This is a genomic window from Actibacterium lipolyticum, from assembly GCF_900184935.1.
Lineage (GTDB): Bacteria > Pseudomonadota > Alphaproteobacteria > Rhodobacterales > Rhodobacteraceae > Actibacterium_A > Actibacterium_A lipolyticum.
Genome location: NZ_FXYE01000001.1, coordinates 1,697,591 through 1,745,820 on the forward strand (window position 1 = coordinate 1,697,591; position 48,230 = coordinate 1,745,820).

Annotated in this window: 46 protein-coding genes and 1 tRNA gene (1 of these 47 cut by a window edge); 22 read left to right on the forward strand and 25 right to left on the reverse strand. The window is 56.8% G+C overall.

The genetic code is table 11. The features are described from left to right. Together COL8621_RS08355 and rimO are read left to right on the forward strand one after the other, a co-directional pair. Positions 1–1,089 carry the 3' portion of an MFS transporter gene (locus tag COL8621_RS08355; protein ID WP_093966782.1) on the forward strand. Its footprint begins 249 nt before the window's first position, so only the last 1,089 of its 1,338 coding nucleotides appear in the window; its start codon lies off the left edge, out of view; it ends in the stop codon at positions 1,087–1,089. Between the two features lie 53 nt (positions 1,090–1,142). Next, entirely contained in the window at positions 1,143–2,513 is a 1,371-nt protein-coding gene (rimO, locus tag COL8621_RS08360) for a 30S ribosomal protein S12 methylthiotransferase RimO (RefSeq protein ID WP_093966783.1), read from the forward strand. 278 nt (positions 2,514–2,791) lie between these two features. On the opposite strand, the gene COL8621_RS08365 is transcribed toward rimO, so the two are convergent. Next, complete coding sequence (locus COL8621_RS08365) at positions 2,792–3,100, reverse strand: hypothetical protein (protein WP_093966784.1); 309 nt, start codon at positions 3,098–3,100, stop codon at positions 2,792–2,794. Between the two features lie 234 nt (positions 3,101–3,334). Between COL8621_RS08365 and speD the strand changes: the two genes are divergently transcribed. Both speD and speE read left to right on the forward strand, forming a co-directional pair. Continuing rightward, a complete protein-coding gene (gene speD, locus COL8621_RS08370; protein ID WP_093966785.1) occupies positions 3,335–3,841 on the forward strand; it encodes an adenosylmethionine decarboxylase in 507 nt (168 codons plus the stop codon). After that, complete coding sequence (speE, locus tag COL8621_RS08375) at positions 3,838–4,683, forward strand: polyamine aminopropyltransferase (protein WP_093966786.1); 846 nt, start codon at positions 3,838–3,840, stop codon at positions 4,681–4,683. The genes speD and speE overlap by 4 nt, the downstream gene beginning before the upstream one ends. Positions 4,684–4,751: 68 nt before the next feature. Here the strand turns inward: speE and COL8621_RS08380 are convergent, their stop codons facing one another. Then, a complete protein-coding gene (locus tag COL8621_RS08380; protein ID WP_093966787.1) occupies positions 4,752–5,171 on the reverse strand; it encodes a PaaI family thioesterase in 420 nt (139 codons plus the stop codon). Between the two features lie 59 nt (positions 5,172–5,230). Here COL8621_RS08380 and COL8621_RS08385 point away from each other — a divergent pair, with 59 nt between their 5' ends. Beyond that, positions 5,231–6,022 (forward strand): enoyl-CoA hydratase, encoded by a 792-nt coding sequence (locus COL8621_RS08385; RefSeq protein WP_093966788.1) that lies wholly within the window; start codon positions 5,231–5,233, stop codon positions 6,020–6,022. Positions 6,023–6,041: 19 nt separating this feature from the next. Here COL8621_RS08385 and COL8621_RS08390 read toward each other — a convergent pair whose 3' ends face one another. The 4 genes from COL8621_RS08390 to COL8621_RS08410 all read right to left on the reverse strand — a co-directional run bounded on the left by COL8621_RS08390 (position 6,042) and on the right by COL8621_RS08410 (position 10,174). Continuing rightward, a complete protein-coding gene (locus COL8621_RS08390; protein ID WP_141137860.1) occupies positions 6,042–6,542 on the reverse strand; it encodes a hypothetical protein in 501 nt (166 codons plus the stop codon). Between the two features lie 208 nt (positions 6,543–6,750). Further along, positions 6,751–8,229, reverse strand: coding sequence for a carboxypeptidase M32 (locus tag COL8621_RS08400; protein WP_093966791.1), 1,479 nt, complete (start codon positions 8,227–8,229; stop codon positions 6,751–6,753). Then, complete coding sequence (gene ctaA / locus COL8621_RS08405) at positions 8,226–9,371, reverse strand: heme A synthase (protein ID WP_093966792.1); 1,146 nt, start codon at positions 9,369–9,371, stop codon at positions 8,226–8,228. Before ctaA ends, COL8621_RS08400 begins: the two co-directional genes overlap by 4 nt. Before the next feature lie 56 nt (positions 9,372–9,427). Beyond that, positions 9,428–10,174 (reverse strand): RNA methyltransferase, encoded by a 747-nt coding sequence (locus tag COL8621_RS08410; protein WP_093966793.1) that lies wholly within the window; start codon positions 10,172–10,174, stop codon positions 9,428–9,430. Positions 10,175–10,361: 187 nt separating this feature from the next. Between COL8621_RS08410 and COL8621_RS08415 the strand changes: the two genes are divergently transcribed. Next, the gene (locus COL8621_RS08415) at positions 10,362–10,982 is read left to right on the forward strand and encodes a thiamine phosphate synthase (RefSeq protein WP_093966794.1); all 621 of its coding nucleotides are present in this window, start codon (positions 10,362–10,364) and stop codon (positions 10,980–10,982) included. A gap of 74 nt (positions 10,983–11,056) precedes the next feature. On the opposite strand, the gene olsA is transcribed toward COL8621_RS08415, so the two are convergent. The 3 genes from olsA to COL8621_RS08430 all read right to left on the reverse strand — a co-directional run bounded on the left by olsA (position 11,057) and on the right by COL8621_RS08430 (position 12,985). Next, positions 11,057–11,881, reverse strand: a complete 825-nt coding sequence (gene olsA, locus COL8621_RS08420; RefSeq protein ID WP_503092184.1) for a lyso-ornithine lipid O-acyltransferase — start codon at positions 11,879–11,881, stop codon at positions 11,057–11,059. After that, a complete protein-coding gene (olsB, locus tag COL8621_RS08425; RefSeq protein ID WP_093966796.1) occupies positions 11,878–12,657 on the reverse strand; it encodes an L-ornithine N(alpha)-acyltransferase in 780 nt (259 codons plus the stop codon). The genes olsA and olsB overlap by 4 nt, the downstream gene beginning before the upstream one ends. Positions 12,658–12,802: 145 nt before the next feature. After that, complete coding sequence (locus COL8621_RS08430; RefSeq protein WP_093966797.1) at positions 12,803–12,985, reverse strand: DUF3553 domain-containing protein; 183 nt, start codon at positions 12,983–12,985, stop codon at positions 12,803–12,805. Positions 12,986–13,015: 30 nt separating this feature from the next. Between COL8621_RS08430 and COL8621_RS08435 the strand changes: the two genes are divergently transcribed. Next, entirely contained in the window at positions 13,016–13,618 is a 603-nt protein-coding gene (locus COL8621_RS08435) for a histidine phosphotransferase family protein (RefSeq protein WP_093966798.1), read from the forward strand. Positions 13,619–13,634: 16 nt separating this feature from the next. On the opposite strand, the gene COL8621_RS08440 is transcribed toward COL8621_RS08435, so the two are convergent. From COL8621_RS08440 to COL8621_RS08480, 9 genes are all read right to left on the reverse strand, one after another. After that, a complete protein-coding gene (locus COL8621_RS08440) occupies positions 13,635–14,900 on the reverse strand; it encodes a glutamate-5-semialdehyde dehydrogenase (RefSeq protein WP_093966799.1) in 1,266 nt (421 codons plus the stop codon). Then, entirely contained in the window at positions 14,897–16,003 is a 1,107-nt protein-coding gene (gene proB / locus COL8621_RS08445; RefSeq protein ID WP_093966800.1) for a glutamate 5-kinase, read from the reverse strand. Before proB ends, COL8621_RS08440 begins: the two co-directional genes overlap by 4 nt. Continuing rightward, complete coding sequence (obgE, locus tag COL8621_RS08450) at positions 15,991–17,028, reverse strand: GTPase ObgE (protein WP_093966801.1); 1,038 nt, start codon at positions 17,026–17,028, stop codon at positions 15,991–15,993. The genes proB and obgE overlap by 13 nt, the downstream gene beginning before the upstream one ends. Further along, entirely contained in the window at positions 17,025–18,071 is a 1,047-nt protein-coding gene (locus tag COL8621_RS08455; RefSeq protein ID WP_093966802.1) for a GNAT family N-acetyltransferase, read from the reverse strand. The genes obgE and COL8621_RS08455 overlap by 4 nt, the downstream gene beginning before the upstream one ends. Before the next feature lie 5 nt (positions 18,072–18,076). Further along, positions 18,077–18,616: a GNAT family N-acetyltransferase gene (locus COL8621_RS08460; RefSeq protein WP_093966803.1), complete on the reverse strand. Its 540-nt coding sequence runs from the start codon at positions 18,614–18,616 to the stop codon at positions 18,077–18,079. Continuing rightward, entirely contained in the window at positions 18,613–19,218 is a 606-nt protein-coding gene (locus COL8621_RS08465; protein WP_093966804.1) for a LysE family translocator, read from the reverse strand. The genes COL8621_RS08460 and COL8621_RS08465 overlap by 4 nt, the downstream gene beginning before the upstream one ends. After that, positions 19,215–20,618, reverse strand: a complete 1,404-nt coding sequence (locus COL8621_RS08470; protein WP_093966805.1) for an RtcB family protein — start codon at positions 20,616–20,618, stop codon at positions 19,215–19,217. Before COL8621_RS08470 ends, COL8621_RS08465 begins: the two co-directional genes overlap by 4 nt. 134 nt (positions 20,619–20,752) lie before the next feature. Beyond that, positions 20,753–21,022 carry a 50S ribosomal protein L27 gene (rpmA, locus tag COL8621_RS08475; RefSeq protein ID WP_093966806.1) on the reverse strand — a complete coding sequence of 90 codons (270 nt, stop codon included), beginning with the start codon at positions 21,020–21,022 and terminating at the stop codon, positions 20,753–20,755. Between the two features lie 6 nt (positions 21,023–21,028). After that, positions 21,029–21,736: a 50S ribosomal protein L21 gene (locus tag COL8621_RS08480; protein WP_093966989.1), complete on the reverse strand. Its 708-nt coding sequence runs from the start codon at positions 21,734–21,736 to the stop codon at positions 21,029–21,031. 182 nt (positions 21,737–21,918) lie between these two features. On the opposite strand from COL8621_RS08480, the gene COL8621_RS08485 reads away from it, so the two are divergent. Continuing rightward, positions 21,919–22,275: a hypothetical protein gene (locus tag COL8621_RS08485; protein WP_093966807.1), complete on the forward strand. Its 357-nt coding sequence runs from the start codon at positions 21,919–21,921 to the stop codon at positions 22,273–22,275. Here the strand turns inward: COL8621_RS08485 and COL8621_RS08490 are convergent. Next, positions 22,272–23,096 carry a DUF2059 domain-containing protein gene (locus COL8621_RS08490; RefSeq protein ID WP_093966808.1) on the reverse strand — a complete coding sequence of 275 codons (825 nt, stop codon included), beginning with the start codon at positions 23,094–23,096 and terminating at the stop codon, positions 22,272–22,274. The genes COL8621_RS08485 and COL8621_RS08490 overlap by 4 nt on opposite strands. Before the next feature lie 139 nt (positions 23,097–23,235). Here COL8621_RS08490 and COL8621_RS08495 point away from each other — a divergent pair. Beyond that, positions 23,236–23,325 (forward strand) — tRNA-Ser (locus COL8621_RS08495). A 224-nt stretch (positions 23,326–23,549) separates the two neighbouring features. Here the strand turns inward: COL8621_RS08495 and COL8621_RS08500 are convergent. The 6 genes from COL8621_RS08500 to COL8621_RS08525 all read right to left on the reverse strand — a co-directional run bounded on the left by COL8621_RS08500 (position 23,550) and on the right by COL8621_RS08525 (position 30,566). Beyond that, the gene (locus COL8621_RS08500) at positions 23,550–24,632 is read right to left on the reverse strand and encodes a tyrosine-type recombinase/integrase (RefSeq protein WP_093966809.1); all 1,083 of its coding nucleotides are present in this window, start codon (positions 24,630–24,632) and stop codon (positions 23,550–23,552) included. A gap of 652 nt (positions 24,633–25,284) precedes the next feature. Then, positions 25,285–25,725, reverse strand: a complete 441-nt coding sequence (locus COL8621_RS08505) for a hypothetical protein (protein ID WP_093966810.1) — start codon at positions 25,723–25,725, stop codon at positions 25,285–25,287. A gap of 71 nt (positions 25,726–25,796) precedes the next feature. Further along, on the reverse strand, positions 25,797–26,213 hold the full coding sequence (locus COL8621_RS08510) for a hypothetical protein (RefSeq protein WP_141137861.1): 417 nt from the start codon (positions 26,211–26,213) through the stop codon (positions 25,797–25,799). A 441-nt stretch (positions 26,214–26,654) separates the two neighbouring features. Continuing rightward, the gene (locus tag COL8621_RS08515) at positions 26,655–27,992 is read right to left on the reverse strand and encodes a hypothetical protein (protein WP_093966812.1); all 1,338 of its coding nucleotides are present in this window, start codon (positions 27,990–27,992) and stop codon (positions 26,655–26,657) included. Beyond that, entirely contained in the window at positions 27,989–29,926 is a 1,938-nt protein-coding gene (locus COL8621_RS08520) for a site-specific integrase (RefSeq protein WP_141137862.1), read from the reverse strand. The genes COL8621_RS08515 and COL8621_RS08520 overlap by 4 nt, the downstream gene beginning before the upstream one ends. 268 nt (positions 29,927–30,194) lie before the next feature. Further along, complete coding sequence (locus tag COL8621_RS08525; RefSeq protein ID WP_093966814.1) at positions 30,195–30,566, reverse strand: helix-turn-helix domain-containing protein; 372 nt, start codon at positions 30,564–30,566, stop codon at positions 30,195–30,197. A 204-nt stretch (positions 30,567–30,770) separates the two neighbouring features. Here COL8621_RS08525 and COL8621_RS08530 point away from each other — a divergent pair, with 204 nt between their 5' ends. The 13 genes from COL8621_RS08530 to COL8621_RS08595 form a co-directional block, all read left to right on the forward strand. Then, the gene (locus tag COL8621_RS08530; protein WP_093966815.1) at positions 30,771–32,951 is read left to right on the forward strand and encodes a hypothetical protein; all 2,181 of its coding nucleotides are present in this window, start codon (positions 30,771–30,773) and stop codon (positions 32,949–32,951) included. 138 nt (positions 32,952–33,089) lie between these two features. Then, positions 33,090–33,722 carry a helix-turn-helix domain-containing protein gene (locus COL8621_RS08535; RefSeq protein ID WP_093966816.1) on the forward strand — a complete coding sequence of 211 codons (633 nt, stop codon included), beginning with the start codon at positions 33,090–33,092 and terminating at the stop codon, positions 33,720–33,722. Between the two features lie 148 nt (positions 33,723–33,870). Continuing rightward, complete coding sequence (locus COL8621_RS08540) at positions 33,871–35,376, forward strand: type I restriction-modification system subunit M (RefSeq protein WP_093966817.1); 1,506 nt, start codon at positions 33,871–33,873, stop codon at positions 35,374–35,376. Further along, positions 35,366–36,571, forward strand: a complete 1,206-nt coding sequence (locus tag COL8621_RS08545) for a restriction endonuclease subunit S (RefSeq protein ID WP_093966818.1) — start codon at positions 35,366–35,368, stop codon at positions 36,569–36,571. The genes COL8621_RS08540 and COL8621_RS08545 overlap by 11 nt, the downstream gene beginning before the upstream one ends. Further along, on the forward strand, positions 36,564–37,085 hold the full coding sequence (locus tag COL8621_RS08550) for a KwaA family protein (protein WP_207652074.1): 522 nt from the start codon (positions 36,564–36,566) through the stop codon (positions 37,083–37,085). The genes COL8621_RS08545 and COL8621_RS08550 overlap by 8 nt, the downstream gene beginning before the upstream one ends. A gap of 2 nt (positions 37,086–37,087) precedes the next feature. After that, a complete protein-coding gene (locus COL8621_RS08555; protein WP_093966819.1) occupies positions 37,088–37,957 on the forward strand; it encodes a Kiwa anti-phage protein KwaB-like domain-containing protein in 870 nt (289 codons plus the stop codon). Next, positions 37,957–41,226 carry a type I restriction endonuclease subunit R gene (locus COL8621_RS08560; RefSeq protein ID WP_093966820.1) on the forward strand — a complete coding sequence of 1,090 codons (3,270 nt, stop codon included), beginning with the start codon at positions 37,957–37,959 and terminating at the stop codon, positions 41,224–41,226. Before COL8621_RS08555 ends, COL8621_RS08560 begins: the two co-directional genes overlap by 1 nt. Then, on the forward strand, positions 41,223–41,948 hold the full coding sequence (locus COL8621_RS08565; RefSeq protein ID WP_093966821.1) for a M48 family metallopeptidase: 726 nt from the start codon (positions 41,223–41,225) through the stop codon (positions 41,946–41,948). Before COL8621_RS08560 ends, COL8621_RS08565 begins: the two co-directional genes overlap by 4 nt. Positions 41,949–42,347: 399 nt before the next feature. Continuing rightward, complete coding sequence (locus COL8621_RS08575; protein WP_235823778.1) at positions 42,348–43,526, forward strand: radical SAM protein; 1,179 nt, start codon at positions 42,348–42,350, stop codon at positions 43,524–43,526. A gap of 14 nt (positions 43,527–43,540) precedes the next feature. After that, positions 43,541–44,122, forward strand: coding sequence for a 3'-5' exonuclease (locus COL8621_RS08580; protein ID WP_093966991.1), 582 nt, complete (start codon positions 43,541–43,543; stop codon positions 44,120–44,122). Further along, a complete protein-coding gene (locus COL8621_RS08585) occupies positions 44,119–44,691 on the forward strand; it encodes an AAA family ATPase (RefSeq protein WP_235823779.1) in 573 nt (190 codons plus the stop codon). The genes COL8621_RS08580 and COL8621_RS08585 overlap by 4 nt, the downstream gene beginning before the upstream one ends. After that, positions 44,688–45,638, forward strand: a complete 951-nt coding sequence (locus tag COL8621_RS08590) for an aldo/keto reductase (protein WP_093966825.1) — start codon at positions 44,688–44,690, stop codon at positions 45,636–45,638. Before COL8621_RS08585 ends, COL8621_RS08590 begins: the two co-directional genes overlap by 4 nt. Positions 45,639–46,180: 542 nt before the next feature. Continuing rightward, on the forward strand, positions 46,181–48,230 hold a 2,050-nt coding region (locus COL8621_RS08595; protein ID WP_207652075.1), incomplete at its 3' end, for a hypothetical protein.

Below are 48,230 nucleotides of genomic sequence, written 5' to 3' on the forward strand. Positions count from 1 at the left end.
ATTCGGGCGGCGGTCGCCCTGTTGTTGCCCTTCATCGACGCCGTTTGGCAAATCTACGCGCTGATCTTCATCCTTCAGGCGGCCTCGGCCACGTTCACACCGGCGTTTCAGGCGACCATCCCAGACATTTTATCGGATGAGGCAGAATACACCAAGGCGCTGTCGCTCTCTCGGTTGGCCTATGACCTTGAAAACCTGCTTAGCCCGGCATTGGCGGGGATGTTGCTGGCCGTTGTCAGCTATCACTGGTTGTTCGCCGGAACCGTGTTTGGCTTCGTCGGTTCGGCCTTGTTGGTCGCGATTGCGGCCCTGCCCCGAAGATCGGCCAGCAAAACCACACGCCCCTTCCGCGAACGACTAACGCGAGGCACCCGCATTTACCTTGCCACCCCACGCTTGCGCGGCTTGTTGGCGCTGACGCTTACCGCAGCCTCCAGCAGCGCCTTTGTGTTGGTCAATACAGTCGTCGTGGTCCGCGCGGGGTACGGCTTGGACGATGCGCATCTGGCCTATGCACTTGCCGCTTTCGGTGCGGGTTCGATGATCTCAGCGCTGTCCCTACCCCGATTGCTGGAAAACCGCCGCGATCGGTCGGTGATGGTGCCCGCCGGGGCGGCACTGGCGCTGGGCACGTTGGCCCTGTCCGCCTATATGTTCACGGCTGGCTTACCCAGTTGGCCCGCGTTTCTGATAACCTGGGGCCTGTTCGGGTTACTATACGCCGCGATCATGACCCCCTCGGGCCGTCTGTTGCGCCGCTCTGCCCACCCGGCTGATCGTCAGGCGGTGTTCACGGCGCAATTTGCCCTATCCCATGCCTGTTGGCTGGTCGCTTACCCTGTGGCGGGTTGGGTTGGTCAGGGGCTGGGCCTGCCGTCCGCCTTGGCGGTTCTGGGCGTGATCGGCCTGATAGGCGCCATCGCCGCGCGCCGCCTATGGCCCGTTGATCAACCCGAAGACTTTGAACACAGCCACGCCGACCTGCCGCCCGATCATCCGCACCTGAAAGACCATCCAGCGCAGAACAAACGCCACACGCACGCGTTCGTCATTGATGATGAACACCGCGTTTGGCCCAGCCATGGCTAGAAGGCGTCATTCACAACTGGCATGATCCGCAGCAAGCCCTTATATGCGGGCGGATGAGCACGAACCCACCCAACCTCCGCCCCGACCTTGCCCCCGCTCCGAAATTCGACGGGGGTGCGCGTGATGGCCAGCCGACCATCGGCATGGTGTCCCTTGGCTGCCCAAAGGCCTTGGTGGATAGCGAACGCATCCTGACACGCCTGCGCGCCGAAGGTTACGCCATCAGCCCCGACTATGCCGGGGCAGACGCGGTGATCGTGAACACCTGCGGCTTCCTTGACAGCGCCAAGGCCGAAAGCCTTGAGGCGATTGGCGAAGCGCTGAATGAAAACGGCAAGGTCATCGTGACCGGCTGTTTGGGGGCCGAGCCTGAATACATCACCGGCGCGCATCCGGCCGTTCTGGCCGTGACCGGCCCGCATCAATACGAACAGGTGCTGGACGCAGTGCATGGGGCCGTACCGCCCAGCCCTGATCCGTTCATCGACCTGTTGCCCGCCAGCGGTGTCAGCCTGACCCCGCGCCACTTCAGCTATCTGAAAATCTCGGAAGGCTGTAACCACAAGTGCAAGTTCTGCATCATTCCCGATATGCGCGGCAAACTGGCCAGCCGCCCCGCCCATGCAGTCGTGCGCGAGGCTGAAAAGCTGGTCGATGCTGGGGTGAAGGAACTGCTGGTGATTTCGCAGGATACCTCGGCCTATGGGGTGGATACGAAACACGCCGAAACCGGCGGGCACCGCGCCCATATCACCGATCTGGCGCGCGATTTGGGCAGTTTGGGCGCATGGGTGCGCCTGCACTATGTCTATCCCTACCCGCATGTGCGCAACCTGATCCCGCTGATGGCCGAAGGGCTGATCCTGCCCTATCTGGATATCCCGTTCCAGCACGCCCACCCCGATGTTCTGCGCCGCATGGCCCGCCCCGCCGCTGCGGCCAAAACGCTGGACGAAATCGCCGCGTGGCGTGACACATGCCCCGATATCACCCTACGCTCGACCTTCATCGTCGGTTATCCCGGCGAGACAGAGGCAGAGTTCCAGACCCTGCTGGACTGGATGGACGAGGCGCAGCTGGATCGCGTCGGCTGCTTCCAATACGAAAACGTCGAAGGCGCGCGATCAAACGCCCTGCCCGACCATGTTCCCGCCGAGGTCAAACAAGACCGGTGGGAGCGGTTCATGGAAAAAGCCCAAGCCATCTCCGAGGCCAAGCTGGCCGCCAAGGTCGGCCAAACCATGGACGTGATCGTAGACGAGGTCGACGAAGACGCCGCCACCTGCCGCACCAAGGCCGACGCGCCGGAAATCGACGGCAACCTGTTCATCGACGAAGGCTTCGAAGGGCTGAAACCGGGCGACATCGTCACCGTCGAGGTGGACGAGGCCGGTGAATATGATTTGTGGGGGCGGTTAGTCTAACCGAAACTGAAGCCCGCCTCCAATGCCTATTTCTTTGATACTTTTGGCGGATCCGGCTCCGCTGTATCATCATGGCGCCACTGCTGGAGATCTAACTCTATCCAGTTTTGTATGGATTGTCGGCTGGCTCCAGACTTCATTGCAATGAGTGCCGCGTTTGCACCATGCTGGTAGCCAGATCTATACTGTTCTTCAGGATCATTTCGATCTACCATTTCTGGCGGTCGCTTAAATTTGCTGGTCATGGCTGCTTACAGCTCCCTTTTCTCTTTTGAAACCTACCGCCGCGCCACCACAAACAGGTCATACCCCTGATAGGTATCCACCTGCGCCGCTCCGGTTTCGGTGATGAAAACGCCTGTCCCCTCGTACCCGACGGGGCAGCCGACAAGGTCAGAGGCGTCGCCTAGGTATTGGTTGGTGTAATCGTCTTCCCCGACCAGCATGCATTGGTCCGCCGGGTCGCGGTAACCCCGCACAAGGGGCAGGTTGGATGTACCGGGCAGCGTTGCGATTGGGACGGTTGGCAATGCATCTGGCCCGCAGGCCGTAAGGGCCAAGATTGGCGCAATTAAAAGGCGTTTCATAATAAATCTCCGCTTTGAATTCGCAGATGATAGCACGAAACGCCGAAACCCTGAAAATCGTTGTGCCACAATAGGTTTGGGACTTTTTCGCCCCACCAGGTCAATTGGGGCTTGAACGAATCCCGCATGGGCCTTAGGCCGCGCACTCGTTAGGGACCGATCCCAACTTCGATCTTTCGGGGGGGCGCTAAGGGACCTACTGGATTCAATCTACTGGAACGAAGGGGATGCGCCATGGACCGCGCCGACCTCTTCCAACTGGGGATAGGTCTGGAGACAGGCGCCCATGCGGAAGACACCTGTAGCCTTAAGGCTGCAAACGATACTCGTGACATCTTCGACGAAGATCGCGAAGACCATTTCATCCGCAAGGATGGCAAGGTCTTTGCCGGCACGCATCTGATCATCGAGGTGGTCAATGGCCACGGCTTGGATGATGAAACACGCATTCAAAAAGCGTTCCGCGATTGCGTTGATGAATGCGGCGCGACGCTGCTGCATATTCATACGCATAAGTTCAGCCCTCAGGGCGTTTCGGGCGTTGCTGTGCTGGCCGAAAGCCACATCTCTGTCCACACGTGGCCGGAAATTGGCTATGGCGCGTTTGACGTGTTCATGTGCGGCGATGCCAACCCGTGGAATGCGGTGGGCGTTCTAAAGGCCGCCTTCGGCACCGACGACGTGCGCGTCAAGGAATTGCTGCGCGGCGACGGGCTGGTCACGGACGAGGCTGCGGCATGAGCGATTGGATCCGCGAACAGCTTCACCCACATTATGCCCAGTCGTTGAAGATTGACGAACTGTTGTATGACAGCGAAACCGATCATCAACGCCTGAAGGTGTTTCAAAACGGCACGTTCGGTCGAGTACTGACGCTGGACGATGTGGTGCAAACCACCGAGGGTGACAATTTCATCTATCACGAAATGCTGACCCATGTGCCGATCCTTGCCCATGGTGCGGCCAAGCGCGTGCTGATCATCGGCGGCGGCGACGGCGGCATGGCCCGCGAGGCGCTGCGCCACCAGTCGGTCGAACATGTCACTATGGTCGAGATCGACGCTGGGGTGGTGGATTTTTCCAAAGAATATCTGCCCATGCTCAGCGATGGCGCGTTTGACGACCCGCGACTGAACCTCGTTATCAACGATGGTGCCGCGTTCATGCGCGAAACGGATCAGAAGTTCGACGTGATCATCGTTGACTCGACCGATCCCATCGGCCCGGGCGAGGTGCTGTTTACCGACACGTTCTATGGCCATGCCAAACGTGCCCTGAACGAAGGCGGCATCCTGACCACGCAGAACGGTGTGCCCTTCATGCAGGGGGATGAACTGACCAACACCCTACGCGCGTTCAAAGCATTGTTCGCCGACTGGGGCTGTTACATGGCCACCATCCCAACCTATGCTGGCGGCCCGATGGCCTTTGGCTGGGGCACCGATGGGGCCGCGCGCTCTGTCACCTTGGAAGATCTGGAACTCCGTTTCGCCCAAGCCAACCTGACGACAGACTATTACACACCAGAGGTGCACAAGGCCGCGTTCGCCCTGCCCGCCTATGTGAAACGCCTGCTACCGTAACATTCCCATTCGCCAAATATCCCCGTCAGAGGCAGAGGTCAGATTGGACCTCACCCCTTTGGCCGGGGCTATTTCGGCGGGATCGAATAGGTCAGACTGGCGCGGGCCACCGGCTCTGCCTTGCCGTCAGAGAACATCATCGCGTCCCCAACCGCCAACACCCGGCCCAGCTTCAACAGCTTCGCCTCGCAGATCAGGTCTTTCCCGGCCTCAGGCTTGCGCATGAAGTCGATCGCGCAGTTCGTCGTCACGGCCAGCGCCTTTGGCCCAATCATCGCCAACACCGCCAGATAGATAGACACATCCGCAAGCGCAAACATCGATGGGCCGGAAACCGTGCCGCCGGGGCGTAAATGTTCTTCGCGCACGTTCAAACGAATCCGCGCGCGCATTGGGCCGACCTCTTCGACCGTGAAGTCGCCTTTCACTTGCGGAAACTCCGCGTCCAGAAACGCCTCAAGCGCCGGAACGTCCATCACTGGCTGCATATGTCTTTCCCCTCCGTCCTTTGCGGCCTAGAGTTTCTGCAAACGGGAGGAATGGCAAGATGACGGACGATATCCTTTTACGCACCGACAGTGATGGCGTGGCAGAGCTGACCTTGAACATGCCAAACCGCCTGAACGCCCTGTCAGATGCAATGCTGGCCGCGCTTCAGGCACAGATCGATCAACTGGCCACCGACCAGACCACACGCGCCGTCATCCTGCGCGGCACCGGCAAGGCATTCTGCGCAGGTCACGATTTGAAAGAGATGACAGCAGGCCGCCAAGCCGAAGATGGCGGAAAAGCCTATTTCGCCGATCTGTTCAACCGCTGCGCCAGCGTCATGACTGGCCTTCAACGCATCCCTCAACCCGTGATCGCCGAAGCGCACGGCATTGCCACCGCCGCCGGCTGCCAACTGGTCGCAAGCTGTGACATGGCGATTGCGGCCCATGGCACCAAGTTCGGCGTGAACGGGGTGAATATCGGGCTGTTCTGTTCCACGCCCATGGTCGCCCTGTCGCGCAACATCCCCCGCAAACACGCGTTCGAAATGCTGACGACGGGCAAGTTCATCGACACAGAAGCGGCCGAACGCCTTGGCCTAATCAACCGCGCCGTTCCCGCGGAAGACCTAAGCGCGGCGACCCGCGAACTGGCCCAAACGGTTGCCTCAAAGCTCGGCGCGGCGGTCAAGATCGGGAAAGAGGCGTTTTACGAGCAAATCCAGATGCCTGTCGATCAGGCCTATGCCTATGCGGGCGATGTGATGGTCCAAAACATGCTGTTCCGCGACACCGAAGAAGGCATCGCCGCCTTTCTAGAAAAACGCCCGCCGGAGTGGGAGCAATAGGCGCGCAGCAACCGATCCATTAGATCGTCCAGCCCTCCGGCAGCGTGGTCTTCATCCGCTGCATTGCCTCTTTGGCGTACTGCGATGTGTGGACAGAAATCGACCGCGCCATTTCAACGACGCGCACCCGGGCCTCGGGTGATGATCTTTCGAACTTGTCCGAGTTCATCGTCTCAAGACATTCATAGAGTTCTGAGACAGACCCAGAAAAGCGCATTATCGCTGCAACAAGCGAAGCAGGATAATCTAGATCTTCGATATTGATCCGCTGCAATACATTCGTGTCGCGCGACAGTACGAGCAAAGGGTGCCGCCCCGTTTGATTTGCGATGTCGATGAGTTCGTCCCAGGCAATGAACAAGTTCTCAATTGATTTGCTCGCCTCGGAAATCTCGACGTATATCGCAATCGACAGACTGCGGCGTTTCCGTCTGCGTTCCAGCCCGCTTTGAACCCGCGCATAAATGAATGCGATGGTTGCAGACAAAACAGCAAGAATTATGGACCACGCTGGGGGCAATCTTCGCTCCGCTTTTTGCTCAAGATACTGTTCTAATCGGCGTTGGGTAGAACAATCTTAAGCAGCGTGCCTTGCACAACACCCATAGGCTGCTGACAACCACCGAAAAGCGGCAGTTTGCGCAAGCGCAACAAGGGTTCATTTCTTTCCGCATCGAAGGTCGTCCGACCCGGAAAGAAATTCACCACAAAGGCTGCCCACGCCCGGTTCAAACCCCGTAAAGCGCACCGAACTTGGCATCGAGGTAATCCAACAGCGGCCCCTCGTTTGGTTCGAACCCACAGGCGCGTTCGATGACCTCTTTGGGTTCGTACAAGCCGCCATGGCGTTGCACGTGCTCTTGCAACCAGCCCGTCGCGGCTTCGGTGTGGCCGCGTGCCAGATCGTCGTCCAGCCCCGGTACAGCGCTGCGCATCGCAAGGTTTAGGCACCCGGCATAAACATTGCCCAGCGTATAGGTCGGGAAATAGCCGAACAGGCCGACGGACCAATGCACATCCTGCAACACGCCGTTCGAGGGTTTATCAACCGCCACGCCAAAGTCGTGTTCGAAACGGGTGTTCCAAGCGGCCTCTAGGTCATCAACCTCAAGCGAGCCGTCCATCAGTTTCCGCTCCAAATCAAAGCGCATCATGATGTGCAGGTTGTAATGCACCTCATCAGCCTCGGTCCTAATGTAACCGGAATGCACGCGGTTCACGGCGGCATAAAACGCATCCGCATCCGCAGCGCCGGCATCACCGAAAATCGTGGTCATCCGGCCATGCAGCCACCCGGTAAACGCGCGCGACCGGCCCAGCTGATTTTCATAGATACGGCTTTGGCTTTCATGCACACCCATCGACACGCCCGCGCCCAGCGGGGTCAGGCCGAATTCTGGCGCGATGTTTTGTTCGTAACAGCCGTGCCCAACCTCGTGGATTGTGGAATAGAGACAGTTGAACGGATCGCCTTCGTCCACACGGGTCGTGATGCGCACATCGGTGCCCGAGCCAGAACTGAACGGATGCACCGCTTTATCAATCCGCCCATGCTTGAAGTTATATCCGAAATGGCTGGCGACTTCCTGCGCCAGTTTCAACTGCCCCTCTTCGTCAAAGCGGCCGGTGATCCCGGCGGGGTTGCGGCCTGATGCCATGATCTTTTCGCGCAGCATCACCAGACGCGTGCGCATCCGGTCAAACATTGCGCCAATCTCAGCCGCCGTTGCGCCGGGTTCGTAATCATCCAGCAGCGCGTCATAAAGGTCACCGCCATCTGCCAGCGCCGCTGCCTCTTCGCGCTTTAGGCGCACGACCTCGGCAAGGGTTGGCAGAAAATGCGCGACGTCGTCTGCCGCGCGAGCCTCGGCCCAGATGCCTTGGGCTCGGCTTGTCACACGCGCGATTTCAGCGGCCAGCGTATCGGGCAGTTTGGTGGCGCGCGCGTAGGAGCGGCGGATATGGCGCATCTTGGCGGCCCCAACGGCGTCCAGCGCTGTATCGTCAATCGCCGCCAACCATTCGCCGATACGCGGATCGGTGCGCCGGGTGTGCAGAACGTTTTCCAACGCTCCCATCTCTTCGGCCCGTTGAGCGGCGGCACCGCGTGGCATCATGGTTTCCTGATCCCAGCCAAGGCGGCCCGCGACCTGCGCCAACGCCTCTGTCTCGTGCTGAAATGCCATCAGGTTTTCAAACGCGCTCATGCTGCACCTCTTACAGATTGCTCTGCGGGATAACCGGCCAGAAAACGGCCGCGAAGGATCAGTACCCACAGTATAATCGCGCCCAACTGGTGGAAGATCGCGATATGAAGCGGTGCCGAGTGCATGACCGTTACGATGCCAAGCACCATCTGGCCGAACATCATCACAGCCACCCAATCAAAGGCGCGGCGGGTTTTGAAGTTGCCGCTTTTGCGCGCGCGGTTCCAGACGACGATGCCAAAGATGAACAGCAGATAGCCCGCCATCCGGTGCATGAACTGCACCAGCCCGGCATCTTCAAAGAAGTTCCGCCACCAAGGGCTAAGCGCGAACATATCCGGCGGAAGGAACCCGCCCGCCATCAGCGGCCAGTCCACAAAGTTGCGCCCGGCGTCGATCCCGGCGACCAGCGCGCCCAGAAGGATTTGCAGAAACGCGAAATGCAGCAACCCGGTCGACATAGAGAACAGTTTAGCCTCCCGCCCACGGCGCGCTTGCAAAAGGTCCTTTTCTGACCGGCTAAGCTGCAGGATGAACCACCCGATGAAGCCAAGAATGACAAAGGCCAATCCAAGATGCGTCGCCAACCGGTACGAGGCCACATCCAGCCGTTCACCTGTCAGGCCAGATGACACCATCCACCAACCGATGGCCCCCTGAAGGCCGCCAAGCGCCCCAATGCCCAACAACCGAGGCGTCCAGCCTGTTGGAATCCGTTTGCTTAGCAGGAAGAACAGGAACCCAATCGCCCAGACCACGCCAACAAACCGGCCCAGCTGACGGTGGCCCCATTCCCACCAATAGATGAACTTGAATTCACTAAGGGTCATCCCAGCGTTCTGAAGCTGATATTCGGGGATCGTTTGGTATTTTTCGAACTCTGCGCCCCAGCTGTCGGCGCTCATCGGTGGCAACGCACCGGTCACAGGCTTCCATTCAGTGATGGACAACCCGCTATCCGTCAGCCGCGTCAGCCCGCCGACCAAAATCATGGCCGCAACCATGACGAACAAGACCATCAACCAAATGCGGATCGCGCCCCGCGCCCCGCGGTTCGCCCGATCAATAATACCGGCTTGCGCGACGGCAGGCTTGGCTTGGCCCGGCTCTACCTCTTCGAAGATACTGCGCTTGCTGCTCATGCGTTTCCCCTGTTCCTTCGTGGCGGACAGTAGGACGGCACTTACCGCCCATCAAGTCACTCGCCGCGTTCTTTCCAGCGCACCATTTGACGCAGTGCGCCGTGGAAGATTTGTACATCGGCGCGGGTCAGTGGCATCCGGCTCCACAGATTGCGCAGGTTTTGCTTCATCCCTTCGGCTTTTTGCTCGGGGAAAAAGAAACCAGCCTCGTCCAGCCGCTCTTCATAGTGATCGCCAAGTTTCTGAATTTCGATATGCGAGGCGAATTCGGTCTTCGCCATTTCGACCACCTCTGGCGCGACATCCACGTTTTGGCGGCGCCACTCATAGGCTGTCAGCAAAACGCACTGCGCAAGGTTCAGGGACGCAAAGTCCGGGTTCACCGGAACAGAGATGATCGCATTGGCCAGCGCCACATCGTCATTTTCCAAACCCGAACGTTCCGGCCCAAACAAAATCCCAACCTTTCGGCCTTCGCCAAGCAAGGCGCGCGTATGTTCCATCGCGCGTTCCGGCGTCATCACGGGTTTCGTCAGGCCGCGCGCACGTGCCGTCGTTGCGAACACATAATCGCAATCCGCGACCGCAGCGGCCGTATCGTCAAACAAGCCCGCCTCATCCAACAACCGCCCCGCCCCGCTTGCCATTGCGACGGCCTTTTGGTTGGGCCATCCGTCACGCGGATCGACAATGCGCATCCGGTCCAAACCGAAATTCCACATCGCGCGGGCGGCCCCGCCAATATTTTCGCCCATTTGCGGGCGGACAAGGATAACGGCGGGCTGAGGGGCTGAATTGGTCATGCATACACTTCAAGGATTGGTCCGGCGCGTGATACGCTGCACACACCCATGACGCAAGAGAGCGTGCCCAAGCATCTTTGCCCTTTGACAGAAACCGGCGGTGGAATTTGCCGCAACCATCCATGGAAAGTAGCCAAGGCGACAAATCCCCGGTATAGGGTCGCAAACCCCGCTAAGGAGCCCGCAAATGGCCGATATCGAGCGCCCGCAAATTTACCTGATCACCCCGCCGGAATTCGAACTGTCTGAATTCCCGGCCCGCCTTGCCAGCGTTCTTGACGCGCACGAGGTCGCCTGTGTGCGCCTTGCCCTTGCATCGCGTGACGAAGACCGTGTTGCACGCGCCGCAGATGCCCTGCGCGAAGTCACGCATGCCCGCGACATTGCACTGACAATCGAAGCCCACGTTCAACTTGTCGAACGCCTTGGCCTAGACGGCGTGCACCTGACCGATGGTTCACGCTCCGTCCGCAAGGTCCGGAAAGAGCTGGGCGCGGATGCGATCGTCGGTGCCTTTTGCGGTGCCTCGCGGCATGACGGCCTTATCGCTGGCGAAGCTGGTGCCGATTACGTCAGCTTTGGCCCTGTTGGCGACAGCACGCTTGGCGACGGCACCAAGGCCGAACCCGAACTCTTTGCATGGTGGTCCGAAGTTGTCGAAGTCCCAATCGTGGCCGAAGGCGCGCTTACGATTGAAACGATCCGCACCCTTGCACCTGTTTCCGACTTTTTTGGCATCGGCGAAGAAATCTGGAACACAGAAAACCCAAGCGAAACCTTGGGCGCAATGATCGCAGCGATGGAATAACGTTGATTGACGCCCCCGCCTGAGCGCCCACAAGGCGCGAGGCAAAAGGAATGGCCCGAATGGGCCTCAATTGACTAAGCCGAATACGGCAGCCCCGCCCGCACGGCGCTTTCACATGCCAGCGCCAATTCCTTGCGGTTTTCAAAGTCTGCCACCCTCAGCGCGGGGTGGTAGATCACTTCGACAGATCCCTGACGCCGTGCCGCCAGCGTTTTCAGAATATGCGGTCCGAATTCCATATCGCCCCACCAACCGTAATACCGCGCATCTTCGCCTTCAGGCGCGCGATAAACGACGGTCACCGGCTGAACATGTAGGAAATCCCGCAACTCGTCGCTGAAAAATGCCGCGAAAAGCGTTGATTTGAAGGGCAAGACCCGCATGCCATCCGTCGAGGTCCCCTCGGGAAAGAACAACAGCTTGTGCCCGGCCTTAAGACGCGCCTCAAACATTTCTTTTTGCTGTTTGGCTTCACGCGAATTGCGGTTGATAAACACCGTGCCCGTCGAACGCGCCAGCCAGCCAATCCCCGGCCATTTCGCAACTTCGGCCTTAGAGACAAAGTAAATCCGTTTGCGCGCATTAAGCGTAAAGATGTCCATCCAACTTGCGTGGTTGGCCACCACCGCACCGCGTTCGGCCATGATATGCCCGGTTACCTTGTAACGCATTCCCAGAATGACAAATGCCGCACGGCATACGAATTGGGTGATATGCGGCGTCACGGGGCGATGCAGGCCAAACAACGGGCGTTCGATAAGCCGGACAAGCAACAGAATCGCAAGACAGCCAAACGTCACCACGAACAGCGCCGTGCCGCGCAAGATTGCCCGCACCCAGCCCATCCACGAAATCTTTAGGTCCGCGGGCGGTGTGCCTTCCGTCCAAACCGGGCTCAACGTTTTGTACCTGCGGTGAACATCGCACGGCTTTTTGCATTCATACGCTCGGTGTCCATGATCAAGCACACATCGGTTGTGTTGAAGTCATGATCCACAAAGGCGCCCTCGCCTACGAAACCACCCAAGCGAAGATAGGCTTTGATCAAAGCCGGTGTCTGCAGCATCGCCTCTTTGCGATTGATCTGGTCGGGCGCGACGATGTTCATCGTTTGAAAATGTTCGGCCTGCGCACGAACCCTAAGCGCCTCTGGTGCCAAGTGGTGATGGTGCAAGTATGACAGCGGCAATTTCAGCGCGTCGATATCGGTGCCATGAAAGCTGGCAACGCCGAACAAGACCTCGATCCCGTGTTCAAAAACATAGGCCGCCAGACCGTTCCACAGATGATACATCGCCGTACCCCCGCGAAAATCGGGATGGACGCAGGACCGGCCCAGCTCCAACAGCTTGCGCCCGCTGGTTTTCAGCACCGTCAGGTCATATTCGGCCTCGGTGTAATAGGCACCGATCTGCACCACCTGATCAGAGCGCATCAACCGATAGACACCAACCACATGGTTGAACTGCTTTGGGTCACGGCGCGTGTCGATCAAGACCAGATGGTCATAGAACGGGTCGTATTCGTCACGCTCAAGCCGCGCGTCATGGTCGATCAGGTCGCCATCCCCGCCCAGCTCTTCAACGAAGACCTCATAGCGCAGCCGCTGTGCTGCCTTCAGATCATCGGGATCTGTGGCAAGCCGTATCTGAAAGTGTTCATCAAGGGGAAGCATGGGGGAAAGCGGCTGTCCGTTCCTGCCTTAGGGTGCGCGGGTTTTAGGCACAGCGGCGCGAATTTGCAACAGTGACAAATGACCCGCCATCGTTAACACATCATTAAGGTTGATATGAAATTAACAGATCATCCTTTAACGTGTTTCAGGAATCAAATACTGGTATGAGCTCGATCCTTGAACCGTCGATCACGACCTTGCCTTCGTGTTCAAAATTGACCGTTATTTTACCCCCAATATTTGACTGCACCTGTCCAAGCCCCCAATCGGGGCACGCTGGGTGGCGCACAAGTTGCCCCGGTTCCAACAGTGCATTCATCTCGCTCATCGCTTTTCCTTCGCTTTTAGGGGCCAATACGTGAAAGACGACGACCAACGCCCCGACCTTACAGCCTTGCTAGGCTCCCGTATTTGCCACGACCTTATCAGCCCTTTAGGCGCCATCGGCAATGGCTTGGAATTGCTTGGCATGTCCCAAAACAAGACCAGCCCCGAGATGGAGTTGATTTCGGAAAGCGTTCAAAGCGCCACGGCACGGATTCGTTTTTTCCGCATCGCCTTTGGGGCCAGCACAAAGGGACAGATCATCAACCGGGCAGAGATGGCAACGATTCTGGCCGACAGCTTTGATCCCCGGCGCATCACCCTTGCCCATGACCTGTGCAGCGCTATGCCCCGGCACGAGGTCAAACTTGCTGCCTTGCTATTGTTGTGCTTGGAAACGGCGCTTCCACGCGGCGGGCATATGACCGTTCAAAGCACTGCGAAAAGCTGGCACCTCACGGCAGGCGGCCCAAGGTTATCCGTCGACTCGCCGTTCTGGCGCGATCCCGCCGTGCCACTGATGACCGATGTTGCCGCGTCTGAAATTCACTTTGCGCTTGTAAGTGAGGCCGCCGAACGTGCTGAACGGCGGCCCCAAGTCTCTATCGAAGACAGCGGAATCGACATTCGATTCTAAGCCTGCCTGTGCGAGGTTAGCCCCGCACAGCACCATCGCCCAAAACGATGTATTTAAAGCTGGTCAGTTGCTCTGCGCCGACGGGCCCACGCGCGTGCATCTTGCCCGTCGCAATCCCGATTTCTGCACCCATCCCGAATTCGCCACCGTCCGCGAACTGGGTCGAGGCGTTGCGCATCAAAATTGCGCTGTCCAACCGGGTGAAGAACCGTTCGGCCACATCATCATCTTCGGTCATGATCGCGTCGGTGTGGTTAGACCCAAAGGTGCGAATGTGGCTGATCGCCTCGTCAACGTCGGCAACGACCTTTGCGGCGACATCCATGTCCAGATATTCGTGGCCCCAATCAGCCTCTGTAGCGGCCGTTGTTCCGGGAAGCTTTGCAAGCGTTTCATCTGCATGAACGGTTACACCAGCCTTAACCAATGCGGCGATCACTTCGCCGCCCCAAGTGTTTGCAACGTCTTTGTGCATCAAAAGGCATTCAACCGCGCCGCAAATCCCTGTTCGCCGGGTTTTGGCGTTCATGACGACGTTCAACGTCTTTTCACGGTCAGCTGCGGCATCGATATAGATGTGAACGATACCTTCAAGGTGGGCAAAAACCGGCACGCGCGCTTCGCGTTGTACAAGGCCAACCAACCCTTTGCCGCCACGCGGTACGATCACGTCGATATAATCGGTCATGCGCAACATCTCTGTCACGGCTTCCCGGTCGCGTGTCGGAACGCGCTGAATGGCATCTTCGGGCAACCCCGCCGCGCGCAAGCCATCCTGAAGGCAGGAATGGATGATGCCACTTGAATTGAAGCTTTCCGAACCGCCGCGCAGAATAACCGCGTTGCCAGCCTTAAGGCACAGCGCCCCAGCATCAGCCGTGACGTTCGGGCGGCTTTCATAAATCACGCCGATCACACCCAAAGGCGTGCGCACGCGTTTGATGTGGATGCCGCTGTCCATGTCCCATTCGGTCATGGTTTCGCCAACGGGGTCTTTTTGGTCCGCGACGGTCCGCAAGCCTTTGACCATCCCTTCGATCCGCGCTTCGTCCAGCATCAGCCGGTCAAGCATCGCGGGCGTAAGGCCCTTTTCGCGGGCCAATTCCATGTCTTTTGCGTTGGCGTCTACGATTTCAGCACGACGGGACCACACCGCATCCGCAGCCGCGTTCAAAGCAGCCACTTTCTTTTCGGACGGGGCAAAGCCCAACTCTGCGGCGGCAGCGCGTGCGCGTTTGCCGATGTCAGCCATCATCGAAGAGATGTTATCCATATCTTTCATAGTACCATATCGTCCCTGTGGATCAGCGCTGCACGTCCGGGATACCCCAGCAACGCTTCGATGTCACGGGACTGACAGCCCTTGATCGCCTGCGCCTCGGCGGCAGTGTATCGCGTCAATCCCTTACCCAGATTTGCCCCGTTCGGCCCCACGATGGAAACCGGCTCTCCGCGACCAAAGCTTCCAGTGACGCGCGTAACCCCTGCTGGCAAAAGAGAATTCCCTTTGTTCAACGCGCCAGCCGCCCCGGCATCAATTACGATTTCACCTTTGGGCTTCATCGCTGCGATCCAACGCTTGCGAGCCGCTTGCGGGTCTTCCATTGGCAAGAACCACGTGGCGTTTGCGCCGTCTTCAAGGGCTTTCAGCGGCCGCAGCACCGACCCTTCGGTGATCGCCATGGCACACCCTGCCCCTGTCGCGGTCTTGGCCGCCAACAGCTTGGTCTTCATCCCGCCTTTGGACAGGCCAGAACCGGCGTCGCCGGCCATCGCCTCAATCTCGGGCGTGATTTCTTCGATGACGTCAAAACGCGTGGCGTTCGGGTCAACGGCCGGGCTTGCAGTGTAGAACCCATCGACATCTGACAACAGCACCAACTGGTCAGCACCGACCGTCACGGCAACCTGCGCGGCCAGTCTATCATTGTCACCAAACCTAATTTCGTCCGTCGCGATCGTGTCGTTTTCATTCACAATCGGGACGACGCCAAGGCTGACCAATTGTTCCAACGTATTGCGCGAATTCAGATAACGACGGCGGTTTGCGCTGTCTTCCAGCGTTACCAACACCTGCGCGGTGGTGATGCCATGTGGGGCAAGCGCCTCTTCATAGGCGCGGGCAAGGCGGATCTGGCCAACCGCCGCGGCGGCCTGCGATTGTTCCAAGGCCAACGTCCCGGTGGGCAACCCAAGGGCGCTGCGCCCCAACGCGATGGAGCCTGAGGACACTAAGATCACATCGGTCCCCCGGCGCTTAGCCTCGGCTACATCTTCGGCCAGTGCGTGCAACCAATCAGCGCGCAAAGCGCCCGTTGAACGATCCACCAACAACGCCGAGCCGATCTTGATGACCAGCCGTTTTGCATCACTTAGGGTCGCCAAGGTTCGGGCTCCTCGCCAGCGGCTTTGATCCGCAGCTTATCTTCCTGAATTTCCGCCCGCACCGCGCGCAGGGTTTCGGTCAGGCCTTCGCCAGACACGCCCGACATCATCAATACCGAACCGCCAACGGCCGCTTCCAGCGCGGCCTTCTTTTCGGCCCGCTCTTCGTCATCCAGCGCATCGATCTTGTTCAGCGCGGTAACACGCGGCTTGTCGGCCAGATGACCGCCGTAGGCTTCCAATTCGTGGATGATCGTCTGGTAATCGTCCACAACATCTTCCGATGTGCCATCGATAAGGTGCAGCAATACCGAACAGCGTTCAACATGGCCCAAGAAACGGTCACCGATCCCGCGACCTTCGTGCGCACCGGCGATCAGGCCTGGGATGTCGGCCATAACGAATTCGGCATTATCAACGCCAACAACACCAAGGTTCGGGTGCAACGTCGTAAACGGATAATCCGCAATCTTTGGCCGCGCATTGGAAGAGGCCGCAAGAAAGGTCGATTTACCCGCGTTTGGCATACCCAAAAGCCCGGCATCCGCGATCAACTTCAGTCGCAGCCAAATTGTACGCTCGACACCCGGCTGGCCGGGGTTTGCACGTCGTGGGGCTTGGTTGGTCGACGATTTGAAGTGCAGGTTACCAAAGCCACCATTGCCGCCTTTGGCCAGCAACACGCGCTGTCCAACCTCGGTCATGTCGGCCAGAATGGTTTCCTCATCCTCGTCCAGAATTTCTGTTCCAACGGGCACGCGCAGCACAACATCGTCGCCGTCCTTACCGGTCCGCTGTTTGCCCATGCCGGGCTGCCCGGACTTGGCAAAGAAGTGCTGCTGATAACGGAAATCGATCAGCGTGTTCAGCCCATCAACCGCTTCGGCCCAAACGTCACCGCCGCCGCCGCCATCGCCGCCATCGGGACCCCCGTATTCAATATATTTCTCCCGCCGGAAGCTGATGCAACCGGAGCCACCGCCGCCAGAACGGATATATACCTTGGCGAGATCGAGAAATTTCATAACTGGGCCTCAAACTGGGATCGGTTCACGCGATAGAGGGAAACCGGCGCAGGCTCAAGCCTTGCCGCCGATCCGGCGACATCTTCGCCGGTTTTTTCAAAGCCAAGCTTGCGCAAAACACGGCCTGATGCGGGGTTATCATCAAAATGATCGGCAATCACGCATTCAGGCGCGAACCGCTTGAACACTGCACCCAGAAACGCCTGCATCGCCTCTGTTGCGTATCCCTGCCCCCAATGGGCGGTGCCAATGAAATACATCGTGCTGATCCCACGGGCAGCCGGCCCAATGCCGACAGTACCAATCACCGTGCCATCTTTCAGCGTAATTGCCAGCCGAAACCCCGGCCGCCCGCGCCAGCGCGACTGTTCAATCCAACGGCGGGCGTCTTCAATGGCCCACGGAGCGCGGATCGACATTAGCATTGGCGCAACCTCTTGGACGCCCGCGATGGCGCTCAGCACTTCTGCGTCGGCCTGAATGACCGGGCGAAGGGTCAGTCGCAGTGTTTCGATGATCAATGGGTTCAACGCGTGCCACTGCTCTGGCACAAGGGTCATCATGCGCCGCGTGTGGGCAACGCCCGTCGCACGGCAAGTCGTTTCGTCACTCTTGCCAGTATACCCGAATCCAAGCTTGTTCAGAACACGGGCAGACCGGCCATTTTCGGTGAAATGGTTAGACTGAAGCGGCACAGCCGACGGGTTGGCAAAATACGCGCCCAGCACGGCCTTGCCCGCCTCTGTCGCATAGCCCTTGCCCCAAGCGCGCCGCGCCAGCCAGTACCCGAACTCGTGTACGATACCCACAACACCCACGAAACCATCCGCATCGTGGATCCCCCAGACACGCCCGGCATTCCCTTCGTTCTTGGCAACAAAGACCTCTGCGTCATCGGCCGTATAAGGGTGTGGAAGGCGGGACATCCATCGCGCGACTTCCAGATCATTTGCCGCGCTGACAATCGCAGGAATGTCGGCGCGGCTGACAGGCTTAAGGGTCAGGCGCGGTGAAGTAATTGAAGAATTTTCCACCGCATACATAGGGGTTACACCTGTTTCTTAAGGTAGGTCCAAGTGGCCACCTTAGCGTTACGCGCGACAGAAAACGCCTCGGCGTCGCCAAGGTATTCGAAGCCTGCGTTGGTCAACACACGGGCAGAGCCTGCGTTATCCTGAAAGACTTCGGCAAAGACCGTCTTGCAGTTCAGCGGGTTCGCCTCAAGCAAGGCAGCGACGGCTTGCGACGCGATCCCGGTGTTCCAAAACGCGGGCGCGACCCAATAGCCGATTTCGCACTGCTCACGCTCCATCCGTTCTAACGAGATGACGCCAAGAACCTCAGAAAGGCCCTGTTCTGTGCCATCCATGACCCATACATCTTCTTTCCGGTCTTCGGCCAGCGACCGTGCGATGAACGCCTCCGTCGCGCCGGGTGGCAACGGGTGCGGAATAGACCGGGTAAACCGTGCAACACGTTCGTCCCCGGCATACATCTGCAAAAGGCCCGCGTCCGATTTGCGCACAGGGCGCAACCGAAACCGTTCTGTTTCTATTGTTTGTTGAGTCACTATTGAATCCATTTTCATGCCTTCCCTCCTCCGAAAAGCACATAACCAACGCTTGCAATTGTTAGGCCCGCAAGCACCCACATAAGTATTTGTTCCGATTTCCGCCCGGCAACAACACGGGCGATCCGTTCCCCTCCGAACGTCCAGATCGGGTGTAAAACGATCTGGCATAGCAAAAGACAGATGGCGATCGTCGCTGTGGCCTGCAAGGCAGAGGTGCCCGGCCCAACGAACTGCGTAAATCCGGCGGTGATCATCGCCCACGCCTTTGGGTTCAGCGGATGCACGATCAGACCGGCCGCAAAACCGGGTGGCGGACCAGCCGCGTCACCAACCGACAACCGCAGGTTCGCCACGCGCCACGCCAGCCAACAGATATAGGCCGCCGACACCCATTTCAGGGTTTCAAAAAGCCATGGCACCTGTTCAGACAACGCCAACAGGCCAAACCCCATCGGCCAAATGACCAACTGCTTGCCAAGCGCGACCCCAGCCACGAACGGCAGCGCGGGCTTTAACCCGTACCGCGCGCCCGTGGCCATCAGGGCAAGGTTCGCTGGCCCCGGCGTGCCGATCTGCGATGCGGCGAACACCATGAACGATCCGACTGCAACACTCATGCTGCGGCCTCTTGCGCCTTGGCCGCGTGCTTGGCGGCGGCTTTCAGACGCCATGGCGCGTCCCGCTCCCAGTCGCCAGCCATGATCGAACCGTATGGCAGGATCTCATCGACCAGTTCAGCCAGTTCGAACCGCTCCATCTGCTCGCGCACTTTCGCGGCGGGCTTATATGCCGACGGCAACTCAGAGATATCGACATTGCCAGAATAGAAACGAACATCCAGCCCCACGGTTTCGCGGGCAAAGATGTCGGCCTCGGCCTCATCGCCCATGGCACGTTTATGCGCCCCGCGCGACATGTTGCGCCCCGCCCCATGCGGAGCAAAACCCAAGTTGCGCGCGTTAGGCTCAGACCTAATCAACAACACCGGCTCGGCCATGTTAAGCGGCACAATCTGCACACCGTTGGTATCGGGAAGCATCTCGTCATCGATCGGCGTGGCGCCCTTGGCGTGATAGAACAGGTCACCTTTCCGGAACACGAAGTTATGTTCGTTCCAGAACCGTTCACGCACCTTGCCACCAGCAAAGATCGTTGCCGCCTGATGGATGCCGTTGTGGTTTGCCTTGGTCCATTTGCGGATCAACTGCAACGCAGCCCAATAGGCCTCTCCATCATTGGTATCGGCCGGGATCCAAGCGTTTTGTTTCAACACACCGTGCGCCAGCTTCTTGCGCCACGTTTCCGCACAGCGCATCCCAAGCTTGTACAGCCCCGCCCCCGGACCACGCGAACCGTGATGCGTGACCAGACATGTCGTGCCGTTGGCCTTGGACACACCGACATAGGCGAAGTGGTTTCCATCTCCCTGCGTTCCCAACTGTTCCTGGGCGGCTTGCAGGATCTTTTTGTCGTTCAGGAAAGGGTTTTCCCGAAACGCATCATAAAGATCCGGCGACATGGTATAGCGTTGGCCGTTCATCCGCCCGCCGGGGCCGAAATGCGTGGCCTTGTGCACCGCATCCAGAACCGTCTTGGGGTCGGAATCCTCAAACTCTGTCACCATGACCGAACAGCAGATGTCAGCCGAATGCATCCCCGGGTGGATCGCGTTTTCAGCAATCGCTACGCCGCCCACAGGGATCGTTCCTTTGGGCCCAGCCGGACACGCGTCAGGCATCACCGCACCACCGCGCAGCGTGGGCGTGCGCATTAGCACGTCCATCGTTTCGGTAACTTTGGCAAAGTTGTCTTCTTCGGCCTCTGTTTCGGCTTCCAGATTGATTTGATAGGCAGGCGCATCCTGAAGACGCAGCTTGGGCGCTGGTTTATTCTGCGCCACCCATTGTGCAAGCGCATCGCCGCTTAGATCAAGCGCGCGCACTTCTTCCAAAGCCTTGCCAAGGTCAGGGCCTTGCTCAAAACCAAAATCAATCAAATCCTTACCGGTAATCGTCATTGTACTAGTCCATTTTCCCTCGTTTCAAAAAAGACCGCAAAAATGCGGCTGAGATGAGACCGGACCCGAAAAAATAAATTGGGGGACCGGCCTGTGCCGATCCCCCTAATAACTTTAAACCTTGAGGTTTCGGCTTATTCAGCGGCCTCCGCCACCGGGAGAACCGAAATAAAGGTACGGCCCTTGAGGCCCTTGTGGAACTTCACGGCGCCTTCGTTGGTCGCAAAAATGGTGTGATCTTTGCCCATGCCAACGTTTTCACCCGGCCACCACTTGGTGCCGCGCTGACGCACGATGATGTTGCCAGGAATTACAGCTTCGCCGCCGTATTTCTTGACGCCAAGGCGACGACCGGCTGAGTCGCGGCCGTTACGGGATGAACCGCCTGCTTTCTTATGTGCCATCTGTCGTTACTCCTGTTCTGCTGCGAACTTGGCTGCTTGCTCCAGCCAGTTATCGCGTTCGATACGGCCTTTGAATGAAAGCTTGTCATCCATATAGGCGATCTCGTCTGCGGTCCAAGCGGCAACTTGGTCGAAGTGGAAAACGCCGTTTTCGTGCAACAGGCCTTCCAGTTTAGGACCAACACCCGAGATCTTTTTCAGATCGTCAGCTTTGCCACCACGTGCTTCAGTCAGCAGGTTGGCAGGCTTGGTGCCACCTTCGGATGCTGCAGCAGCAGGCGCTTCGGCCTTAGCAGCAGCTTTCTTTGGTGCGGCTTTCTTGGGGGCAGCTTTTGCAGCAGGCGCAGCAGCAGCGATCGCCGCAACAGAACCTGCACCAACAGCAGCTTTAACGCCGGACTTGTCGGCACCCTTTTCAAGAATGTCTGTCACGCGCAGAAGCGTCAGTTGCTGACGGTGACCCTTTGTGCGCTGCGAACCGTGCTTACGGCGGCGCTTAACGAAGTTAATCGTCTTGGGGCCTTTGATCTGTTCGATGACTTCAGCTTGAACGCCAGCACCATCAACGGTGGGCGTACCAACTTGGCCACCAACCATCAGAATTTCGTTGAACTGGATTGTTTCACCGGCTTCCGCCGCCAGTTTCTCGACACGCAGAACATCGCCCGACTGGACTTTGTACTGTTTGCCACCGGTCTTCAGGACCGCAAACATATGATCTTCCTTATTCACCCGCGTCATGTGGCCCCGCAATTAGCGGTGTTGGTGCCGAAGCGCCGTCTGACAGCGCGCCCCTTTGGGGACGATAGTTAACACATCCGCAAAGGCGGACCCCTTGCAGAGAAGGCGGCTTATCGTAGAAGATAGGTTTTAAGTCAACCCCGAAAGGCTGAACAATGTCCCTGCCCCGCTGGCTTTTGCCAACCTTGTTGTTGGCCGCATGCGCAGGCGGCGAAGCAAGTCATATTCCACATCCGCTTGCCCTGCCCGGCGCAGCAATCAGCACCGCGGTGGAGAACAGCGTTTATAACGCCAAACGAAGCAAAGTGAAGACGTTTGTAACCGCGCACTTGCCCCAGATTGAGGCCGAGATCATCCAAGGTGGCGGCCCCACTTTGACGCAGGCAATGGCGCTGGCCAAAGTGCCGGCGGATCGACAGCCCGAACTTGTTGCGCGCCTAGGCGAAGATATCGACCTTTATCGCGCAGACGCCGAAGCGCTTACCGTCGCGCTGATGGTGCATGGCAATTAGATATCTTGCCCCGCAATGAATTGCGCCGCGCCCAAGCCAAGCTCGCGAGAGATGGTACGAAACACAATGTCGAACCCTTCGAACATCGCGACATTCAACGCCCGCCCTTCTTTGGTTGCCGACGCATCAATATAGGCACGCAAATCCGCGTCATTCAGCGGCTGATATGCAAACGCCAGATACGAAAACAACCAGTCAGCTGTTTCGGCCCGCAGGTCTTCTTCTTGTGACCACACATCCGCAAGCATCTGCTCTTCGGTAACTTCGAACGGGAACGCCCCGCCATCGACAAGGCCTTGGAAAAAGGCAAAGTTCGCATTCAATCCACCGGCCACGTTCCACGAGATCAGCTCGTTCACCGCTTCGAACTCTTTCAGAACGTCCAGACGCGGATCCCCCTCAGAGCGCATTCTGGCCAGACGGTCCCGCCCAGCCTCATCCACGCCATCGTCAAGCATCGCCCGCCGAGCAGCGATTTCCAGCTCTACGATCTTCACGCCACGTTCGGACGAGAAAAATTCGATCAACGGGTCAAGGTCGGCGCTGTCCAGTTCGTCTTCCAGAACGCCAACCATCAAATCTTCCATCCGCTCTAGGTCATAGACGCTGGCGACCATCGCCTGCCAACGCGCGCCACCGCGCTCGGCAAACATCTCTGCCTCGATCTCGTCGCCATAGGCGGTGCCCTCTTGCACCATAATCTCAAGCGAATCTGAAAGACGCAGCGCATCCACCAATTCGACAAGTTTCGGCGATGGCTCCGCGCTCAGCGGTGACGCGAAAACCGCAGCGGCAAAGAAAAGAATGAAAGGTTTAAACATAGGATGCCCCAAAGACTTGTTGGCCTGAACGTAAGCTTCCGCCCCACCTTTTCCAAGGTAGAATGCCGTGTGAGCAAATAACGGCTTGCACCGCCCGCCGCTTGGCACTAAATCCCCCCCTCACAAGCCACTGGCCTGCGGAGAGGTGCCGGAGTGGTCGAACGGGGCGGTCTCGAAAACCGTTGTGGGTGCAAGCCCACCCAGGGTTCGAATCCCTGTCTCTCCGCCACAAGTCTTTGATTGCATTGCAATTATAAGATGGCATTACATACCACATTCCGAGCCAGTGCATGGTAGAGTCGGCATACTATGCCGTGTTTCCGCTCCACTGCATGCACCGACTATGCCGTTCCAGCACAGAATTATATCTCTTGGCCAAGCGATTTATCACTTCCAAAACGACGAAGCCCCGCCGTTTCCGGCGGGGCCTTCATCAGTCTGTTTCGGTTGGTATCAGAGGCCGACGTTGCCATCAGCTTCGGCAATCACCTGCTGCTCCTGTGACAGGTAGCGGAAGTAATAGCGCTCGGTTGTCTTCACGGATCCGTGCCCGATGTAGCGCTGCACGCGATAAACCGACCAACCTTCTTTAAGGCGCTCAATGGCAAACTTGTGGCGGATATCATGGAGGCGAGCGCCGAACTCGGTCTCTTGCGCATAATCCCAGAACATGTTGGCCGCGCTACGATAATAGCCATCCTCGGTCTTGTTCCAGAAGACATATGGCGACCGATTGGAGCGACGAATCTTCAACAGGATGTCGACCGCCTGCTGACGCAGAGTGATGGTCCGGATCTTGCGTCCCTTAGTGTGTCGCAATGTCAGTGTTACATGCCCCTCGACGGGTTTTTCTATGCCTTTCAGATCCGCCCATTTGATCATCGATATTTCTGTAACACGGCCCCCGGTTGCATCAAGGAATGCCGGGAAAACGGCGAGGGTTCCGGGTGCGCGCCGTCCGAGCTTTTGGATAGCCGCATCCGTGGGGAGCACGATGTCCGGCAGGCTTTCCTTCATTCCAGCCTTCTCGAATTGTAGAACTGGATTCATTTCGATCCAGCCCAGATTTTTGATATGACTCATGAGATGATTGAAAGCGGTGAGGTCGCGATTTATCGTCGCGACAGAAACTCCCGCATCCTTGCGCATAGCAACAAATTCCGAGATCGTTTTCAGGTCGATTTCCCATGCTCCGGCCGTCTCGATATCGTCGCCGCGCTCTTCGAAGACCTCTATTAAAGTCAGGCCAATCTGGCGCAGGCTTGTCTGATACCGTTTGCGGGTTTTTGCGGACCATCCATGGTCCGGGTCGAAATGCTTCAGGCTATCGTAGAAGCCTGTGAAGCCGGCATGAAAGAGCCAATCTGACTCGCCGCGCTCGGCCTTCCCTCTCAGTTCTTTGATCCGGTCTCGCGCTTTCTTTTCCGCGACCCGTTTAGAAGTTGTGCGAAGCGACTCTCTGTATTCTTTCCCGTCGATTGTGACGCGGAGGTAGTAATTTTTGCTGTTGCGGGGAGTGTAGATGTTGTTTGCCATTTGTTTCCTTTTGTGAGCCAAAGAGCGAGCAGATCCTGATCGAAGGTCCAAATCTCGCCGTGCTTAACTGCGCCGGGAATTTTTTGCTTCGACGCGAGCTCTGTGATTGTCCGACGCTTCAATCCCGAGAGTTCGACAACTACGTCGACCCGCACCCGCGGCTTCATGTCAGCCAAGACGGGTATTGCGTCTTGGAATGATCCCGTTGATGCTTTGGTCACGTGTCTGCCGCCTTCCTGTAGCCGCCAGCGATCCCGGCGGCAGGTCCTTCTCAGGACCTCATTGGTGTCGAAGATAAGATTGGGTTCATCTCTCTTCGACGAGTCGCAGAACGCGGCCAAATTCAGTCAATTTCTTCACTTGGCGAATGTAGTTAATTGATTCCGTTAGATTCTTTTTTGCGACACAAGACATGCTTTCTGATGATTGGCCTGCCTTTGGGCAGAAATAGGAGGAAGTCCGTTTCTGCTACCCGCAGCGAACCGGCCGAGTACAACATCCATAGCGATCCGGGCTAAGAAAGACTTGGCTCTCCGATAAAGATGAAAGAGCCCCGCATCCGGGCCTCGCGCGGCTCCCCTCCCCCCTGGCCGAGACGACCTCTGGCCAGGGAAGTAGACCTGATCGAAGTTCACCTAAGCAACTTTCGACGTCATCCACCGAATCGCCGATTTACGATGCGCTCAGCTGTAAGGCGATGCTCCAACACTAAAAGCATCTCGCGAAGAACGCGTAGATTGCCGAGACATCCTGAGATATGAGCGCCGCGCGGGGTCAGTATCCGCTCGTGTACGACAGTGCCGATCGCGCCCTCTTCCGGATCGTTGCGCCCATGAAAGACTGGCACGATGTCCTGGGTTTCCCGATCGAGCTCCTCGACGAGGATCGAGACTACGTGATCCAGCGCCTCACACCCATCGTGTCGAAGCAGTCTGTCCTCGGAAAGGCTGTCCATGGATCGTCGGATCGCGTGCTGGTTTTGGCTTGCCCCCGCTACCTCTGCCGACGTTGCCACGTCCGTGACATGTCTGATTTTTTCGAGGGATCGCGCGCAGAGCTCCTCAAGGGGCATCGTGTGGAAAAAGTTCTTCATGACCTACTCCCGGTCTCACCGTGGCGAAATGCCAAGGCTTCAAGACGCCGGCCGAAAGGCCGGCAGAACGGTCATGCCGCAGAGAGATCAAATGTCTCGCGTTGGACGACGTCGCAGGCCGGATGCTCTTCGGCAATTGCGACGAGTAGGTCGAAGAGCCGGTCGGCCACGAGACAGACCTCCTCAACACTTGGGTCCAGAAGATCAAGCGCCATGAAACGCGAGGTTTCCTCACGCTCTGGATCCCCGACAAAATCCAGCATGAGCAACCTGTGTAGCCAGACAAGTTCATGCTTGAGTGATTTAGAGAGGACTGCGCTTTCGGCGATATTCGAATACAGTCGCAAGCAGCGGCGATGCGCGGCCGGTCCGCCGAGAATTGTGACGGCGTTCAATATCGCCACACCACATTCATGGAAAAAATCTCTGGTTAGTTCGAGTGCGTGGTCGTTCCCCGCTGTCCGCAACAAAACTGATTGAATAGACATATGATACCTCCAATTTGTGCCGCCGATCATGGCGATCAAAACCCCGGGAGAGCCTCCTTTTGATTTCCAGGGTGGTTGCGCCGGTGTTCAGGTAGCAGCAGAGATTTTCACGGCCGGCGGGTTTCTTTATCTCTTCTGAGGCACTGCATTTTGTCTGCCGCGCTCTCGCGAGAAGGGGCGCGGCAGACAAAAATGCTGTCCGATCTAATTTTTCATGTTTATTCAAGATTTGCCGTAGGCCGTTCTCTACGGTCACTCACCAATTTGTGTCCTTTTAGACCCGCAGCGATAGCCAGGATGCAATGGAGCGGTGGTGGGGATGAACTGAAACTACAGCGGGGATTGCCAAGTGGGTGCCATTTCACCAAGAAATCATATCATGCTAAATTTTCTGCCCTCGCAGTCAGGCAGACCAAAGATCAAGGACGATCGTTCTTGTTGCTATACTGCCTGTGCGATCTTCTGCCGATCCTTTTGCCAGGCGCGGACTGCGGCCTCGCTTTCACACTCAGTTGAGTATTCATCGCCCGCCTCGAGTGTCCCGTGGCCGAGATGCGTCGAGATGACTCGTGCGGCATTCTCCGGATCGTGCCTGCGCATGTAGTCCGCCGCGAGGGTCCGCAGGTCATGTGAAGGCACCCCGAGGGCCGCCTTGATCCGTTCACTCGGCCAATTTGCAGGCCTGGCCACATCAGACAGTGTCAGCCAGTTTTTGCCGACAACCTCTCGATAGCGCATGTGGATAAATCTGTTTGGCCGACCGCACAGAATGAGCTCATCAAGGATTTCACCTATCTCCGGCCAGAGTTCGCCAGCTTCTGTTGTCCTGCCGGTCTTTCCCTGGTTCCACACGAGATGCCAAGTTCCATCCTTCTCGCGCCACAGATCGCTGCCAATGGACCAGCGTGACATGTCCCCGGTCCTTGCAGGCTTGTTCATATCAACAGCACAGCATGCCACAGTCTGTAGCAGCAGCTCCTTGCGCGCTGAATGATCCGGCAACAGATCGGCTTCTAAAAGCAGATCGCCGATGACTTCGGCGATGTATTCAAATCCGCCCTTCTTCATCAGATCGCTTATGCGGGCGACCTTCAGCTTATCGCCCGATTGTGCCTCATGTCGTAGAGCTTCGCGCATGTAACGCATGCCATCGAGAGACTCGGCATCGACACCGCCAAGTCTGCCAAGAGCAATGAGGCCCTCAAGGTAATTGGCGATCGTGACCGGCCTGACGTTCGACTCACCGGCTCTGAAGGCCTCCCCGAGACAATATGCGGTATAGAATGTCAGGCGTTCATCCGCGCCGCCCGAATTAACGATCTGGGCGCAGCGGGAGATGGAAGCGACATATCGTTCTCTGGAAGAGGCCTTGATCCGGGACCGGCGCAATGAAGGATACATGGCCTGCCAGGAAGTCGGCCATGATGCAATGAGAGATTCCTCGGAGGGCGTGTGTTGGGCGTGGGCGGGTGTCTTGCCCGGACGCCTTGCATACCATTCCGCCCGCACCTGGCGCGCCGCCGCAGTCGAAACATCGGGCGCATGACGATCGAGCGCCCGCAGCAGGGTCGCCAAGGTGCTCTCGGAGGCGGCAGCGGCCCGGAAACTTTCCTCTCCTGGGGCCTCGATCGGCTCATGGCGTTGCTTTACGATCGCAAAGAAGCGCCCGATCACGGCAGCCGCGCCGGGCGCGAGACTGTCACGGTTCTCGAGCATGTCACGCCGGATAGAGGCCGGAACCGGCGCAAGGTGTTCTTCGATGGTTTTCCTGCGTGTCATTTGGCGAGTTTCCTTTTCATTTTCTTGAATAAATCAGGGTGATGCGCGAGGAGCGCCTGACGCACCTCTGTTGCGGCAGCCTGGCCGCTGTCACACCCATAGTGCTTCCGGACGGTTTCTTCGGTATCACCAAGAATTGCCGCGGCTTTTGCGTAATTGCCCGGCTCCAGGGCGAGGACCAAGGTGGCGACGGCGTGGCGGCATTGATGTGGGGTCAGGCCAAGTCCAAGATTTGCGTCGCCAAGGGCCCACATCTCGGCCATCGTCGAAGGCGAAACGCAGCCCGCTGGAAGAGATACTTTGTCTTTCACAAGGCGGGGCGATGCCTTCCCTGGAAAAAGATACGGGCTGTCCGGAATTCTTCTTAACTCGACAAAGCGGGCACGCAGCTCATTTTGCCATTTCCAGAGGATCTCGGCATCGGCGTCCAAGACCGTTATGACTACCTTGATATCATTTTTGATTTCACCCGGTAAAAACGTGAGTTCAGCCTTCTTTTTGTCCCGGATCCAGACAATGTTGCCGGGGCTGCCGGGGGCGCCGCGATGGCGAACCCGGATAATGTTGGATGTTCGCAGTGGCCGGGACAGCTGAATCGCTTGCATTGCCGCCGCCGCGTATAGGCGCAATGCCCGGTCCTCGGCATCCTCATCAGAGTTGGCCTTGGCGTGTGCGATATCCGCCATCGCCTGGTCGGCGAGCGAATATGGCCCACGCACAAACTTCGCAGCGATTTGCGGATTGTCGCGCAAGACCTTGCAGGTATGTTCGGCTTCGTCCGTCATCTGCTTCGGCGTGACGATGTATTCCCAATAGCTGATCTTCATCAGGTCGATGAGTGCAACGATGTCCGGGCGGCACAGACCATGTCGTGCCACCGTTCGTAGGTTTGTAAGCCGCCCGTTGAGCGTCTGCGATAATTTCGGATCCTTCAGTGTCAGGGAGTTTGTCGACCGCTGAATCTGATCTTCGCATGCGCCTTCCAGGTTTTCGCGTGTGATCAGATCAGCCAAGGTAGTCAGGGTTTCAGGCCTTTCTCGATCATCGACCGCGCGCCAGAGCCATGTCACAGCATTCCGGTAACCTGATAAGGCTGCAGTAGGATTGTCGATTTTTCTGCGGCGAGTCTTCGCGTATGCATTGACCTCGGCGAGGACAGCCTCAGGATCTTCGCCCGCCTCGAGGCGTGCTTTGACCTGCGCTGCTCGGTCCTCTGGTTTTGCAAGTGTCTGCTGGAACACCGCCTCAATATCTGCACGCAGAGCTTCGGGAAGCCACGACCACAGAATGCGACGCGCACGATCCGGCGAGCCGGGAAGCTTGAAGCCGACCGACGGCAAGAGGCCCCGAACTTCAGGAAGAACATTCTGCAAGGTGATGAGCTGATTGATCAGCTTGATGCCCTTATTGATCGACTTCCTGACCTTTGGGGTTGCTTCTCCGGCCACGCGGTCAATCTCTTCCTGCGACAACCCCAGCGGACTGGTCCGACATCTCGCACGGAGCGAGAAAAGCGACTTGTGCTTGCCAGTCGGAAAGATCGCGCCGCGAGCCGTGAAGCCTTCATTTTCTTCGACCACCGCGATAACGCGATCCCATTGTTCACGCCCAATCTGCGGCACGACCATGGCATGGGCCTCGTGAAACCGAACCAGCAAGGCCCGAACGCGAGAGTTGCCGCGCCGGCGGGCTTTTTCAGGATCTTTCGACTTTGACACGACACCGTAGGATGTCGGCGCGATCACCTTGTCAAAGTGAACCAAGTCAGCCGGTATCAGACCGATATCATCGTCGATCATGTTCATCCGTGCCGGAATTTTGTTGAGTTCGCGGATTGCGTCGTAGGATTCATCGTTGGCTTCTGCCCAACTCAGGACCTCACCCAACCAATAGTCCTTTGCCTGGCAAATCGAGGCCGTTGTATGCATTGTCATTTTTGATCTCCTCATCGCAAGGCACCTACGCTGCGCCTTCACGAAGAAAGGCGCGGCGCAAGGGCCTCGTCATGTCACTGTGGCTTCAGGAATTTGGAGATCGTTCCGGAAGGAGCGTTTTGCACATGTTGTCGCAATTTTTTTGCTTTTTGCATTCACGCCCGCCAACATAACGCCAATTTATGTTTGGGGATGTATGTGCGGCTGACGTGGAAGTGTCGCTCGTGTCCGAAAAACCGATATGCTATCTGTGCGAATGATAGGGGCCTCAGACATACCAATCTTCGGCAAGATTGAATTCGAGATTTGCATTGATCCAATCGCGGGCGTCGTCGGGGTTGATGCGCACACTTCCGAATACATTTCGAGTGGGCAGGCCGTCCGCAATCATGCGTTCGATGCTCTTCACGCTATACCGCAGCTTCTTGGCGACACTCGATTTTCTCATCAAGGGCTTGCGGTATCGTTCGAGGCGTAGCCCTTTGGGCATTGGTCCCTTCTCGCACGCCCAGACATCTTCCCAGACAAGTCGGTACTGCCCTTTGATGCGCTGAGCGGGCAACACGCCGCGCTTGATCCAGGTTCGAATCGTCCCGGACGTGAGATCGAAATGTGTGGCGGTGTCTTCGACAGTCAGCATGGTGGTCTCCCTTGTTGCTATGACATGGAATTAGTCGCCGGGAATGCCCCTTCAAAATTCGAGCAATGGTGGGGGTGTCCAATTGAAAGAAACAATTGAGCGACCCCACCATAGCAGTTCCGACACCGCATCGGATGTCGAGACAGATTGCATTTTGGAATGACTGCACGGGGAACAATGTCCTTTCCAAGCAAAGGATACCCCATGGATCAGTTACATCATTTCCCTGCCGATCACGTCCGACCGGTTTGGCGAGAGCCGGAGGACGCAAGGCGCGAACTTTACGAGCGCTTGGAGGCTTTCATTCGGGCCGCAGCGGCGGGAGATATCAATGATGGTGAGGACTTTCCTGCACTGACGCTAAAAGTCAGCGCGGGTGTCGGCAAGACGAGTACGGCCCTGCGCTTGCTGGCAAGGCATGGCCGTGCTCTACTCGCCCGAGGCCACATAATGGTCTATGTGCCAACCTTGGAACTCGCTGAACGGGCCGCGGCAGATCTGCAAGAACTCGACAGTGACCTGCCGATTTCCATCATCCGCGGGCGTCTCGCTTCCAACCCGGACTCTGGCAAACAGATGTGTGAACGCCCCGATCTTGTCGAGGCCGTGACCAACCTCGTCCCATCGGTGACCCAGGCGCTTTGTCGCGTGGAACGCGGAGGCGAGTTAGTCGAGGCTCCCTGCGCATCTGAATGCCCGTATCTTTTGCAAAAGGACGCTGTCGGCGCGAAGATTCACTTTCTGTCGCACAGTTATCTTGAGGCCTACCCTCCTGTCGATCGGGATACACCTGTAGCTCTACGTATCATCGACGAAAAAGTATGGCCAAACTTCTGCTCGACCACAGATATCTTCGTCGAAGAATTCCTGAGGGCGCCGGAACCAGGTTTCCCGCGTGAACTTCGCTCTGATCTGCTCATCGCGAAAACTGGCATCGTCGCGGCGCTGCAAAATGGCGCAGATGTTCGTAACCATCTCATGTCGCATAAGGTGGACAAGGAAAAACTCAAAGCGCTCTCAAAAGGAGAAACAGCCTCCAGAGACAATCTCGACATCATGCCGAGTGACAGCGTCGCGCGGGTTGAGTTCATGCTCAAAAAACATGATCGATTTGCGCTCTTCGCGTCCCGAAAGCGACAGGCATTGTTCGACCTGCTTGCCTCGAAGGAGGCACTCGGACCGAACCGGCTGACGCTTGAAGAGCGACCATGCGGATCCGGGACGAGACAGGTCATTCGGCTATATAACGTTACAAAAATTGAGCGCGACGCACCGCTTCTGATGCTCGACGCTGACGCAGATGAGGCGATTGCCGAGAGGTTGGCGCCAGGAACCGGTTTCGCGAAAATTGAAACCAAGCCGCAAGCAGAGATTGTTCAGATCTCCGACCGAACAATGTCCGACACCTGGCTACTCGATCCGGAGGCTGGCACTGGTCGCAGAGCAAAGGTCCTCGCGATCATCGGCCGTGAAGTCACCCGAGCCGATGGCAGCGGCGTCCTTGTCGTGGCAACGAAATCAGTTCTTGAAAAGCTGCATGAGGATGCAGGGCAGCCTGTCGGCTACGAGAAAGACGAGGATATGCGCCGGTCTCTTCTGGGGGCAATGCCGCGCTGGTTCGGCCCTAAAATGCTCGGCGTCAACGACTACGAGCGCTATCGGACCATTGTCATCATCGGTCGCCTCCAACCGTGCATCCGCGATATCGAGAAGCAGGCCCGCAGCCTGTTCAATGATACCGAAGCTCCGCTTTCACAATTCACGGGCGGACCACTTCCGGAGCAAGAAACAGTCCGAATATTGCATGATGGTTCCTTGCATGCCGCAAAGGTTCGGTCGCATCCAGACCGACGGGTTGAGGCAGTCCTTCGACAGACTCGTGAGTGTGGGACCCTGCAAGCAATCGCACGGCTTCGCCTTGTATCGCCTGACCAGCCCAAGCGCGTTGTTGTTCTATCCAGCATGCCGTTGCTTGATCTGCCGATCTCGAAACTGACCACTCTGGACGCACTATTTCGCGACCTTGAGGATGAACCAGATCTTGCAGGGTATCTTCGTATGGAGCGCGCCCTGCGTGCAACCATGGGCCGTCCGGTCTGCGGGACCCGAGTTTCGGCCGCCGGCCTTGCAGCCGATTTATCAGAAGATTTCACCAGCGTGAACGCCGCCAAGGAATTTCGGCGGGGTCGCAACACGATCGCCATCCTGGATCTGATTGGGCGTATCGCCGCAAAAAATCAATGGCCGGTGACGCGCATCGATTTGACCCAGCAAGGTCGCGGTGGGTGCGCCACGCCCGCGGTTGTCTTTGCGCCAAGAAGCCAGGCCCTGTCGCAGGCTTCACGGCTGTGGGCGGATTTTACCGCCCGACTGGTCACTCCATAAAAAAATCGGATTGCCAGAGCGAAAAGAATTCCGCGCCGCCGTGAGCGAACCGATCTCTTGAGTATCGCCCGTCGGCGGTAGGTTTCCGAAAGCAAGTTTCCGAAACCTTTTCAGAAATCAAACAGGAAAGGAAATTCCATGTCAGCAAAAAACAAAGGCGGTCGCCCTCGGAAATATACTGCGGAACAGGTGGAGGACGCAATCGATTGGGTCGAAGCCCAAGGTGACGTCGCCGACGGCGCCTCTGTGAAAGAAGTCATGCACGAAGAGCTCGGCGTTTCGCCCGGCATTGACGTGACCATCCTTAATGCCGAGGTCCAACGCATTTGCCGCGTCAGAGCCGAAGAAAAGTCAAGGCTGCTGGTGGCTAAGCTCCCTGCCCCGGCGAAGGATGCGGCGGTCGGCGTAGGCAACGAGGTTGCGCGCGCCGTGACGACTGTGCTTGCCGAGCAATTCGATCAATTGAGCATGGAGAGCCGAAAACGAGAGGCAGAACTCGAAGCCGATCTGCGCGTATTCCGCCGCCGTATACAGGATCTCGAAGCACAGATCGCCGAGCATGAGGCATCACACGCTGCTCAGGAGGAAAAGAACCATGATCTTACAAAACAGTCTGCGGCCAAAGATGTGGTGATTGCTGACCTAAATGCACAAATCGCCCAGTTCGGAAATCACACTGACCTCGAGGGCCGCTTTGTTGAGATTGTCAGAGACTTTATCTCCGGCAACATTCAGGAGGCCCGTCACGATGAGCTGAAATCCGCGACATAGTCCTAAGACTGTCTGGCTCTCAAACCCGCTTTTGCGGCAAGAACCCTGCGGCGCGTACTTGCATCCAACTTCATATCGGCAGAAACTCATTACAAAACAAAAAGGCGCGCGGCATCCGGAAGCCTATCGTCGAGCAGGAAGCCAGAAAATGACCCCAGTTACCCAAGCCGAAATCAACAAAGCCGCATGGGGGGCATGTGACACCTTCAGGGGCGTCGTCGACCCCTCGGTCTACAAGGATTACGTGCTCACCCTGCTGTTCCTCAAATACGTCAGTGACGTGTGGAAGGATCACTACGCCCGCTATCAGGCCGAACACCCCGACAGCCCGGAATTGGTCGAGGCGATGATGCAGCAAGAGGCCTTCAAGCTACCCGAGGGGGCCAGCTTCGACGCGCTGCACAAGCGGCGGCACGAGGCGGGTAATGGCGAACGCATTGACAAGGCGCTCCATGCCATCGAAGAGGCCAATGGTGACAAGCTGCGGGACGTGTTCCAGGATATCAGCTTCAATTCCAACAAGCTCGGCGATGAGGAACAGAAAAACGACATCCTCCGCCACCTGCTGGAGGACTTCGCCAAAGATGCGCTCGACCTGCGCCCCTCCCGTGTCGGGCAACTGGACATCATCGGCGGGGCCTATGAATACCTGATCTCTCGCTTTGCCGCCACGGCAGGCAAGAAGGCGGGCGAGTTCTATACCCCCGCCGAGGTGTCCGATCTCATGGCGCGGCTGGCCGATCCGCAACCAGGGGATCACATCTGCGATCCAACCTGTGGGTCTGCCTCCCTCCTGATGAAATGCGGCAGACTGATCCGCAACAGCGGCGGCAAGGGCTATGCGCTCTATGGGCAAGAGGCGATCGGCTCCACCTGGGCGCTGGCCAAGATGAACCTGTTCCTGCATGGCGAGGAGAACCACCAGGTCGAATGGGGCGACACCATCCGCAATCCTAAGCTGCGCACCAAGGACGACGCACTGCGGCACTTTGATATCGTCGTGGCAAACCCGCCGTTCAGCTTGGACAAATGGGGCACGGAGGCCGCCGAGACCGACAAGTTCGGACGCTTCCGCCGAGGCACCCCGCCCAAGACCAAGGGCGATTATGCCTTTATCCTGCACATGATCGAAACGCTGAAACCCAAGTCCGGCCGCGCCGTGGTGGTCGTGCCCCATGGGGTGCTGTTTCGTGGATCGTCAGAGGGGAAAATCCGCCAAAAGCTGATCGAGGAAAACCTGCTGGATGCCGTCATAGGCCTGCCGGAAAAGCTGTTCTTCGGCACGGGCATCCCCGCCGCTCTTCTGGTGTTCCGCAAACACAAATCCGACGACAGCGTGATGTTCGTCGATGCGTCGCGAGAGTTCATCTCTGGCACCAACCAGAACGCCTTGAACCAGACCCACATCGACAAGATCGTCCAGACCTACGCTGTACGAGAGAGCGTGGACAAATACGCCTATCGCGCCACGCGGGCAGAGGTGGAAGAGAACGATTTCAACCTGAACATCCCCCGCTACGTGGACACATTCGAAGAGGAGGAAGAGATCGACTTGGTGGCCGTTCGGGCCGAGCGGCAGGCGCTGAAGGTCGAACTGGCCGAGTTGGAGGCCCGTATGGAGGGATATCTGCGGGAGCTTGGATATGGTTCCTGAGGGGTGGAGCATCACAAAGCTATCTGACCTCGCTGATGTTAAGCGGGGGGCGGGTTCACAATACCTGACCTACGTTGACGAGCCTGACGAAGGTATCCGGCTAATTCGAATTGGTGACTTCTTGGGGGATAATCCCAAATTCGTCAGTCACACATCGGACATGGATCGGTTCATACTAAAGAAGGACGATATCTTGATCGCAGGAACTGGTGCCACCGCAGGCATTACGTTTGAAGTTCCTGAGCATTTTGAGGGCTATGCATTTTCATATAACGCACCCCGCATTCGACCCAAGAAACATGTAGATAAGGTTTTTCTGGTCAATTTTTTGAAGTCGAATGAAATCACTAAGCAGCAACGCAGTCTGTTTACTGGCAACGCACAACCGTTTTTAGATACAAAAGCGATTGGCGGCTTCAAAATTTTGACGCCCCCGCTCCCCGAACAACAGAAGATCGCGGATATCCTCTCGACCTGGGATGCGGCGATTGAGAAGACAGAGGCCCTGCTGGCCACCGCCAAAGCCCAAAAACGCGCCCTCATGCAATCCCTCCTCACAGGCAAACGCCGCTTCCCCGAGTTCGAGGGGCAGCCGTGGAAAGAGGTCCGGTTGGGGGATGTATTTTCACGCGTCAGACGCAGGAACACCGTCGGAAATGACAACGTCCTGACAATTTCGGCTCAGCATGGATTGGTTTCGCAGGAGAAGTACTTCAACAAGCGCGTCGCGGCAAAGGACCTCAGCGGTTATACTCTGCTTCACCACGGGGATTTCGCCTACAACAAGAGCTATTCTCGGGGATACCCTTTGGGTGCGATCAAGATGCTGGAGATCGATGAACCTGGCGTTGTTTCCAGTCTTTACCTTTGCTTTGCATTGACGGACAAAAGTTCGAATTGCCGCGAGTATTTCCGCCACTTCTTTGAGGCGGGCCGCTTCAACCACGAAATTTACAAGATTGCCCAAGAAGGAGCCCGCAACCACGGATTGCTGAATGTGAGTTCAACGGACTTTTTCCGCGCTCAGGTCAGTGTTCCGCCGCTTGCTGAACAGCGAAAGATCGCAGCGGTTCTGAACTGTGCAGAGGACCAGATCGCCGAACATGCGCAATCGGTCGAAAAACTCCGCACCGAAAAGAAAGCCCTGATGCAGCAACTGCTCACAGGAAAACGGCGGGTGGTGGTCGATGCTTAGTGGGTTTGCACGGGTAGCTTTGACGGCTACGGCAATCGCCCCCGTAGGATTTACCTATGCGGCCGTTGCCGCATTGAACGAACGGTATGACATCATGCTACTGTTGATGTTCGGCTCCGCGATTCTGGTCCACATTTGTGTCTGGGTATTGAATGCAACCAAGGGAAAGAACGCTCCAGCCTCTGAAACCTACCCGATCACAACTGTGGAGCCCGCCGACCGCGAGAACACGGCAATCATCCTGCTCTATCTGATGCCCTTGTTCACCGCAGATTTCAACGACCTGAATTGGGCAATTTGGATACCCACTCTGCTGATCTTCGCTGTCATTGCATTTACCAGTCACAGCTATTTCTTTAACCCATTGCTGGGTCTCTACGGTTGGCACTTTTATAAAGTCGGAACTCCTGAGATGGTCACCAGAGTATTGATATCAAAGAAGACCATTCGCAAAGGCAACTGCAATATAGTGGGTGTCGATTTGGGTGATTATGTAATTTTAGATACGGAGTAATTATGCCAAGAAGCTTTTTCGCATTGTGCCGCATAAATGATCAGAATGTTGTTCGACGTATTCCCCTCCAAGCAGGAGTCCAAGCCGAGATTGAACAACTGTTCGATCATCAAGAAGCTGCGTTCTTGGATGGGAAGGACAATGACCAACCCTTCGATGGGAAATGGACCCCAGATGGAAATGACCTCTTGGTCATCGACGACCAGCCTCTGCTCCAACCCTTCAACGAAACGCTTCAGAACGGACCTGCTGCATATGATCGGCTGGATGTCACCAATTATGATCAAGCGGGCATCAAAGCTGTCTTTATGAGATCGAACGCGGATCAAAACCGCATACTCCTTCAACGGTTTCAGAGTTCACAGTATCTTGCAAAGGGCAGGTTCACGCTGCGATACGATAACAATCAGTTCGCCAAATTGACTGAGCACGGCTTTTCGCTTGATACTAAGCTTACGGCTGTCATCGAAGGTAGTGCTGTGAAATTTGTGAGTTTTGCGAACTTACGAAAGATCATGACAATCCAAGAGCACTTTGTTGCGGCAACGGAAGCGGAAGTGCAAACGTTCGCAGCCCACGGTCATTTTCATGTTGAGAATGCAGCGTTGTTTGACGCTGCAATGGATGAGAGGAGCCGCAAGTTGATCAAGGGTGTTTTGACCTCCGGGGTGTTGGAGCAAAATGACGTTGTTACAATTCGAACTCGTGCAGCCGATATCGGCTTGGATATTACCGAACAGAACGGACGCTTAATTCTTCCTGGCGATAAGAAACGACTGAAGGTGATCCTGAACTTCCTTGAGGAAGGCGTGTTCAAAGGTGTGTTCTCAAACGCACTGTTTGAAACCAACTCGAAACGAACGGTAGCGTAGTGACGTCCCGCACCCCCGACACCCGCGAAGAGGCGGCTTCTAAACTGCCGGCTCTGCATGTGCTGATGGCCATGGGGTGGGTTTACCTGCCTCCAGCCGAGGCGCTGGCCCTGCGTGGCTCGGAACGCGGTGTGTTGTTGGAGCCTGTCTTGCGGGAACGGCTAAAAGGGCATCGGTTCGATTTCAAGGGCCAGTCCTATCCTCTCTCTGCTGGTGGCATTGATCAGGTGGTGCGCGAGATCAGCGCCACGGGCCTGAACGAAGGGCTGATCCCTGCAAATGAGGCCATTTACAAGCATCTGACATTGGGGATCACGGTCACCGAATTCGTGGATGGTCAGCGCACATCCGTCACCGTGCCCTTGATCGACTGGACAGACCCCTCCGCCAGCACCTTTCAGGTCACCGAAGAACTCAGCGTTGAGCGGCCTGCTGGCATGGGGCGGTATCGGCCCGATGTGGTTTGTTATGTGAACGGCATCCCCCTGGTGGTGATCGAGGCCAAGCGACCGGTGTCATCAGGCAAGGACGCCGCAATGGTGGCCGAGGGGATCAGCCAGCACCTGCGCAACCAGAAGGTCGACGGCATTCAGGACCTCTACGCCTATTCGCAACTGCTACTATCGATCTCTGGCTCGGATGGGCGCTATGGCACCACGGGCACCCCCACAAAGTTCTGGGCGGCATGGACTGAGGAAGAGATTACCGAGGCCGAGATGCAGGCCGTGAAGTCCGCGCCCCTCTCAGAGGCTCAAAAAGCGGCGCTCTTTGCAGACAAGCCCAAGTGGATGCAGGACGACTTCGACAGGCTCCACAGTGGCCCTGTGTGGCCCACAGAGCAAGACAGGTTGATCATCAGCCTGCTGCGGCCTGATCGCTTGCTGGACTTCACCAGACGGTTCATTTTCTTTGACCGGAAGCTGGGCAAGATCGCGGCGCGGTATCAGCAGGTGCAGGGGGCCAAGGCCATCCTGACCCAGGTATCCCACCAGAAGCCCGATGGCAGTCGTGAGGGCGGCGTAATCTGGCACACCACAGGATCGGGCAAATCGAACCTGATGGTATTCCTGACAAAGGCGCTGCTACTGGACAAGGAGCTTGCCGGATGTCGCATCATCATTGTCACGGATCGTGTGGACCTTGAGAAACAGCTTGCGGCAACTTTCATGACGGGCGGGGCCTTCGGGTCTGCGGTGGCGACGAAGAAGGAGGGTGAGACCTCCAAAGTGCAGTCGGGTCGTGATCTGGCTAAGCGTATTGGTTCTGGGTCAGAACGGATCATCTTTACACTGCTTCAGAAGTTCAATTCAGCCACGAAACTTCCGGAGTGCAAGAACACCTCGGACAAAATCATTGTTCTGGTTGATGAGGGGCACCGCAGCCAAGGCGGTGAGAACCATGAGCGGATGCGGCTTGCACTGCCCAACGCAGCCTTCATCGCCTTCACGGGAACGCCGCTGCTGAAAGAAGATAAAACCCGCAACAAGTTCGGCCCGATCCTCCACGCCTATACGATGCAGGATGCTGTCGAGGACGGTGCGGTCACCCCATTGGTTTATGAGGAACGTCGGCCCGTTGTTGATATCAATGATGCTGCTATCGATGCCTGGTTCGACAAGATCACAACCGGCTTGTCGGACAGCCAGAAATCGGACCTGAAACAGAAGTATTCCAGCCGGGGTCAGATATACGGCGCGGCGCACCGTATCGACCTGATCGCCTACGACATCGCGATCCATTTCACCGAGAACTTTGCCAAGCTGAAGCTCGGCTTAAAGGCGCAACTGGCGACTGACAGTAAGCTGTCTGCGATCCGGTACAAGAAAGCACTCGATGAAACTGGCCTCGTCACCAGCGCGGTTGTGATCTCGGCCCCCGACACCCGTGAGGGTCATGATGATACAGATGATGCAAAGACACCTGAGGTGCAGACCTGGTGGAAAATGAATGTTTGCAATGATGCGGACGCCTATGAAACTGATGTCATCGAACGATTTGGCACCGATGGCGCACCGGATATCCTGATCGTCGTGGACAAGCTGCTGACGGGCTTTGACGAACCCCGCAACGCCGTCCTTTATATCGACAAACACCTCAAGGATCATAACCTGCTTCAGGCTATCGCGCGAGTGAACCGTCTGCATGAGGCCAAACAGTTCGGGTATCTGATCGACTATCGAGGGATTCTTGCTGAACTGGATACATCGATCCAGGACTATGCGGACCTCGCCTCACAAACCCAAGCCGGATACGAGATTGACGATCTTGCGGGCACGGTCACGAACGTTTCTGTCGAATATAAGCGCCTCCCTGGCCTGCATGATGCGGTATGGGCGATTTTCTCTGGCGTGCAGAACAAGCAAGATATCGAACAGTTCCGACGCGTCCTTGTCCCCAAGACTGCTGATGATGGAGCTGGTCACAGCATAGATGCCAACCAGAAAGTCCGAGAGGACTTCTATGATGCGCTGACCGAGTTCGGGATGTGCCTGAAACTGGCCTTGTCATCACGGACGTTCTTCGAGGATGGGGCATTTGATGAAAAGACCATCCAGGGTTACAAACGCGATCTCCGCTTCTTCACTGAACTGCGGGTGCAGGCGAAGCGGGATGCACAAGAAACTGTGGACTTCTCCGAGTACGAAGAGCAAATTCGGCGGATGGTCGATAAACAGGTGATCGGACAAGAGGTCGTGGATCCTGAAGGATTCATCCGTGTCGATACACTTGGGCAGGCCGATGACCCGGAAGACTGGTCTGACGAGAAGACACGCACCGAAGCGGATGTCATCAAGACACGTATTCGCAAAACCATAGAACAAGACCTGATCGATGACCCATATGCGCAGCGCGTGTTCTCCGAACTGCTCAAGGAAGCGATCCTGGCAGCGGAAGCGATGTTCGATCATCCAGGCAAGCAGTACGTCATGTTCAAGGACCTGGAAGAACAGGTCTCCGGAAGGAATACTCCTGGCGTGCCGGATCGGTTCGCGGACCATCCCCGCGCCCAGTCCTACTACGGAGCCTTGCTTGAGCAACTGAACGGCGTGGAACAGGATGAGGAGGTTCTGGTTGCCGAGGCTATGCACATCGACTCGACCGTGGACGATGCCGTGCAGACCCACTCCATCAATCCTGGAAGCATTGAAGCCGAGATACGCAAGGCTCTGCTACCTCGTTACTTCAAATTTCTCGGCGGTCTGGACGCCGCGAATACGTTAATCGACCAGATCGTTGGCATTGTCCGTGCTGGTGCGTCCAGATCATGACTGCCTTTGTGCTGGCATATGGCGATGACCGGATTCCCTATCAGGTCTCCTACGAAGATGCTCGAAAGTCCAGTGTGGCCATCCATGTCAATCCAGACGGATCGGTTGCTGTTGATGCGCCATTAGGGTTTTCCGATGAAAGCATCAAACAAGCCGTCCAGAAAAGAGCCCGCTGGGTCGTCGGGCATGTCAGCGAAGCAAGGCAACGCTATGCCCAAGTGCGTCCTCGTGAGTATGTCTCCGGGGAACAGGTACTTTATTTGGGCCGCCGTTATATGCTGAAGGTGATACCCGTTGATTGCAAACCGGCTCCTGCAAGGCTGCGTGGCAATCGGCTGGAAGTCGAGACCGCCAACGGTATGAAAGATGATATCAAAGGCCGTCTTCGTGCATGGTACCTCGTGAGAGGTCGCGATTACCTGGGGCGTCGTATTGATGCGTTGGCCAAGGCGCTACCTTGGGTAAAAGCACCACCACCCTTTCGACTGCTGGACATGTCACGCCAATGGGGAAGCTGCTCCCCGTCCGGCGAGATCATCATCAACCGCCACCTGGTAAAAGCGCCGCGGCAGTGTATCGACTATGTGCTGATTCATGAACTGGCGCACCTGAAGCACCACGATCACGGCCCTGCCTTCTGGAACCTGATCGACGCACACGCTGGGGATTGGCGGAAAGCCAAGCGTCATTTGGATGGGCTGGTAGAGGTTTTGTTGGATTGAGCTAATCCGATTACCCGCAACTGGGATAGATTTGGTAACGCCGCCCCGGATTGCGACTCAGCCAAACTGGGAGGAGCGCCGCCGTTCGCTGAAACCTGTACGAAGGTCGGCTATGCCCAAAACCTGGACTTTGCAAAGTCGCAGTTGCATACAAGGTCGAGGCGCGCGGTTGGCAGCTGGATTAAGCCTCACCAAGCCTTTGGGTTTTCAAGTTTTTTATGTAATTTTGACAGCCTACCAGGTGGGGCCGCCTTCCTTGACGTCCAGCCTTCAGCATCGACGGACTTATGCCCGGGAATTTCGACAAGTTGTGCTGATGCCACATAAAAAATATCGGGCTTTTGCCATTTTATTATCCGCGAGTACCTCGTAGGATCTCCACCTATGAGGGTGTCATCATTGGATCGTATCTCTCGTGACAACTGCTGCGAAAAGATTATTTGGGAAGCAAAAATGCCATTTGAACCAGATATTGGTTATGCAAAGGCCACCCTTCGATCCGCTCCAGAAAATCTGCCTCAAGATCTTGAAAATGTCATTGAGTACCGAAAATCGGGCCTCAGCCTCAATCATATCGTAGGCTGCCCGCTCGATTGCGCATATTGCGTGCGGCATCTTTTTAACAATTATGAAATGAAGCGACCTCATCTAATAATGTCAGATGAGCAGGCTGTCGACCAGCTTGTTCGCCATCCTGCTTTCCGTGCTCACAATACTCCGTTGCAAATTTTCAACAGAGCAACCGACCCCTTCCTTCCAAGAGTGAAGGACCATCTTCACCGGACCTTAGAATTGCTGGATGAACTTGGCTTGACGAACCACGTGCTTGTAATCACCAGATGGCATGTCTTGGAGGACGATGTGGCCCGTTTGGAGCGGCTACAGAACCTCAAGGTTACGATATTGGTCACCTGGTCTGGAATTTCTGACCCGCGCATCGAACCCATCGACAGTTCAATTGCAAAAAAATCTCTAAAGACCCTCGCAGATTTTGCTTCCCGCACGCGCCGAATTCTTTACTGGCGGCCAATTGTTTTAGGGCTGAATGACACCGACGAATTGATCGCAGAAGCCCGCTCCATGAGCCAGTTTGCAGATGCAACGGTTTTCACAGGCCTTTTCCATAGGGAGCAGATCAGAGATTATCTTCGTTCGGTAAATGTGCCTGATCTTTATGAGATGGTGCCTCGGCGAAAAATTTTTCCGCGAGAAGTCGAAGACCGCATTCTCAAGGCTTTCGGCAACACGCCATTATTTCGAAAAACATCTTGCGGGGTAGCGTATGCGCATGGGGTTCATGACTACAACGGTCACCTTGGGATCGAACGCATTTGTGATATTTGTCCGGCTGATCAGGTCAAAATCTGTACTGCAGCCCACAAGCCTCCAACCCAACTTCAGTTACTAAACTTTGCTGAGGAAGTGGGTCTTGAGGTAGATGGAATGGAGGTTTTTCCAGGCCACATCGTCGTTGAAAACAGCACGGAGCAACAGCGATACTTTGTTCAACATGCGACTGGCTTTCAAGTGCATGACCGCGCTCACCCGCACTTACCGGGTCGTCATGGACGCGCCTAAGAAGGATGGACTTGATGAAACGTATGTGGGCGGTGGATGTCGAGGGCAATGGCGCTACACCACCTGAAATTATCGAGCTGGGGATCGTTGAAATGGACGGACTGCGGCTGACAGGGAGAGTAAAGCATTGGCAGTTCCGGCCAGAGCTCGAGATTACTCCCATAGTTAGCAGGATACATGGAATTACGAATGAGGATGTCGCCGATGCGCCCCCATTTGATGACGTCGTGGACGACATCTTACTCTGGCTTGAAGAAGCCCCAATTGTTGGACACAACGTCCGGGTCGAATTAGAGTCTCTTTCCAAAGTATTGCCAGGCTGGAAGCCAGCAGCGGCCTACGATACTTTGAAAGTAGCGCGAAGGCTTCTGCCATACCAAGAAAAATTCGGCTTGGAGCCGCTCGGCGAGGCGCTTGGACTCAAAGATGCCGCGTCAAAAGCGGTCGGCGGAGGTGCGGCGCACTCAGCCCCGTACGATGCTGCTATGTCTGCAATCCTACTGGAACGCTTGCTGACACCTTTGTCGGTGACTGAGAGAGACAGCGTATTGATGGATGCTGACATAATAAATGTCAGACAAGGATCGCTTCTGTGACCCGTAAAGTAAAAATCGCTGTCGCTGGGACCCATTCCACGGGGAAAACAACCTTCATGGAGGATTTGGAGCGACGCATGATCGATGCAGGCCTTAATGTGGCCTATGTACACGATAGTGCAGCTGAGGCGCGCGCCGCAGGATTTCCAATCCTGAGAAACCACACGTTTGAAAGTACAGCTTGGTTAATCGCTCAAGCAATCCGTCTTGAAACTGTTGCTGCGCTTGAAGCTGACGTTATCCTCATTGACCGACCTGTTCCCGACGCCTTTGGGTATTTGATCGCGGCTCTGCGCACTACAGGCCGTTCAGTTGATCAAGATCGGTTGAGTCGCCTTGAAGCCATCTGCGAAGCCTGGGTGAAAGAGTATGATCTTATCTTTGTGACAAGACTTGACACAAACATACCAATTGGGCCGGGCCGGGACAACGATCATGTTTTCAGGGCTGCAGCCGACGAAGCGGTTGCAGAAGTGTTATTGAAGCTGGCTCCAGAGCATCGCGTTCTCGCGTCGGCGGACTCGGGGCACGCCATGGAGTTGGCTATGCGCGTCGCTTCTGGCAAATGATAGCAGCTCCACAAGATCTTGCCTGTGAGAAAGCAACTGTCGCCGGGCCTCTCCGCATTGGCATTGGTTGCATGGCACTTACTGGTCTGTATGGCAGCATATCTGCGTCTGATGCACGCAATGTGCTTGATGTTGCAGCAGACCTTGGTTTTCGACTTTTCGACACGGCGCCATTGTATGCTAACGGCAACAACGAAGAATTGATCGGTGAAGTGTTTGGCTCAAGGGCCAGCATATCCGTATCGACAAAGTTCGGCCTTTCGGAAAACAATGACAATAAACTTGTGCGGGATAGCCGACCCAGTTCAATTCGTGCATCAGTAGAAGCGTCGCTGGGCCGCCTGCGTCGTGAACGAATAGACCTTCTGATCCAACACCGTCCTGATCCAGGTGTGGATGATCAAGAGGTAGCGGGCGCTGTTCAAAATCTCATAGACGAAGGTAAAGTTGCCTCTTTCGGTCTTTCAGGCACTCTTATTAATCGCATCAAACCAATGGCAGCACAATGCACCATCGCGGCGGTTCAAAATGAACTATCTATTTTGAGTGATCCAGACTTCTGGTCCGCTCCTAACGAGGTCGGAGAAATGGGTTCTTTTTTCATGGCCTATGCACCGATCGCCCGTGGGCTACTTAGCTGGCCGACTGCTCGCGCTGCCCCAACTGCGGACGACTTCCGGGCGCAGATAAAAGCCTTCGAAAATCCCGAGCGGTCGGTACCTAAAAAGCTTCATGGGTGCATCCAAGAAATTGCATCAAGTTATGGCGTCTCAGCGACCGCTGTCACTCTGAGCTGGGTTCGATCTCGGGGATCGAACGTTGTGCCAATTCCTGGACCGCGCAATACGAACCACCTTGCCGATTTACTTGACGCCGCGAATCTTGAAATCCAAGCATCTGATATTTCGATGATTGATGAGATCGCGAAAAGTTGTTTTGTTCGTTAGGGCAATCGATACATTTTGGAAGGCTAATTTTCATCCGTCGGGATTTGAAGCCATTGTGCTCCTCTGGGTCCCGCCAAATGACCGTCCACAAAAAGCTGGAATCGGGCCTTGGACCCGATTTGCGCCAAAGTCTATTAAGGGCCGACTGCGTCGAGCCAGAAAAGAAGCTCCAGCCATCAGCAATTTCATCCCGCCTCCGGGCCTTCAAGTCGCGATGTGAGAGCACTGGCACTATGCCGTCCAACTATGCCGCCCTGCTCCGCCGAGGATGCCAAAGACGCGCATTTTGACGGTGGAAAGGCTAATAAAATATAGCTCTCGGTGTGCCAACATAGCTCAAAAACGGTCTCGAAAACCGTTACGCGGAGGTTCGAGCCCTCTTCAGAGCGAATTACATTCGCCAATTCGAAATTCGGCGCAGCGCACAGATCGCGTTCCATAAGCCTTGCCAGGCTCGAAAAATTCTTCCTACGCTGGGAAGGTAGGATCGGTGATTATCTCAGGGAAGTTCTTTCATGCGATTTTGTGGCCGCGCTGAGGAGATGGCGCAGATCATCGAGCGCTGGCAGCGCGCGAGCAAGGTCGAGGCGCCTGAACCTCAGCTTGTAATACTGAAGGCGGAACGTGGCGTGGGGAAGACCCGGCTGGCGCTGGAGTTTTACCGCTGGCTGAGCGAGACCATCGATGGAGTGGGACGCGAAAGCTACTGGCCTGACGCGGTCGCGGTTCTCGACAGCAGCATAGACGTCAATCCCGATCCCGATAGCTGCCGTTATGATGTGCCGATCCCGTATCTGTGGTGGGGCCTCAGAGCATCGGACAAAGGCGCCGAGAACGGTATAGCCGGTGATGCCATTGCCACCCACGACAAGTTCCTCGCTCCGCACCTCGTTGCGCTAACGATGCGCGCCCGGATGATGAGCTCCGGTAAGTCCATCGTGAATGTCTGGCGCGACGTGGCCAAAGGCGAGGCCGCCAGTTGGAGCGGCTACGACACAGTAATTTCTGTCGGAGAAGGCCTGCTGAAGACAGTAGGTATTCTGCGGGGAACCCTCGGATCATCCGCCAACAGCGCCCGCGAGGAAGTAGGCAAGCGATCGAAGAGCCGGGTCGACGCCGTGATGGTAGATCTGGAGAGCATCTTCAATCCTCGGTCCTACACATACGCCAAGACGCCTGGAGTGATCCTAATCGATGACGCACAGTTCTCGACGGACGACCCGGGCTTGTCGGTATTCGCGGAGCGCTTGCTTCATTCCGCCATGACCCAATCCTGGCCGGTCCTGATCCTTGTCACGCACTGGAAACGCGATCTCGCTCCAGAATTCATGAAGACCGAGCGCTGCTTCGCCGGCATCCTCCACCATGGCCGTGACCGCACACCCGCGGATAATGGGCCGGCAGCAGGCTTGCCCGGCGGCTTCCTGAAAACCAGAAATACTCTGGAGATCGACCTGCCGATCGTGCCTGATTTGTCGGGCGCCCTTGCCGAGGCCCTTCCCGGACTTTCGCCAGACCAAGCGTCGGCCCTTCTCAATCATGCCGGCGGCAATCCACGACACCTCGAACAGATCATCGCGTTCCTGCGGGAGAACGAAGACTTCTTCGAAGACTTCGACACGCAGGCGGCGTTGACGGAAGAAGGTCTCGCCGAGGCGCTAAAGGAGACCCATGATATCTTCAAGGTCGTCATGCGTCGCTTGCGAGATGCTCCCCAAGATGTGCAAGAAGCAATCTGCCTTGCGAGCTTGCACGGAGTTCGCTTCGTTTTCCAAACGGTCGATGAACACGCTCGACTGCATCTGGGCGAAACGCGTGGCGAGGCGCTTGTGAAAGCAGTCAACCCATACAGCATGGTGTCATCCCGGCGACGGGAGAAGATCGCGGAGTTCTCCGAGCGTCTGTTCTACATGGTGGCCGAGCGTCGGCGGCGATCGCTGAAATCGCTGGCCGATGAGGATGCCCTACGGACATCTCTGAAGGCGGCACTGCGCACTCGGCTCGAGAATGGCGGCGTAGCCACAGACGTTGAAGAACAGGTTCTCATTTGCGGCCTCGCGGCGCAGGCGTTCTCTGAAGAACATCCCGAGGATCGTCATCATCTCCTGCTCGCTTTGGCCCTTTTGGCGCACGCGGAGGCGGGTCGCTACTCCTACGAGGCGGCAGTGGAGGCCGCATCAAGGTTCTATGCGGTGTTTCAGTGGGAGCCCAACGCCACGGAAGATCTGCACGGCAGTGTGCTTGCAGCGTGCGCAAGCCTGCTGCGAGCCGAAGGTCGCGCGGCTGAAGCCCTTGAAATTCTTGACCCTCTCCTCGCTCGCCGTCGCGATCTGGCGGAGCGCCTGAAGACGCCGGAGAGCCTGCGGGACCTGTCGGTGTCGCTCGACAACGTGGGCGGCGCGGCGCAGGTCGCCGGGGATCATGCCGCGGCCGCGAAGGCCTATGCGGAGAGCCTGGAGGTCGCGCGCGATCTGGCGGAGCGCCTGAAGACGCCGGAGAGCCTGCGGGACCTGTCGGTGTCGCTGAACAACGTGGGCGGCGCGGCGCAGGTCGCCGGGGATCATGCCGCGGCCGCGAAGGCCTATGCGGAGA

What these genes read in the sequence shown, in the direction of transcription:
- rimO (WP_093966783.1), top strand. Translation starts at nt 1,143, where the DNA reads ATGAGCACGAACCCACCCAACCTCCGCCCCGACCTTGCCCCCGCTCCG.
- COL8621_RS08365 (WP_093966784.1), bottom strand. Translation starts at nt 3,100, where the DNA reads ATGAAACGCCTTTTAATTGCGCCAATCTTGGCCCTTACGGCCTGCGGG.
- speD (WP_093966785.1), top strand. Translation starts at nt 3,335, where the DNA reads ATGGACCGCGCCGACCTCTTCCAACTGGGGATAGGTCTGGAGACAGGC.
- speE (WP_093966786.1), top strand. Translation starts at nt 3,838, where the DNA reads ATGAGCGATTGGATCCGCGAACAGCTTCACCCACATTATGCCCAGTCG.
- COL8621_RS08380 (WP_093966787.1), bottom strand. Translation starts at nt 5,171, where the DNA reads ATGCAGCCAGTGATGGACGTTCCGGCGCTTGAGGCGTTTCTGGACGCG.
- COL8621_RS08385 (WP_093966788.1), top strand. Translation starts at nt 5,231, where the DNA reads ATGACGGACGATATCCTTTTACGCACCGACAGTGATGGCGTGGCAGAG.
- COL8621_RS08400 (WP_093966791.1), bottom strand. Translation starts at nt 8,229, where the DNA reads ATGAGCGCGTTTGAAAACCTGATGGCATTTCAGCACGAGACAGAGGCG.
- ctaA (WP_093966792.1), bottom strand. Translation starts at nt 9,371, where the DNA reads ATGAGCAGCAAGCGCAGTATCTTCGAAGAGGTAGAGCCGGGCCAAGCC.
- COL8621_RS08410 (WP_093966793.1), bottom strand. Translation starts at nt 10,174, where the DNA reads ATGACCAATTCAGCCCCTCAGCCCGCCGTTATCCTTGTCCGCCCGCAA.
- COL8621_RS08415 (WP_093966794.1), top strand. Translation starts at nt 10,362, where the DNA reads ATGGCCGATATCGAGCGCCCGCAAATTTACCTGATCACCCCGCCGGAA.
- olsB (WP_093966796.1), bottom strand. Translation starts at nt 12,657, where the DNA reads ATGCTTCCCCTTGATGAACACTTTCAGATACGGCTTGCCACAGATCCC.
- COL8621_RS08430 (WP_093966797.1), bottom strand. Translation starts at nt 12,985, where the DNA reads ATGAGCGAGATGAATGCACTGTTGGAACCGGGGCAACTTGTGCGCCAC.
- COL8621_RS08440 (WP_093966799.1), bottom strand. Translation starts at nt 14,900, where the DNA reads ATGAAAGATATGGATAACATCTCTTCGATGATGGCTGACATCGGCAAA.
- obgE (WP_093966801.1), bottom strand. Translation starts at nt 17,028, where the DNA reads ATGAAATTTCTCGATCTCGCCAAGGTATATATCCGTTCTGGCGGCGGT.
- COL8621_RS08455 (WP_093966802.1), bottom strand. Translation starts at nt 18,071, where the DNA reads ATGTATGCGGTGGAAAATTCTTCAATTACTTCACCGCGCCTGACCCTT.
- COL8621_RS08460 (WP_093966803.1), bottom strand. Translation starts at nt 18,616, where the DNA reads ATGAAAATGGATTCAATAGTGACTCAACAAACAATAGAAACAGAACGG.
- COL8621_RS08465 (WP_093966804.1), bottom strand. Translation starts at nt 19,218, where the DNA reads ATGAGTGTTGCAGTCGGATCGTTCATGGTGTTCGCCGCATCGCAGATC.
- COL8621_RS08470 (WP_093966805.1), bottom strand. Translation starts at nt 20,618, where the DNA reads ATGACGATTACCGGTAAGGATTTGATTGATTTTGGTTTTGAGCAAGGC.
- rpmA (WP_093966806.1), bottom strand. Translation starts at nt 21,022, where the DNA reads ATGGCACATAAGAAAGCAGGCGGTTCATCCCGTAACGGCCGCGACTCA.
- COL8621_RS08480 (WP_093966989.1), bottom strand. Translation starts at nt 21,736, where the DNA reads ATGTTTGCGGTCCTGAAGACCGGTGGCAAACAGTACAAAGTCCAGTCG.
- COL8621_RS08485 (WP_093966807.1), top strand. Translation starts at nt 21,919, where the DNA reads ATGTCCCTGCCCCGCTGGCTTTTGCCAACCTTGTTGTTGGCCGCATGC.
- COL8621_RS08490 (WP_093966808.1), bottom strand. Translation starts at nt 23,096, where the DNA reads ATGTTTAAACCTTTCATTCTTTTCTTTGCCGCTGCGGTTTTCGCGTCA.
- COL8621_RS08500 (WP_093966809.1), bottom strand. Translation starts at nt 24,632, where the DNA reads ATGGCAAACAACATCTACACTCCCCGCAACAGCAAAAATTACTACCTC.
- COL8621_RS08505 (WP_093966810.1), bottom strand. Translation starts at nt 25,725, where the DNA reads ATGAAGAACTTTTTCCACACGATGCCCCTTGAGGAGCTCTGCGCGCGA.
- COL8621_RS08510 (WP_141137861.1), bottom strand. Translation starts at nt 26,213, where the DNA reads ATGTCTATTCAATCAGTTTTGTTGCGGACAGCGGGGAACGACCACGCA.
- COL8621_RS08515 (WP_093966812.1), bottom strand. Translation starts at nt 27,992, where the DNA reads ATGACACGCAGGAAAACCATCGAAGAACACCTTGCGCCGGTTCCGGCC.
- COL8621_RS08520 (WP_141137862.1), bottom strand. Translation starts at nt 29,926, where the DNA reads ATGACAATGCATACAACGGCCTCGATTTGCCAGGCAAAGGACTATTGG.
- COL8621_RS08525 (WP_093966814.1), bottom strand. Translation starts at nt 30,566, where the DNA reads ATGCTGACTGTCGAAGACACCGCCACACATTTCGATCTCACGTCCGGG.
- COL8621_RS08530 (WP_093966815.1), top strand. Translation starts at nt 30,771, where the DNA reads ATGGATCAGTTACATCATTTCCCTGCCGATCACGTCCGACCGGTTTGG.
- COL8621_RS08535 (WP_093966816.1), top strand. Translation starts at nt 33,090, where the DNA reads ATGTCAGCAAAAAACAAAGGCGGTCGCCCTCGGAAATATACTGCGGAA.
- COL8621_RS08540 (WP_093966817.1), top strand. Translation starts at nt 33,871, where the DNA reads ATGACCCCAGTTACCCAAGCCGAAATCAACAAAGCCGCATGGGGGGCA.
- COL8621_RS08545 (WP_093966818.1), top strand. Translation starts at nt 35,366, where the DNA reads ATGGTTCCTGAGGGGTGGAGCATCACAAAGCTATCTGACCTCGCTGAT.
- COL8621_RS08550 (WP_207652074.1), top strand. Translation starts at nt 36,564, where the DNA reads ATGCTTAGTGGGTTTGCACGGGTAGCTTTGACGGCTACGGCAATCGCC.
- COL8621_RS08555 (WP_093966819.1), top strand. Translation starts at nt 37,088, where the DNA reads ATGCCAAGAAGCTTTTTCGCATTGTGCCGCATAAATGATCAGAATGTT.
- COL8621_RS08565 (WP_093966821.1), top strand. Translation starts at nt 41,223, where the DNA reads ATGACTGCCTTTGTGCTGGCATATGGCGATGACCGGATTCCCTATCAG.
- COL8621_RS08580 (WP_093966991.1), top strand. Translation starts at nt 43,541, where the DNA reads ATGAAACGTATGTGGGCGGTGGATGTCGAGGGCAATGGCGCTACACCA.
- COL8621_RS08590 (WP_093966825.1), top strand. Translation starts at nt 44,688, where the DNA reads ATGATAGCAGCTCCACAAGATCTTGCCTGTGAGAAAGCAACTGTCGCC.